This window comes from Bacillus sp. FSL W7-1354 (assembly GCF_038002405.1).
In the GTDB taxonomy this organism is placed as follows: domain Bacteria; phylum Bacillota; class Bacilli; order Bacillales; family Bacillaceae; genus Bacillus; species Bacillus paralicheniformis.
Window position 1 is genome coordinate 1,538,941 of the sequence record NZ_JBBOCL010000001.1, and the last position, 57,671, is coordinate 1,596,611.

At 46.1% G+C, this 57,671-nt stretch carries 24 protein-coding genes (2 of these 24 only partly in view); 8 read left to right on the forward strand and 16 right to left on the reverse strand.

What is annotated here, in order from left to right; genetic code table 11:
* The 6 genes in view from nikA to MKZ04_RS07955 are tightly spaced (at most 15 nt apart) and all read left to right on the forward strand, a layout consistent with a single transcriptional unit that may run on beyond the window.
* Positions 1 to 1,051, forward strand: the 3' portion of a protein-coding gene (gene nikA, locus MKZ04_RS07930) for a nickel ABC transporter substrate-binding protein (RefSeq protein WP_341045650.1). The gene continues 479 nt to the left of window position 1, outside the view; only the last 1,051 of its 1,530 coding nucleotides appear in the window; the start codon falls outside the window, past its left edge; its stop codon occupies positions 1,049 to 1,051.
* Positions 1,048 to 1,989 (forward strand): nickel ABC transporter permease, encoded by a 942-nt coding sequence (nikB, locus tag MKZ04_RS07935; RefSeq protein ID WP_020452058.1) that lies wholly within the window; start codon positions 1,048 to 1,050, stop codon positions 1,987 to 1,989. Before nikA ends, nikB begins: the two co-directional genes overlap by 4 nt.
* A complete protein-coding gene (gene nikC, locus MKZ04_RS07940) occupies positions 1,986 to 2,816 on the forward strand; it encodes a nickel transporter permease (RefSeq protein ID WP_020452059.1) in 831 nt (276 codons plus the stop codon). The genes nikB and nikC overlap by 4 nt, the downstream gene beginning before the upstream one ends.
* A 1-nt stretch (position 2,817) precedes the next feature.
* The gene (locus tag MKZ04_RS07945) at positions 2,818 to 3,657 is read left to right on the forward strand and encodes an ABC transporter ATP-binding protein (RefSeq protein WP_341045652.1); all 840 of its coding nucleotides are present in this window, start codon (positions 2,818 to 2,820) and stop codon (positions 3,655 to 3,657) included.
* Complete coding sequence (locus MKZ04_RS07950; RefSeq protein ID WP_020452061.1) at positions 3,657 to 4,442, forward strand: ABC transporter ATP-binding protein; 786 nt, start codon at positions 3,657 to 3,659, stop codon at positions 4,440 to 4,442. The genes MKZ04_RS07945 and MKZ04_RS07950 overlap by 1 nt, the downstream gene beginning before the upstream one ends.
* A 15-nt stretch (positions 4,443 to 4,457) precedes the next feature.
* Positions 4,458 to 5,786, forward strand: coding sequence for an MATE family efflux transporter (locus MKZ04_RS07955; protein ID WP_025811203.1), 1,329 nt, complete (start codon positions 4,458 to 4,460; stop codon positions 5,784 to 5,786).
* 50 nt (positions 5,787 to 5,836) lie between these two features.
* Here MKZ04_RS07955 and MKZ04_RS07960 read toward each other — a convergent pair whose 3' ends face one another.
* From MKZ04_RS07960 to MKZ04_RS07970, 3 genes are all read right to left on the reverse strand, one after another.
* A complete protein-coding gene (locus MKZ04_RS07960) occupies positions 5,837 to 6,478 on the reverse strand; it encodes a FusB/FusC family EF-G-binding protein (protein ID WP_020452063.1) in 642 nt (213 codons plus the stop codon).
* Between the two features lie 211 nt (positions 6,479 to 6,689).
* Positions 6,690 to 7,028, reverse strand: coding sequence for a YolD-like family protein (locus MKZ04_RS07965; protein ID WP_020452064.1), 339 nt, complete (start codon positions 7,026 to 7,028; stop codon positions 6,690 to 6,692).
* Between the two features lie 15 nt (positions 7,029 to 7,043).
* Positions 7,044 to 8,306 carry a Y-family DNA polymerase gene (locus MKZ04_RS07970; protein ID WP_262723551.1) on the reverse strand — a complete coding sequence of 421 codons (1,263 nt, stop codon included), beginning with the start codon at positions 8,304 to 8,306 and terminating at the stop codon, positions 7,044 to 7,046.
* Between the two features lie 275 nt (positions 8,307 to 8,581).
* Here MKZ04_RS07970 and MKZ04_RS07975 point away from each other — a divergent pair, with 275 nt between their 5' ends.
* Positions 8,582 to 8,794, forward strand: coding sequence for a YqzH family protein (locus tag MKZ04_RS07975; protein WP_095291534.1), 213 nt, complete (start codon positions 8,582 to 8,584; stop codon positions 8,792 to 8,794).
* Positions 8,795 to 8,878: 84 nt separating this feature from the next.
* Complete coding sequence (locus MKZ04_RS07980; protein WP_105981063.1) at positions 8,879 to 10,117, forward strand: MDR family MFS transporter; 1,239 nt, start codon at positions 8,879 to 8,881, stop codon at positions 10,115 to 10,117.
* Between the two features lie 51 nt (positions 10,118 to 10,168).
* Here the strand turns inward: MKZ04_RS07980 and MKZ04_RS07985 are convergent, their stop codons facing one another.
* From MKZ04_RS07985 to bacA, 13 genes are all read right to left on the reverse strand, one after another.
* Positions 10,169 to 10,552, reverse strand: a complete 384-nt coding sequence (locus tag MKZ04_RS07985; protein ID WP_195201999.1) for a VOC family protein — start codon at positions 10,550 to 10,552, stop codon at positions 10,169 to 10,171.
* Positions 10,553 to 10,566: 14 nt separating this feature from the next.
* Positions 10,567 to 11,526, reverse strand: a complete 960-nt coding sequence (gene coaA, locus MKZ04_RS07990; RefSeq protein ID WP_020452068.1) for a type I pantothenate kinase — start codon at positions 11,524 to 11,526, stop codon at positions 10,567 to 10,569.
* Between the two features lie 243 nt (positions 11,527 to 11,769).
* A complete protein-coding gene (locus MKZ04_RS07995) occupies positions 11,770 to 12,735 on the reverse strand; it encodes an ABC transporter permease (RefSeq protein ID WP_095291528.1) in 966 nt (321 codons plus the stop codon).
* On the reverse strand, positions 12,713 to 13,375 hold the full coding sequence (locus tag MKZ04_RS08000) for an ATP-binding cassette domain-containing protein (protein ID WP_023855958.1): 663 nt from the start codon (positions 13,373 to 13,375) through the stop codon (positions 12,713 to 12,715). The genes MKZ04_RS07995 and MKZ04_RS08000 overlap by 23 nt, the downstream gene beginning before the upstream one ends.
* Before the next feature lie 115 nt (positions 13,376 to 13,490).
* The gene (locus tag MKZ04_RS08005) at positions 13,491 to 13,979 is read right to left on the reverse strand and encodes a hypothetical protein (RefSeq protein WP_023855959.1); all 489 of its coding nucleotides are present in this window, start codon (positions 13,977 to 13,979) and stop codon (positions 13,491 to 13,493) included.
* 491 nt (positions 13,980 to 14,470) lie between these two features.
* Positions 14,471 to 15,082, reverse strand: coding sequence for a bacitracin resistance undecaprenyl-diphosphatase BcrC (bcrC, locus tag MKZ04_RS08010; RefSeq protein WP_023855960.1), 612 nt, complete (start codon positions 15,080 to 15,082; stop codon positions 14,471 to 14,473).
* A gap of 121 nt (positions 15,083 to 15,203) precedes the next feature.
* Positions 15,204 to 15,938, reverse strand: coding sequence for an ABC transporter permease (locus MKZ04_RS08015; RefSeq protein WP_341045657.1), 735 nt, complete (start codon positions 15,936 to 15,938; stop codon positions 15,204 to 15,206).
* Positions 15,931 to 16,851, reverse strand: coding sequence for a bacitracin resistance ABC transporter ATP-binding subunit BcrA (gene bcrA, locus MKZ04_RS08020; RefSeq protein ID WP_023855962.1), 921 nt, complete (start codon positions 16,849 to 16,851; stop codon positions 15,931 to 15,933). Before bcrA ends, MKZ04_RS08015 begins: the two co-directional genes overlap by 8 nt.
* 79 nt (positions 16,852 to 16,930) lie before the next feature.
* Complete coding sequence (locus MKZ04_RS08025; RefSeq protein ID WP_023855963.1) at positions 16,931 to 17,965, reverse strand: sensor histidine kinase; 1,035 nt, start codon at positions 17,963 to 17,965, stop codon at positions 16,931 to 16,933.
* The gene (locus MKZ04_RS08030) at positions 17,952 to 18,668 is read right to left on the reverse strand and encodes a response regulator transcription factor (RefSeq protein WP_025811198.1); all 717 of its coding nucleotides are present in this window, start codon (positions 18,666 to 18,668) and stop codon (positions 17,952 to 17,954) included. Before MKZ04_RS08030 ends, MKZ04_RS08025 begins: the two co-directional genes overlap by 14 nt.
* A 158-nt stretch (positions 18,669 to 18,826) precedes the next feature.
* Positions 18,827 to 37,900 (reverse strand): bacitracin non-ribosomal peptide synthetase BacC, encoded by a 19,074-nt coding sequence (bacC, locus tag MKZ04_RS08035; RefSeq protein ID WP_341045660.1) that lies wholly within the window; start codon positions 37,898 to 37,900, stop codon positions 18,827 to 18,829.
* Positions 37,901 to 38,013: 113 nt separating this feature from the next.
* The gene (bacB, locus tag MKZ04_RS08040; protein ID WP_095293112.1) at positions 38,014 to 45,831 is read right to left on the reverse strand and encodes a bacitracin non-ribosomal peptide synthetase BacB; all 7,818 of its coding nucleotides are present in this window, start codon (positions 45,829 to 45,831) and stop codon (positions 38,014 to 38,016) included.
* A gap of 116 nt (positions 45,832 to 45,947) precedes the next feature.
* A protein-coding gene (gene bacA, locus MKZ04_RS08045) for a bacitracin non-ribosomal peptide synthetase BacA (RefSeq protein WP_341045662.1) crosses the window boundary here: on the reverse strand, positions 45,948 to 57,671 show its 3' portion. The gene runs 4,041 nt beyond the window's last position; 11,724 of the gene's 15,765 nt are visible here — the last part of the coding sequence; the start codon falls outside the window, past its right edge — the gene reads right to left on this strand; its stop codon occupies positions 45,948 to 45,950.

The following is a 57,671-nucleotide window of genomic DNA, read 5'->3' on the forward strand; positions in this document are numbered from 1 at the left end:
AAACACATCGATCATTGACGTCAGCGCAGCAAACATTTCTCAACAGCCCGTTGGGACGGGCCCTTTTCAAGTTTCCTCTTTTGAGGCCGGCCATAAAATAGAGTTAGAACGGTATGACGATTATTGGGACGGCAAACCGAAGCTGAAGCACGTCACATTTTCGTTTAATGAAGACGCAAACGCCCGCGTCATGGCTCTCCAATCAAAAGATGCCGACATTATTTACAGACCGAGCGTGGAGGATATTGACCAAATTCAAAAAGATTCAGCGATTACCGTTGATTCGGTGCCTAGCTTGCGCGTTCACCAGATTCTCTACAATACAAAGAAGGATCATTTCGCTGACCGTCACCTGCGCCGCGCCTTCGACGCATTACTGGACCGCAAAGAAATCGCTGAAAGCATTTTGAACGGGCATGCTCAGCCGGCAGACGGGCCTTTCTTAGCGGATTTCCCGTTTTCCGCCGGTACGGTTCAAAAGCCGAGCGGACTGGAAGCGGCAAAAGCTGAGCTGAAAAAAGCCGGCTACGAGCTTGAAAACGGCAAAGCCGTGAAGGACGGACAAGCCTTATCTTTTACACTGCTAACCTATCAGTCTCGTCCGGAATTGCCTTTAATCGCACAAATTCTTGAATCAAATGCGAAGGAACTGGGCATTTCGATTAAGATTCAACAAGTCGAAAATATCGATGAGTATTTGGCGAAGAACGATGATTGGGATTTGGCGACATACAGCTCGATGACCGCGCCCAGAGGCGATGCCGGCTATTTGCTGAACACCGCCTATATGCCGAATGGCGCTTTAAACTACAGCGGCATCGAAAATCAAACCTTGATCAAATGGATTGAGGAATTCAACCGCACAATCGACAAAGAGAAGCGGGACCGCCTTGCTAAAAAAGCAGCTGAATTGATCGAGAAGGAGACATTGAACTCTTTTATCGTCACTCCCGAAAACATCACAGCATACCGAGACGGTGTATTAAATTGGGAAACGAGCAAAAGTGAGTATTATATGCTGACGAAAGATTTGGATGTGAAAACGAAATGAAGCAGATCGCCAAGCGGCTGTTTGAACTGGTTCTATTCTTATTCCTGCTTTCGTTTATCAGCTTTGTATTTATGAAAGCGGCTCCCGGTGATCCGGTGAAACAGATGCTTCGCGTAGATGATGTAGCGGTAACAGACGAGCAGATCGAGGCATTCAAAGAGGAGCTCGGTTTGGACAAACCGGTTTATATTCAATATTGGAACTGGTTCAAACGCTTTTTCCAATTTGATTTGGGAAAATCCTATACAACACACGAACCCGTCATCGACGAGCTCAGCCGGAAATTCCCGGCGACATTGCTTCTGACCGGCGCATCGCTTCTCGTCATGCTGCTGATCGCCGTGCCGGTCGGAACGCTTTCCGCTTTATACCGGGATCGGTGGATCGATCATCTCGGCCGCTTGCTCGCTTTAGTGGGAGCCGCGCTCCCAAGCTTTTGGCTCGGATTGATACTGATCGATCTCTTCTCCGTCAGGCTGAATTGGCTGCCGTCGATGGGAGCCGGAACGTTTAAACATTTGATTCTCCCCTCTCTCACGCTCGGGATCGCGATGTCGGGCGTTTATGTCCGCCTTGTACGGTCAAGCTTGATCGAAAGCCTTGGTCAGGATTTCATCAGATCAGCCAGGGCGCGCGGTATCAGCGAGGCGAGAATTTTCTTCTTTCACGCGTTTCGCCACTGTCTTGTCCCTGTCATCACGATATTCGGGGTCAGCCTCGGCAGCCTGCTCGGCGGCACGGTGATTATTGAAGTCCTGTTTGCATATCCGGGCGTCGGCAAGCTTGTCGTTGACGCCATCGTTCAGCGTGATTATCCGATCATTCAGGGGTACATTCTTTTCATGGGGATCACGGTTGTCCTGATCAATCTTTTGGTCGACCTCTCCTATCGGTACCTCAATCCGGAAATTCGCTTAAAGGAGGCTGGACGCCGATGAGAAAAAACGTCAAACTTATATTCCGAACCAAAACAGGACTGTGGTTCGTGCTGCTGTTTTCCGCGGCGCTGTTCACCGTCCCCTTCTTTTTGCCGTTCGATCCGCTCCGCACAGATATGGCCAACCGTCTCCAGCCGATCAGCTTGCAGCACTGGCTCGGGACAGACCATTTGGGCAGAGATATATTTTCCCGAATGATCGCCGGTGCGAAAGCGACAGTCGGCACCGCCTTGGCCGCGATTCTGATCTCCGTTTTCATAGGCGTTCCCGTCGGGCTTGTCTCCGGCTTTTTCGGCGGACGGCTGGATCGGATGATCATGAGAATCGTTGACGCGGTCATGGCGTTTCCGGACTATATTGTCGCGATTGTTTTAAGCGGTTTGCTTGGCCCTGGTCTGATGAACTTAATATTAGCCGTTGTCGCTGTCAAATGGGTCGGCTATGCAAGGCTGGTCCGCAGCACGGTGTTTTCGGAAAAACAAAAAGATTACATCGCCTTGGCCGAGCTGACGGGCTTAGGCTCCGGGGCGATTTTAAAAAAGCACTTGCTGCCCCATGTTCTCGGCAACGTTTCCGTACTTGCGACACTTGATATCGGAAAAACGGTGTTAATGATTGCTGCCCTGTCCTATATCGGACTGGGTGCTCAGCCTCCATACCCGGAATGGGGCGCCATGCTGAATGACGGAAAACATTACTTTTTGCATGCGCCTCAGCTTATGGTGATTCCCGGTCTTGCGATCATGTTCATCGTTCTGTTGTCCAACCTGTACGGTGATCGTTTAAGGGACAGGTTTGACGTTAAACACAAGAAAGGAGTTTCTTAGCATGCCGATGTTATCCATTGAGGGCTTATCAATCAGCTCCCGACAGCACACCATTGTCAAAAATGCCTCCTTCTCGATCCATGAAGGGGAATGGTTCGCGCTGCTCGGGGAAAGCGGCAGCGGAAAAAGCCTGAACGCTTCGGCCATAGCCGGGCTGCTTCCGGACGGACTAACGGTGTCCGGCGGAGATGTGATATTTGAGGGCCGCCAGATGCTTCAAGCCGGCCGCAAAGCGCTCCGACGCATGCGCGGAAAGGATATCGCCTGTATTTTTCAGGACTGTCACGGAGCATTCACCCCTTTTATACGGATCGGCAGACAAATTGACGAAATGGTCAAAACGCATACCGATTGGTCTAAAAACAAGCGAAGAGAAGCGATTCTCCGCGCTTTTCGGGAGGTTTCTCTGCCGGAAAACAGAGTATATGAAAGCTACCCGTTTCAATTGAGCGGCGGGCAGCTGCAAAGGGCCGCGATCGCTCAAGCGATGGTGCTCCGCCCGAAGCTTCTCATCGCAGACGAACCGACAACGGCTTTAGACAGCATCACGGCCGCGGACGTCTTGCAACAGCTCACCGTGATGCGCGCCAAAACAAACTGCGCCATCCTTTTTATCACTCATGACCTCCGGCTTGTCAAAAGGTACGCCGATCAAACCGCTGTCATGCAAAACGGAGAAATCGTCGAAAGCGGTTTAACCGCTGATTTAATCAGACAACCGGCACATGAATGTACAAGACGTTTATTCGCAGCCGTCCCGCCGCTGAAAAATCCTCCGCCGAGGCTGACAGCCGCGCCTGAAACAAAGGAAGCGGCGCTGGCGGGAACAGGAGGTGCGTGATGACCCATTCAGCAGAAACCGTTCTTTTTGTCAGCAATCTGACAAAACATTACGCTTGCGGCCACAAAGCGGTTGACAATGTATCGTTCTCCATTCGAAAAGGCGAATGCCTCGGGCTCGCCGGCGAGAGCGGCAGCGGGAAAAGCACCCTCGCGCGCTGCCTTCTCCTGCTCGAAAAAATCGATCACGGAGAGATTCGGCTTCATCAACATCCGCTTCCCGGCATAAACAAAAAAGAGACCCGAAGACTGCGCCGAAAGCTGCAGGCTGTTTTTCAAAATCCGGCCGCATCATTGAATCCAAAGCTCAATATTATCGATTCAGTTATGGAGCCGCTTGATGTTTCCAAACAAGACATACCGCCATTTTTAAAGGACTTCCAAGGCAGCCGCCGTCTGACGGCTGAGCGTCTGTTCTCAATGGTCGGCCTTCCCTCGAGCCTCCTTGACCGCTATCCGCATGAATTAAGCGGCGGGCAGCTCCAAAGGGCCTTAATCGCCAGAGCCATCAGCACTCACCCGTCTTTAATCATCTTTGATGAGCCTACGGCAAGCCTGGATGTCACCAGTCAGGCGAAGATCCTCGACCTCCTCAAAGATTTGCAGGATGATATGGGGCTTTCCTATTTGTTTATTTCCCATGATCTGGCCGCAGTCCACTTTATGAGCCATCGCATCATGGTCATGAAAGACGGGCAGATTGCCGATCAATTTAAAAAAGAAGAGCTTTTTTCTGCCGAAAGGCACCCATATGCCAAAAAGCTGCTTCAGGTGTTTGAATCCTAAGGGGGGTCATAAGAGATGAATCACAGACATTATCTAGCACTCGCCGTTCCGCTGATCATTTCAACGATCACCACTCCTTTGCTGGGGGCGGTCGATACGGCGGTAGCCGGGCAGCTTTCCTCCCCTGCTTACATCGGCGGTGTTGCAGTCGGAACGATGATTTTTAATACGATGTATTGGCTCCTCGGCTTTTTGCGGGTGAGCACATCGGGGTTCGCTGCTCAGTCGCTCGGCTCCCAAAACAGATCAGAGAGCGTTTTGGCTCTTGCCCGGCCTGTTTGCATCGCGGTTTTTGCCGGACTGATGTTCATTCTCTTGCAAAAACCGCTTGAATACGCAGCGCTGACGCTGATACAGCCTGACCGCCATACCGCTGAATTCGCCTCGCAGTATTTTTCGCTGAGGATTTGGGGCGCTCCATTTGCTTTAATCAGCTATTGCATTCTCGGCTGGCTGATGGGAATGTCCCTTATCAAAGTGACATTGCTTTTGCAGATTTCGATGAACGTCTTGAATATCGTGCTTGACATCGTTTTTGTCTACGTCTTTCACATGGAAGTATACGGCATCGCTCTAGCCACTTTGATTGCGGAAGTGACGGGCTGCCTGATCGGCTGCTGGCTTGTGAAAACGAATGCCGCCATGCGGTTTAAGCTGCCGTCCGTCAAGGTTTTGTTCGACCCGAAACCGTTTAAAAAAATGATGGTTGTCAACCGCGATCTATTGATTCGGACATTGTGCCTTTTAACGGTTTTTAATTTGTTTACGGCTAAAGGAGCCGGCTTCGGCGCTGAAGTTTTGGCCGCAAATGCGATCTTAATTCAAATTCATTATATGATGGCTTATGTGTTTGATGGATTTGCCAATGCATCGAGCATTTTTGCCGGGAAAGCCGTTGGAAGAATGGATCGGGAACTTTATTCCCGTACGCTTTCCCTTTCGATCCAGTGGTCGCTGATCTCGGCCGCGCTGCTTTCAGTCGGCTACTTTCTTTTGAAAGGTGTAATCCTTCCCTTGTTTACACCGCTTGAAAGCGTTTTGGAAGCAGCGAAAACCTACGATATTTGGATCGCTCTCTTTCCTTTGGCCGCAAGTTTCGGACTCGTTTTTTACGGGATTTTTACAGGAGCGACTGAAATAGGCCCGGTCAGAAATTCAATGTTCTTGGCTGTTCTCGTCTTCCTGGCCGCCTTTTTTACCGCTGTGCCCGCTTTCGGAAACCATGGGCTGTGGCTCGCTTTTCTTTTATTCAGCCTTGGACGTTCCGTATTCTTATGTATGGCTGTTCCCGGGCTGACCACCCGTCTCTTCGGAGAGCGAAGTGCTGCAAAAGAGGCAGGCTAAAAGCCAAATCATAAAACCCCCCGGCTAAAGCTTAGCCGGGGGGTTCTCGTTTATTCTTTCGTTAATTGTGCGACGAAATGGTTCAGATGATCCAGCGTCATCACATTTTGATTGCATGTTTCACTGTCACAGCAAATATAATTGCCTCTGTCTGTATAGGTTTCTTTCCCGCTTTTCACCCGGGCCATGAACAGTCCGATCTCTTCGGTCCTGTTGCATATCGCGCAGATTCCTTTTTTATTGCTGGATTTGATGGTGCCGTGTATTCCGGTCAGCTTTCCGCCGGCATCCACAATCATGTACTTTCTGCCTGATCCTGCATCATTCCATCCCAGGTAGGAATATCCGCTGAAATCCATCTGTTCAAAATCGGGCGTCTTTAACTTCTTCACTTTAGAAAATAGCTTTTTAGCGGTTTTTACTGTTATACGCTGAAATGGAATGACATGAGGCTTTAATTCGGCTAAAAAGCGCATCGCTTCACCGCTGTCTTCCACTTCTGCCATCTTCTGCAGCAAAGACTTTTGATCGCTGCTGAGATCAGGAAACAGGTTGAACACTTGATCGAGCGCATTGCATTTCAAAGCGTCAAGTACGTTTTCGTCATTGATGTTCGCATGTCCCTGAACAAGGCTGTCCGTTTGAAACTTAATAAAATTATATTGGTCATTTCTGATAAAAGGTGTCTTCATTTCTGCCAGCTCCTTATTTATGGATCTATATTTAAAAATAAGGTGCAAAGCCGGATGATCAGAAATGATACCTTGCTTTTTTTAGGCGATTTGTTTATAACCCCGCCTCATGCAAAGTATCGCCTTTCAAGATAACAGGCTTTGCATGAGACGCTGCAGTCGGCAAATGAATGTCATTTACCATTTTATCCACCTCCGAATACTGATTCTATTATAAACGACAATCGTATTCAATCTCAATGATATCCTCCATCTTTAAAATGCATATTTCATCCGCCCGGCTTACGATCCGCAGCTCCCTTTTCAGGGCGTCGGCATAGTGAATCCGGCCGGCCAGCGTTTTCACTTCCCCCTGCCGATAATAGGCAAATTGCAACATTCTGTTTTCTGCCATCGCTTCACAAATGATTTCATTAAATTCTTCATATTTTTGTTCATCCAGGATCGGTTTTTTGAGTTTTTGAAGGCTTTCATGATATTCCCTGAGCAATTCCACGTGCTCAGGCAGCATCATGGAAACCCATTTGATACTGCCTCTGTCGCGAAGCATAAATGATTCTCCTTTCTATGCCTGATGGCCTCCGACCAATTTTGACCGCAGCCGGGCCGTCCCGGCGTTTGTATAGGAAACAGCCCGCAAAAGCGCTGTTGATCCGTGCCGTTCTCTGATGCCGTCCATCACGTACCCGAGCTGCCGCTTCTTTTCCTGATCGGGACGAAAAAGATCAAGCTGCATATTGGTGTCGTCTTGAATATTGGACAAAGAGACGGAAATTTTCCGAACCGTTTTGCCGGCATAAAACCGCTCGAACAATGCCAGACATGTATGGTAGAGATCAAGGGTGATATTTGAAGGGCTTTCCATTGTTTTTGAACGGTAAAACCCGCCGCCAAGCTCATCGCGGCTGTATTCGACGCCAAGACTGACGGTCCGGCCCGCCTGGCGGTGGGCGCGCGCCCTTTTGGCCACTTCTTCACACATTTCAAGAATGACATGCTTGACTTCCTCCGGATTCGGATAATCGCGAAGCAAAATCTGGCTTTTTCCATAGCTGACCTGCCCCTCCAAGAGCGGCGCTCCGATCGCTGAAAGGTCGATGCCCCAAGCGTGATAATAGAGCTGGTTTCCCATCACCCCGAATGTTTTCTCAAGCCGCTTGAGATCATAGTGAGCCAGCTGACCGACTGTAAAAATCCCCATCCGGTTTAACGTCTTTTCCAGCCTGGAGCCGATTCCCCACATGCGGCGCAGCGGAGACAGCGGCCACAGCTTCGTTTTCACGTCTTCGTAGCCCCAAACGGCCACTCCGTCTGCTGATTTTTTCGCTTCAAGGTCAAGGCACAGCTTTGCCATCAGCAGATTCGGTCCGATTCCGACAGCACAGGGAAGGCCAAACTCCCTTTCCATATCATCTTGAATTTTCATCGCAATCGTTCGGGCGTCTCCCCACATGCTCTCAACACCGTCCACCTGAATAAAGCTTTCATCCACGCTGTACGTATGAATGGCATCAGGCGGCACATAGCGGCAGAACAGCCGGGTGAGCTCTGTAGAAACACGGACAAACAGCCCCATCTTTGGATTGACCAGCTTGATGCGCGGATCATCCGGCAGCTGATAAAGCCTTGTTCCCGTTTGCACGCCGAACTCTCTTTTCAGAGCCGGAGAAGCAGCGAGAACGATGCTCCCCTGCCGCTCCGTGTTTCCGACAACCGCCAGCAGGCAAGTCATCGGATCAAGTCCGAGCAGGACTGCGGCACAGCTTGCATAAAAGCTCCGCATATCAACGCACAAAACCGAACGCGACGGATATTGACCGTAATCCATCTCTCTCCCTCCAAAAAGAACTGATGTTCGCACAATTAGTGTATGAATACTATACTCCGAATATACGTTCGATTTCCAGGCGTAATTTTATCCAAAGAAAATCCTGGCTGAAAGCAACAAAAAACACCTTCTTTGGAAAGAAGGTGACATGGCGGATCATTCCAGTTCGGAATGCTGCCGCATCCGGTTTAATGACTCAAATTGAAAGCTCCCTTGAGAACCTCGTTTTTTCCTAGTAAGATAAAAGAAAAAGCGCTCCTAAAGGAGAAAGACAAATGGATGAGAAACTGATTGAAAAAATGCTCGGACAGGCGCTGAAGCAGTACGGACGCAATGTTGCAACCGATCCGCTCAGCCCCGGCGAAAAAGAAATCCTGAAGATGGCTTTGCAGGAAAGGCGGATCGAGGAACCGAATGAGGGGCTGCATGCCCATATCGAAGATGTCATCTATGATTATGTCACAAATCAAGGCTTGTTCTCCTTTTGATCACCCAGCATATAGAAATTCCTCTATTCACCGCCATTTGTTTCATGTATGATAAACAAATAAAAACGTAACGGAGAGTTTCTCATGAAACAAAAATGGCAGAACATCCACCCGCTCAGCTGGACCATTATTGTCGGAACCATTTTCGGACGTATGGGCACAGCCATGAGCATCCCTTTTTTAGCAATTTATTTGACACAAGTGAAAGGCGCCTCTTCCGGCTTTGCCGGCGCCGTCATTGCAGCGAGCTCTCTGATCGGAATTGCGGCAAGCTTTTACGGCGGGTACTTATCAGACAGGTTCGGCCGGAAAACCATCATGCTCGTTTCGATTTTCGGCTGGACATTCGTGTTCGCCGGTTTCACGCTCGCCGATCATGTCTGGACATTCTTTGTCATGAATGCCTTAAACGGATTATGCCGCGCTTTGTTTGAACCGACTTCAAGAGCGCTGCTTTCAGACGTATCCAAACCCGAAACGCGCCTTTTCGTCTTTAATCTCCGCTATACCGCGATCAACCTCGGCGTCGTCTTCGGTCCGCTTTTAGGCCTGTACCTCGGATCTTCGAAAACGACGCTGCCGTTTTTCATTGCGGCTTTCATTTATTTTATTTATGCGGCGGTGCTGGTCATTCAATTTAAACACCACACCGTACCGGCAACTGAGCGGAATAAGCGTATAAAAGTGCGGGAAGCGCTGGAGGTGACAAAAAAAGACCGGGTATTTACGATTACACTAATCGGTTCGATTCTTTGTTTATTCGGGTATTCCCACTTCACATCCACGCTCGCACAATACATGGCGGCCAGCCCGTTCATCGAAGACGGGACGAAAGTGTTCGGTATGATGCTGACGCTGAATGCCTTGGCCGTGCTTGTCGTACAGTACCCGATCGTACATATCGCCAAACGGTTTTCACCGATTTTATCGCTGATTGCCGGAAATGTGCTGATTAGCGGAAGCCTGTTCAGCCTCTCGTTTTTCCACGATCTATGGTCCATCGTCTTGATCATTATCGTGTTTACGATCGGGGAAGTGCTTCTCTTTTCGATGATGGATTTACTGGTCGACCGGATTGCCCGGCCTGAGCTGAAAGGCACTTACTTCGGGGCTATAGGCTTCACCCAGCTGGGAAGCGTGATCGGCCCTTGGGCGGGGGGAATGCTGCTGGACGCCTTTGGAGCGGAAAAGCCGTTTTTCACTTTTGCAATCCTGTCCGCTGTCACCATTTGCGGCGTTCCTTTCCTGGTGGCAGCCTTCCGGAAGCTCAAAATAGATGAAGCAAAAGTCAAATTAAGTTCGAAAAAAACGATGCAGCATTAATTGAAAACAGGCCGGCTCGGTCAAAGGCCGGCCTTCCGGCGGACGCCCGCCTCAAGGCGCCGCAAGTTCGACTTTGATGCGGTCGGGATCTTCGGTATATAAGGCATAATGCCCGCTTCCGCCGGCAAACGGATGTCTGTCTTCATATAAAATGCGGCATCCCCGCTCCCTCAGTTTCATTGTCATTTCGTCGACCTGTTCTTTGGATACCGCGTAAAAAGCAAGATGGTTTAAACCGACGCGGCACCTGTGATAACCTGCTTTGACAAACTGCTCTTTCGCCTGCACAAGCACGAGATAGGCGCCGTTTGCTTTCCAGCTGATCCCGTCTTCCCATTGTTGAAAAACCTCATAGCCGAGCTCTCCGAGAAACCAGCCCCAAAAGCGCTTCGACGCTTCCAAATCTGAAACATACAGTTCAATATGATGGATCATGCAAGCCTCCTCTTCTACACCCGTCTGACGAGAATCTCTTCCACCTTGTGGCCTTCGCCTTTTCTCAAGATTAAATCAGACCGGAATTTTGTAGGCAGAATGTTCTCATACAAATTCGGACGGTTGACGGTCTCCCATATTGACTTTGCCATATGGTCCGCTTCTTCGTCCGCAAGGTCTTTGAATTTATGGAAATAAGAACTCGGATCTTGAAATGCCGTCTCTCTGAGCATGCGAAAGCGTTCAAGATACCATTTGATAATGAGGTCTTCTTCGGCATCCACATAAATTGAGAAGTCAAAAAAATCGGAAACGAAAACCCGCGGTTTTGTCCGGTCGTCTTCGATCGTCGGCGTCTGCAGCACATTGACGCCTTCGATGATGACGATATCCGCTTGTTCAACCGTTTCGTAAACCCCTTCCAATCTGTCGTACGTTAAATGGGAATAAACGGGTGCGCGAACGATTTCCTTGCCGGATTTTAAATCGTTTAAAAACTCAAGCAATGCTTTGACATCATAGCTTTCCGGAAACCCCTTCCGCGACATCATCTGTTTTTCTGTCAGCACCGCATTGGGATAAAGAAAACCGTCGGTTGTGATCAGACTGACTTTCAGCCGTTCCTGCAAACGGGAGAGCACCGTCTGAATGATGCGGGCCGTCGTGCTTTTTCCAACCGCGACGCTTCCGGCAATCCCGATGATGAACGGAATTTTGGCCGCGTGAGGATGGTTCAAAAAACCGTTCACCCGGGTGTTCCGTTCATATTGAGTTGTCCGGTGTAAATAAAGCAGCCTCGCCAGCGGAACATAAACGGTTTCGACTTCTTCCAAAGACAGATAGTCATTTAAACCTTCAAGCCTTTTTACTTCCTCTTCGGTCATTTCTACCGCCATATGCCCGCCGAGATTTGCCCAGGCATCGCGGGTATGACTCGTATATAACGTGTGCAAATTCAAATCCTGATTCGCCATTATACTCACCTGCCCTCTGTTCAAAAGCTGTTTACTAAAAAGTGCATGAATTCCTGAGACCGCTTTATTATTATATAGAATTTTTCGAATATTTACGAGGAACAAGGTTTCAATCAAAACAACCGCCTCATCCAGAGACGGCAGATTCTGTTGTTCCAACTATTTGACACTCGCCTGCCAAACCTGAGCCAACGGGCATCCGTCGCTTGCAAAAAAAAGAGCGCAGGCACTTGCGCTCTTTTTTCAAACGACATATTTGCTTTGCCTGTGCGCCATATAATAAGTAACCGCAGACAGCAAGCCGATGGATGCGGCTAAAATGATGACGACCGGAATCATGTCCACCTTCACCGGTGTAAACAGTTTAAAGCCGCCGCTGAAACTGAAAACCGCATGCCCGAGATTAGACAGCAGGTTTTTCAAATCGAATCTCCCCAAAGCAGGGATAAGCAGGCTGTAAACGATATACAGCAAAGCAGGCGTAATAAAGCTTCTGAAGAGGACGCCCAAATAAAATCCGACCGTCGAAAAAATGAAGCTGACCGCCAGAACGACAACGAGCTGAAGCGGGATATTGCTTTTTGAAACAGCGGGTATTGTGAACTCGCCGACCGGTATGGCCCTTGAAGCCAGGGAATAAAAGACGAAGCTTGACACATATGCCGTACATACAACGGCGATCACGGCGGCAGCCATCACCATGTAAACCGAACACTGTTTGGCCAGCAGAACGGATTTCCAATCATGGCTGACAGCTTTCACTTTCACCGTCTTGAACCTGATGTCGTAAGAGGAGATATAGATGGCATACAGCGTAAAAGCCAAGGGAAAAATGATGAAGCCCATCAGCTCAAGCGTCATGATAACCGACTGCTTGGGCTCCAGATGATGGAGGGACAAGACGAAATTCTCATAGTCAAACCTTAAAATATTTTCGACGATCTCTCCGTCGCCATCCTCGCTTTTCAGCTCCCCTTCCTTCACCTTGACGGGCGACGCCAGCGCCTGCTTAATATCGATACCGAGTTCTTTATATTCGTCTTCAGTCTTTTTAAACTGCTGATAGCTGTCAATTGTATTTTTATAATGTACATATATGTATCCGGATGAAATGAATAATAGAGGAAGCAATAACATGACGAGCATTTTAGAATATGATTGAAATGCAAGCTCTTTTTTGAAAATATTATAAATATTCTTTATAGACATCGCCCAATTCTGCTCCATTCGTTTTAAAATTGTCTATGTGGATAGCTGAACCGTCTTTCAACACGTATAATTGATCGACGATTGAAGAATAAAACTCAAACTGATGGCCGGCGGCAACAATCGTCATCCTGCTCGACCAGTCATTGATCAGCGCCTGAAGCTCCATCATGGACCGGTAGTCAAGCCCGTTTGATATCTCATCCAAAAACAAATATGACGGTTTGTTTAATGCAGCGATCATTAAGGCCAGCTTTTTCTTTTGTCCGTATGAATAGGTCTTAACCTTTTTTTTCAGCAGCGCCCGGCCGAGGAACTTTTGCGATAATTGTTCCAGCTCTTCTTTGCCGGCAGGTTTATTGATCAACAGTTTAATATTTTGATATCCGCTCAGATGATCGTAAAACGGGGAATCGTCATAGATAACGTGCACTTTGCTCCTGACGGCTTCAAGCGGCTCTCCGTCGTACAGAATGCCGCCTTCGAAATGTTCCAGCTTGAGCAGGCATTTCAAGAGCGTCGTTTTCCCGGCGCCGTTTTCCCCCATCAGGAAGGTGACTTTGTTTTTTTCGATATTCATGTTGAGACGGTTGAATACCTTTTTGCTTCCATAAGATTTCGTCAGGTCATCGATTTTGATCAATTTAAAAAATCCTTTCTTGCATCAGGATGGTGTTGCAACATTCTCCATTATACAACGCTGCCATTAATTTCAAAATAGTCTTTTAGCAGCGTTGTATGAAATGGCTTACGGCAAATTAATCGTTTCCGTATTTTCCTTTTTTATTGACCCACCTTCTGTCTGTAAAGGTTGAGCTGGCGAATTCAACATCTCCCCACGGTGTAACGGTCCCGAAGCTCAGCGTTTTTTTCGCTCTCCATTTGTGAAGCCCTGAAGACTTGTAATACCTTTTAATCCCTTTTGCTCTCACGACATTCGGAAAGACGTAGCCGACATCCTGCGATCCGCTGCTTTTCGATACTTTTTTGCCGTTGTAGTACCAATCGATATAATCTTTCGACCAGGCGAGGAAGCTTCCTCTTTTAATTGTGAGCCTTTTTCCTGCATATGCCGTCACACCGCTTTGGACAGATGCCTGTTCAGGAAGTGACTGCACGTATTCTGTCTTGGCTTCAAGCAGTTCTTTTTGCTCACTTGTCAGCTGCCCGTCCCCAGCAGCCGCAGCGAATGAGGATGGAACCAGGAGCGCCGCAGACAAAGAAAACCCTAAAATCGCTTTTTTCATTTCGTTTCCCTCCGTATTTTTGATAATTCGTATGTACGTCTTCAGCTGCCATCCATAAGCTACTGCCGCATCCAAAACAATTTAAGGTCCGAGTTCTCTCATTTTAATGGATGAAAAAATAGATTTCTAGCAGAATGGACCATTTTATCATTACCTATTGGAAATTATCACCTCCTATGTATTTGATATTATACCATATTTTTACTTATATTCAATTCCTATTATTTGGAATTTTCGTCATGAATAGCCCGCATCTTTTATAATGGGGATGAAAAAAGGAGGAAGAAGAGGAACCTATATACCTGGAAAGCGATTCTACAGCTGTTATTCGTACAAAAAAACAAAGCACCCGACAGACCGTCTACCTTCATGGAGACGGTCATATACTCTTGCTGTCGGGAACCGCCTTCGATTTGGAGGATGAAGAAGCCGATCGTTTATTTGTGAGTGCACATAGCAAAGGCTGCCTAAATCCAAGGCAGCCTCATCCTTTAAAAGTTCTTCGATTTATCGTTCGATTTGCTTTTGGAAGGAACAATCCGGTGTTCCACCTTTTCATAAAGGGACAGCATTTGATGAATAAATGACAGCTTCGGTGCTGTCCAGAATACAAACAGAGCTGACAACACGCCAAGAAGGGCTCCCGCCGCAACATCGAGCGGATAGTGAACGCCCGACCAAATGCGGGAAATGCCTACGGCAAACGCAAGCACAAGCCACAGCCAGCCCGTCTTTTTGTGAAACAGGAAGATTAAAAAGCCGATTGAAAAAAACAAAATCGTATGGTCGCTCGGAAACGAATTGTCAATTTCATGCTCTATCAGCTTGTTGACATTCGGAAGCGTGGCAAACGGTTGATAGTTGGAATGCAGAAAGCCCATGATTTTCCCAAGAATTTCGGCAATCACAAATGCGATGACTGCATAAATGACCATCAATCTGTTTTTTGTCGTCCGGGTCAGCCAATAAACGACAAGACCCAACGCGAGGAAGTACATCATATATTCGGCCAGAAAGTAAACGACCGGATTCAGCATCGAATACTCTTTTCCCAAATCATTAATGAAACGAAAAGCATCAATATTTAATTCTGAAAAAGACATGTTCCATTCTCCTTTTTTATACTTTTATCCTAAATATATCCATCAAAATTGTGCAATAAGCCTTTATCGGGATTAGGAATGTACAAACATGTGTTGCACATTCCCTTAGACTCCTCCTACATCAATGAATATCGATTTTTTTAAAGTAAACGATTGTCGCGGCTAATCCAAGAACGGTTGTGGCGGCAACACTGATAAAAGAATATTCGGGCGGATATTCCGGAAAGAACGTACCCGAAGCGATCACCCATACCGCCGACCAGGGGAGTAAAGCGCTGTACTCCGTGCCGTATACCATAATGCTGACCATTGATATAATGATTGTAAAGATAATGGTGGGCACGTAGTTTTTAAACAGCAGTGTCACAAATATAATTGGACTGACCAGGAAGAAAAGAAGTGCCCCGCCTATCATAAATTGTTTAAACCCATCTATTAAAACCGCCGAACTGAGCCCTTCAAACTGGCCGATCAGCCCAAACAGCAGCGTCAGCACCCAGGCAATCAACGTCAGCAGCATGATCCAAATGAGGAGCAGAACCAATTTGCTGACAATCAGGCTGATTCTTGAAACAGGAATCGTCAATAGATTCTTTAGCGTGCTTTCAGCGTATTCCCGATTGAATAAATATGATGTAATCACGCCATACAACGGGACTCCGATCAAAAGCACAATATACAGGTTGGTATCGGAAAAGGTCTCACTGAAGCGAATCGGTACATCAGGGTACTTGGCTTTTTTAGCCAAAGACGATATAAAACAGATGAAAGGGGCTGCCGCCGCTCCCAGGATACTGACAAGAAACATCTGTGACCGCTTAAGCTTCAGCAATTCGGTATATAGCAAATTAGCCAATCGTCCCGCCCCCAATCAACTTCACGAAATAGTCTTCAAGACTGTCTTCGCTCATCGCAATCTTCAATACGTCTATTCCGTTTTCGACAAACAATTTATTAAGCTTTCCCTGCTGGCCCAAATGGGAGTATACCCGGATGATCCCGTCCTGGTGAACTTCGTAGTCATGAATATCAAAATGCTGTTCCATCAGAACGACCGCTTTATTTTGATCGGATAATTGAAATTCCAGATATTTGCGGTTTCTTTTTTTGAGATGGTCAAACGGAATTTCTTCAAGCAGTTTTCCTTCATGAATGATCCCGACATGATCGACGAGCTGTTCGATTTCAGACAAAATGTGGCTTGATATAAAGATGGTGATGTTTCTTTCTTTGGCGAGAGAATGAATGAGTCTTCTCATTTCTTTGATCCCGATCGGGTCCAAGCCGTTTGTCGGCTCGTCCAGTATCAACAGCTCCGGATAGTGAAGCAAGGCTCTTGCAATTCCCAGCCTTTGTTTCATGCCCAAGGAAAACTTGCCGACGAGCTTTTTCGTTTCATGCTGCAGGCCCACGATCTCCAATACTTCATCGATCGCATTTTTTTTATGGATACCTATGATTTTCGCATTGATCAGCAGGTTTTCCCTTGCCGTCAAGTTCGCGTAAAAGCCGGGCACTTCCACGATAGATCCGATTCTTCTTAAAATTTCTTTTTTATTCTTGAAAAAATTCTCTCCGAAAATTTCTATCTGCCCGCTGGTCGGTTTGATCAGGCCCAGCAGCATTCTGATCGTCGTCGTTTTGCCGGCGCCGTTTCGTCCCAAAAATCCGTATATATCTCCTTGTTTTACATTGATATTGAGATGGTCTACAGACTTTTGCGGCCCGTACATTTTCGTGAGATCCGTCGTTTTAATAATTGTGTTCAAAGTTGATCCACTCTCTTTCACTCGCCTTATAACTACATCATAAACAGAAGGATTTAACTTCTTCTTAACCAATTCTTAATTAATTCTTAAATGATTGGAGATGGTTTTGTTTAGGCAGCGAAAAACCAAACGTCGTTTTTTCCCACGGAACGCTCTGTGCCCATATGCGTCCGCGGTTTTTTTCGACGAGCGATTTGGCGATGGCAAGCCCCAGGCCGCTCCCGTCATCAAGGCTTCTCGACCGGTCTCTGCGGTACATTCTATCAAACACGTTTTCAATATCGTTTTCCGGAATTCCCGGACCTTGATCCCAGATGAGAAGCTGATATTCATGTTCTGATTCCGTCAGTTCGATTCCAAGTACTTTTCCCTCTTTTCCATAATGAATGCCGTTTCTCACGATGTTTTCGATCACGCGGATCAAGCTGAGCCGATCTGCAATAACAGAGCATTTCTTTTCCGGGATCTGTACATTCAAATCAATGTCATGTTTTTTCAGTTCCGGCAAAAAGTCGATCAGCGTTTCCCTAGCGACTTCGGCCAGGTCAAAAAACTCTGTTTTCAACTGGACTTCATTCGCGTCTAATTTCGCCATGTTGAATATTTCATCGATCAATTGCTTGAGGCTGTTGGATTTTTTAGAAAGGATATTGAGATATTCCTGTTTCTCTTCTTCCGAAGACGCGACCCCGTCTTTTAATGCATCAACATAGCCAATAATTGATGTGAGCGGCGTTCGGATATCGTGGGAAATATTAGACAGCAGCCGTTTTCTGGCCGCTTCCGATTTTGCGGCGTTGATTTGAACTTTTTCAAGCTGCTCTATCAATTCGTTAATGGAAAAAATGATTTCATTAAACGGCTGACCGCCTTTCGCCAGCAATCTTCTTCTTAAATTTCCATCCGCCACGCGCTTCAGCTCGGTTTCGATCAGCTTTAAGCGATCGATGAAGCGAAGCCTCATCGTAAACAGCAGCGCGGTAACGGCAAACAGAAAAATAAACAACATTGTGCTGAAAACCCCAAAGGAAGCCGTTTTCATATAGATGAACAAAAGTGCTGCAATCGCCGCACATTGCAGAATGAGAAGCAGCAGCTTTTTATCGGTCAGCATCTTTCTCACCTACAAACTTATAGCCAATTCCCCAAACAGTTTGAATAAATTGTGGATCGGAAGGGTCCGGCTCTATTTTTTTTCTCAGCCTTCTGATATGCACCATGACCGTATTGTCATCTTCTATGTATTGATCGCTCCATGCGTTTCGAAACAGCTGCGTTTTCGTAAATACCTGCCCCGGATTTGAGGCGAAAAACTTCAGCAGTTCAAACTCCTTCGCCGTCAGAGAGATCTCCTGTCCGCCCGCGGTGACCGTATATGTTTTCAAATCGATGGTCAATCCTTTAAATTGAATCAGCGATTGTTCATCGGAGCGGCTTTCGCTTCCGAGGACCAAAAAGCGCCTCAGCATGGCTTTGATCCGCGCAAGCACTTCGTTTACGCTGAAGGGCTTTGTTATATAATCGTCGGCGCCGATGGACAGTCCTAAAATTTTATCGCCTTCAAGGTCTTTGGCGGTCAGCATCAGGATCGGAACATTCGTATGATTCCTCATCCTTCTGCAGACCTCGATGCCGTCGATTTTCGGCATCATGACATCCAATATCACGAGGTGGTAATGGTTTTGTTCAAACAGCCTTAACGCATCTTCTCCGTCAACTGCCACGTCAACCTCATAACACTCTCTTTTTAAATAGGTTTTCAATAAATCTCTGATTTCTTTTTCATCATCCGCTATGAGCACTCGAATGGTTTCCACTTGGTTCACCCGCTTTTATTTTGTCTTGATAGATGTTCACACCGCAGCACCAGCTGCTGCTTGTTTTTTGAAATATTTCCTCTCTTTTCTTTGCCTTTCATTATAACAGAGAGTTGATAAGGCAAACAAAAGGCACCCTGAAAAGGATGCCGTTTTGTTCATATTTTGACAGTCTTATTGATGATATCATGGATCAATCTTGCATTTCTTTCAAGAATGTCGGGATGGGACTTGGAGATCATTTGCATATGGGTTCCGGCTCCTTGAACGACTGTAAAGGTTTTGGACGCCGCTTTTTCCCACATCATCATATTTTCATCCCGCTGATTGTCGCTTGACTTGATATAGCTGATATGTCCGTCAATTGCGCCGGTTGTGACTGTGTTTTGTATATATACATAAGACTTCATCACCAAGTCCACTAAATAGTCGCTCAATAATTTCTCTGCATCGCGGTATTTCTCAAGTTCAAATGTTTTGGATATCTCTTCTCTGTATTCCTCCTCTGTGAACTGATGTTTCTCGGCTTTTGTCCGATATTTTGAATCCATGATGATCAAATCTTCGACTTCATATCCTTGCCGGTTCAATTCTTTCGCCACATCAAATGCCAGGATTCCGCCGGATGAATAGCCGATTAATGTGTACGGCCCTTCACCTTGAATGTTTTTAATGATATCCGCGTATTTTCGAACCCTGTTTGCGGATGGAATGAAGTTGAAGCTGTACACCGAATGCTGCTTTAGATACTTGGCCAAGCCCATGTAGGCAATGCCCATCGACGCGGCCGGCGGGAAGCAGAACAGGTTTTTGCCGCCTTCTTCCGCCCTGGTCAGCTGCATGCAATCATCTGTGTAGTCTTTCAGCAGGTCTTGTGCATGCTTCAGAAAATCAGACAGCTCTTTAATGGTCGGCTTGGAGAAAATGTCCTTAAACGGAACTCTGAAGCCAAGCTCTGCATATAGCCTAGAGACAAATGACATGATGTTTAAAGAATTCGCTCCGATATCGAATATGTTGGCGTTGATGCCAATCAGTTCGATATTCAGGATGTCTTCCCAAATGGCGGCCATTTTTTCTTCCAACTCATGTCTTGGAGGCTCATATTCCAGTAAAGCGCCCGCGCTTCGATCTGGCTCTGGAAGGGCCTTCAAGTCGACTTTTCCGTTTGGTGTCAGCGGCAGCTCATCAAGCTTCAGCAAATAGGACGGCACCATATATTCCGGAAGCTCCTTCACCAAAAACGCTTTGATGTCTTCCTGTGTGATGTCTCTTTCGGAAACGACGTATGCGCAAAGAACTTGATCGTTGCTTTGATCTGTTTTGGCGGCAACCGCCGCTTCTTTTATATCGCTGTGCCTTAACAATTGATGCTCGATTTCGCCAAGTTCGATGCGGTAGCCCCGAATCTTGACTTGGTGATCGATCCGGCCCAGATACTCAATATGTCCATCCGGCCTCATCCTTGCAAGATCTCCTGTTCGATACATTCTTTCACCCGGTAAAAACGGATTTGGCAGGAATTTTTCAGACGTCAGTTCCGGTTTGTTCAAATAGCCTTTTGCGACTCCGTCTCCGCTGATATACAGCTCTCCGGCAATTCCGACCGGCTGTACTTCCTGACGCTCATCCAGAATATAGAGCTGGACATTGGAGGCCGGCTTGCCGATCGGGACAGAAACTTGCCGGTCCCGTCCGGCATCATATTGATAGATCATGCAGCCGACAACCGTTTCGGTCGGACCGTATTCATTGTAGATTTCAATGTTGTGATGAAATCTCTCCGTGATTTCTTTGGCCAGTTCCGTTTTTAAATCTTCTCCGCCGACGATCAGGCGTTTGATGCTTGATCCGCTGGCACCCATGTCTTTGACAAGGCTTAAATGAGACGGGGTTAATTTGACAATCCCGGCTTTTTGGTCTCTGAACACTTTTCGAATCAGCGGTTCCCCGTCCCTGCTATGCTGATACACAATCACCCGGTTGCCTGAGATTAATGGCGTAAATATCGATGTCACCGTTAAATCAAAGGCAATGGATGAGTAGAGGGCAAAATCAAGCTGTTCGCCTTGGACATATACACGGGCAGCCCAGGTAATATAGTTAACCAGCCCTCTTTGCCTGATCATGACCCCTTTTGGTTTTCCTGTGGATCCTGACGTGTAGATGATATATGCAAGGCTGTCGGTGTTACCCGCCAGTTCCAGATTGTCAGCCGGATAACTGCTGAAATCTCCGGTTAATTCGACGGCTTCCTGATGAAGTGTGCCCAAGTCCTGCTTGTGATCCACAAGGATGATGGCCGCTCCGCTGTCTTCAAGCATATACTTGATCCTTTCTTCCGGATAATCGGGATCAATCGGCAAATAGGCTCCTCCGGCTTTCAAAATGCCCATGATTCCGACCACCATTTCCGGTGAGCGTTCTGCCATGATGGCGACAATCGTATCCTCTTTGACTCCTTTGTCCCTGAGGTATCTGGCAAGCTGATTTGATTTTTCATTGAGCTCACGGTACGTCAGTTTGTCATTTCCTGAGACAACCGCAGCAAGCTCAGGGGTTTTTTCGGCTTGTTCCTCAAACAGCCGGTGAATCGTCTGATTCGGATATTCCGCTTTCGTGTCATTCCATTCGTACAACAGCCTGTTTCTTTCAGCTTCCGAAAGGACTGTGATGTCGTTTAATGACTGATCTTCATTTTGGACGACCTGTTCCATCACTTGTTGAAGGTGTCCTTTGATACCGGCGATGATGTGGTCATGATAGATATTTCCGTCATAAGTCAATTTGATGACCAAACGTTCGCCCGGGACGGCCACAATATTAAATCCGTAATTTGTTTGTTCTTCGGCGTGAATTTCTTCAAAGATAAAACCAGCACCGCGTTTGCCGCTTGTCTCAAATGCACTCTGATCAACCGCGTAATTTTCGAAAATCAGGATATGATCCAGCAGCTCTCTTTTTAATTCACTGAGCGACTGTACTTCCGACAGATTCATGTCATGATATGTCCTGCCTTCCAAAGCCTGTTCCTGAACGCTTTTGATGAGTTCCTTAAAGCTTTGGCTTTTTTCCAGTCTAATTCTCGTCGGTACAGTGTTGATGAATAATCCGACCATTTTTTCGATTCCGGCTACTTGTGCATCCCTGCCGGAAATGACTGTACCGAATACGACATCATCCGTTTGATTGTACCTTGCCAAAAGCATTCCCCAAATGCATTGTAAAACAGTATGGAGGGTGACATTGTTACGGCTGGCAAGCTCTGTGATCCGGCCGGTTAATTGTTGCGGGAATTCTATGACGGCCTCTTTTCTCTTATATTTCGCATGTCCGGAAGAACTCGCCAAAACCGAAATCGGCGATTTTTCGGTAAAGCCTGATAAATAGTTTCTCCAGTACGCTTTTGGAGCTTCTTTATCTTGTTGCTCTAGCCACCCGATATAATCGCTGTACGGTCTTGCCTCTTCAAGCCGGTGTTTTTGCCCGCCTTCTTTCATATGATACATTTGGAACAGCTCTCCCATAATGATTCCCCGGGACCAGCCGTCAAGCAGAATATGGTGGTTTGTCCATATGAACGTATAACTGTCATCCTCGGTTCTCATTAGCGCGGCTCTGATCAATGGTTCGCTGTTTAAGCAAAAACCTTTCTCCCGATCTGCTTTGCGATACGTTTGAATCACTTGCTCCCGTTCCGCCGGACTCTGCTTTCGCAAGTCATGATAGTCAAGATTGATCTTTCTGTCCTTGATGATCACATTTCTTGGTTCATCCGTTATTTCATACTCGATCGAGGCCCTTAGAATCTCGTGTCTTTCCATGATGTCATTGAACGTTTCTGCAAACAGACGCTCATCGATCAATCCTTTCATATCGATGGCCATTTGTTCAAAGTACGCCTGTGATTCCTTGTCTTCGAGTGCGTGGAACAGCATGCCCCTTTGCATGTTGGCAAGCGGATAGATTTTTTCGATTTCCATCCCTTTATATTTCAGTTTGATTTCCTCAAGCTGATCTAAGCTGATGCCTTTGTCTCCGTAATCGGACGGCGTTTTTTCCGTCTCTTCTCGTTCCGCGCAGTGGCGAATGACCGCTTTCAAGGCTTCTTTATATTTTTGAGCAAAAGTTCTGACGACGTCTTCACTGTATGCTCTTGTGTTATAGGTCGTTTGAATGGCCAGTTGTCCCCTGAAGACCACCGCATTGATTTCGAGTGGATTTTCTCTAGTGATGCCCTTTCCGGCTGCTTCTCCCGGCGACAGGTGTGATGAAGAAAATTCTCCGCTGTTGATGTCTTCATCAAGCTGTCCCAGGTAATTGAACAAGATTGGTGATGTTGCGCCTTTTGCGATCTCACTGTCCCGGGTGAGATACTTTAAAATTCCGTAGCCGATGCCTTTGTTCGGCACGTTTCGCAAGTGCTCTTTCACCATTTTAATCGTTCTGGACATGTCTGTTTCTTGTCCCAAATCGATGAATACCGGGTATTTCGAGGTAAACCAGCCGACCGTTCTGCTGATATCGATGCCATCTGCCACCTGTTCTCTTCCATGCCCCTCCAGCGTGATTCTTAATTTATTTTGCCCGGTCATATCTCTTGCCGCCACCAGAAGCGCAGCGATCAGAAGATCGTTGATTTCGGTACGGTAAGCTTGGTTTGTTTCTCTTAAAAGCCGCGCTGTCTCCTCTTTTTCGAGTTCCGTGCTGAATGTTTTGCTGTCCTCAACTTTGAAGACACCTGCATCTTCATTCATTTCCAGGAATTTGACGTCTTCACAAACGGCCTTCAGCCAATACTGTTTTTCACCAAGCAGTTTTTCAGTTTTTGAATATTCCGTGATGTGATGTGCATATTCCTGGTAGGAAGCTGTTTTTGGATAGAACTCGACTTTTTCCCCATTTGATAACTGACTGTACCCCAGCGCCAAATCTTCAAATAATATTCTCCAGGAGATACCGTCGACCACAAGGTGATGGATGATGATCAGCAGGTGATCCCCATTATTCGTTTTGAAGAGCGCCAGTTTAACCAGAGGGCCGGTTTTAATATCGATGCTTTGCTGAAGCTCCGTTGCCAATTGGTACACTTTCTGTGGCTGGTCGTTTTCGCTCGAGACATCATAGACAAATAGGTCAAACAGCTTTTTGCCCGGTCCCCGGTTGTACTGAATGATCTTTCCGCCTTCTTCTCTAAACACCGTCCGGAGTGTATCGTGATGTTGGATGATTTCTCTGAATACACGTTTGACGATGCTCTCGTCGAATCCGTTTTTCCTATAAAGTATAACCGCATGGTTGTAATGGTTCCTGTCCGTTTTGTTCAACGAGAAATACTCTTGTTGAATCGGAGTCAAGAGAACCTCGCCCTCTACCGTTTCATATGATGCTGATTTGTCGGTTTCGGCCTTGACATATCGGCTCAAAGACTTGATTTGCGGATTTGCAAACAGATCTTTCATTTCTAGCGACAGGCCTTCTCTTGATAATCTTGAGATCATTTGCAGCGCTTTGATGGAATCGCCGCCTGCTGCAAAAAAGTGATGAGTGATCCCGATCTTGTCAATGCCAAGCACATCTTCCCATATTTGAACAAGCTTTTCTTCCGTCTCGTTCCGCGGCGGTTCGTATTCCGTCTCTTTTCCCGGCTGCGGTTCAGGCAATGCGGTTGTATCGATCTTTCCGTTGGCTGAAAGCGGCATCTTCTCAATTTGGACAAATGAAGACGGAATCATATATTCTGGAAGCTCGCGCATCAGATACGTCCTGATGTCCTCGAACGGTAATTCGGCGTTTGCTGTGAAATAGGCGCACAGCTGTTTTGCACCTTTATGGTCTTCCCTTGCAGCAATAAAGGCTTCCTTGATATCATCATGAGCCAACAGCCTGTTTTTGATTTCTTCCGGTTCTATTCTGTAGCCCCTTACCTTTACTTGGCTGTCCATCCGTCCTGCAAGTTCGATATTTCCATTGCTCAGCCTTCTGGCAAGGTCCCCGGTCCTGTACATTTTTGTATGCGGTGCAAACGGATCTTCGACGAATTTTTCTTTCGTGATATCCGGTTTGTTTACATAGCCGCCTGTCACTCCGGCGCCTGCGATGCAGAGCTCTCCGTACACACCTTCCGGAAGCAGTTTCATATTTTCATCAAGCACATATGCATTCGTATTATGGATCGGAGTGCCGATAACCGGATATTCTTTGAAAGAATTGAGGTGTTCCGGGTCGATTACTTTAAAGACTGAGCCGATTGTCGTTTCCGTCGGGCCATAATGATTCATGACTACATGATCGGGATATTGGTTGTAAAATGTCTCAACATCCCTTGTATTGATCATCTCCCCGCCCAAGACGACCAGCCTGAGAGAAGCGCAAGGTTTTTCGGCGGAAAAGCCCGGATCATTGACAAAAATGTTAAACAGAGACGGCGTCAGTTTGATATAGGTGATGCCGTTTTCTTTGATATACTTTAAAGCCCGGTGCGCATTTGTATAGCATTCTTTTCGTGCGATATGCAGTTCGCTTCCGCTTAACAGCGCCGAAAAGATGCTCGTATAGCCCAAATCGAACGCATATGAAGACACAAGCATGGCTTTGTCGTTTTCTGTAAGACCCGCTTCCTTCATAAACCATGCTGTATAATTCACCACATTCCCGTGTCTGATAAATACGCCTTTCGGCTTTCCGGTGGAGCCTGATGTGTATATAATATATGCATTCTGATCGGCTGCACCCGATGCAGACAGGTTTGACGCGGCCTTCGCATCAATCAAACCGTCGGCAACATTGACGATTTCTCCAGCGAACGCGACGTTTTCTTTGACAGAGCCTTTGACAAGCAATATTGCAGCTCTGCTGTCACTTAAAATCTCATTCGTCCGTTTGGCCAATTGCTCCGACTCGATCGGCACGTAAGCCGCTCCGGCTTTCAGTACCGCCATCATGGAAATGATCATCTCAAGCGATGGTTCAATCATGATCGCTACAGGTGCACCGGCGCTTGCTCCTTTGTCTCTCAAAAGCCTTGCCAATTGATTTGCTTTTTCGTTCAGTTCCCTGTACGTCAGCTTTTCATCCGCAAAGACCACCGCTGTTTGCTCCGGCGTTTTGCCAGCCTGATGCTCAAACAGCTGATGAACCGTTTGATCTTTAGGGTAATCTGTTCGTTGTCCTTGATTCTGATCCCGAAGCACTCTGATTTCTTCATCTGACAGCATGTTCACGTCGCTCAACGGCATTTGCGGATCGTTTGCCGCTTCCTTTAAAATATTGATCAAATGGCCCGCCATTCTTTCAATCGTGGACCGCTTAAACAATTTTGTACTGTAGTTGAAAACACATTGAATGCCTTCATTTGTCTCAGCGGCTGTCAGCGTCAAATCAAATTTTGAGATGTTCACCTCGGTTTGGAGTGGCTGGAATATCAAGCCATCGATGTCCGCTTCATCGCCGTCGAAGTTTTGCAGAACAAGCATGGTATCAAACAGCGGGTGTCTGCTCATATCCCGTTTGACATCAAGTTTTTCAACCAGTTCATCAAATGGATAGTCTTGATTTTCATAAGCTTTCAGCGCCGTTTCTTTAACCTCTTTTAAATAATCGGCAAATGGCATGTCTCCTATTGGATGGTTCCTCATCGCCAGCGTGTTGATAAACACTCCGATGACATGTTTCAAATCGCTGTGATGCCTTCCCGCGATCGGTGAGCCGACAACGATATCCTCCTGGCCTGTATACTTCGCCAAGAGCGTTGTGTATCCCGCCAAAAGCAACATATACATCGTCGCGCCGTTCTCTTTCGCCAGTTTGTTCAGCATGGCGGACGTTTCGCCGTCTATTTCAAACTGAACGATATCTCCTTCAATCGAACGCTTTTGCGGACGTTTTTCATCCGCCGGCAAATTCAGCACCGGCACTTCACCTTGAAAAACGTTGAGCCAGTAGTCTTCCTGGCGTTTAATCTCATCTTTTTGATAAAAAAGTTTTTGCCATTCTGAAAAGTCTTTGTACTGAATCGTTAACGGCTGCAATGTTTTCCCCTCATACAACTCGGCCAGTTCTCTTGTGAAAATGGCCATGGATACCCCGTCTGAAATGATATGGTGCATGTCGAACATCAGTACATGTTCATCGCCACTCGCTTTTAATACTTCCACTCTTAAAAGCGGCGCTTTTTCCAAAGCAAACGGCTTGATGAACGCTTTGATTTTTTCTTCCAGCCGGTCCTGTCCGAGTCGTCCGTACTTCACTTTAAAATCGACTTCTTTTTCGATTTTTTGTACAGGTTCGCCGTCAACCATCACAAAGGCCGTCCTCAAGGCTTCATGTCTTTCTATCAATTGCCGAAAAGCATCCTCAAACCGGTCGACATCAAAATCTCCTGCAATTTTCATGGCGAAAGGCATGTTGTAAGAGAGGCCGCCTGGTTCGATTTGATTAAGGATATACAGCCTTCTTTGTGCGGATGACAATGCGTAATACTCTTTCTCTTCCGCTTGTGTGATGGACGCATAAGGGCTTTCTTTCATGGATTCGATAAAATCACCGATGTCTTTGATTGTTGGTGTTTCGAATATTTGTCTTAAAGGGACTTCAATCTTCATTTCTTTATGCAATTTTGCAGTCAATGCCGCAGCTTTTAAGGAATGGCCGCCAAGTTCAAAGAAATTGTGGCTGATTCCGATGTTTTCGATCCCTAAAACGTCCTCCCAGATTGAGACAAGCTTTTCCTCTGTGCGGTTCCTCGGTGCTTCGTACGTCGCTTCACTGATTGTGCAGCTAGGTTCAGGGAGCGCTTTTCTGTCGATTTTGCCGTTTGCCGTAAGCGGCAATTGATCGAGCTTGACAAAGTATGACGGCACCATGTAATCCGGCAGTTCCTTTAACAAGCATTTTCTGACGTCTGCAACGCCGGCCGTTTTGTCCGCGACGATATATGCGCATAGGTATTTTCCGCCGGCTTGATCTTCCCGCGCCATAACTGCCGCCGCGTCAATGCCTTCTATTTTCAGCAATTGGTTTTCGATTTCGCTCAGTTCGATTCTGAATCCGCGGATTTTGACTTGGTGGTCGATTCTTCCTAAATATTCGATTTGGCCATCAGGTAAAAATCTTGCGAGATCCCCCGTCCTGTACATGTTTTCTCCTGGAACAAACGGGTTTGGAACAAATTTTCCAAGCGTGAGGTCAGGTCTGTTTAAGTATCCGCGGGCAAGGCCTTCCCCGCTCAGACAAAGTTCACCGGGTGTGCCCAACGGCAGCAGTTGCTGGTTGTGATTTAAAATATAAGCCTTGTGATTGCTGATCGGCCGGCCGATGACGACTTTTTCGTCATCTTTTTGCAGCTCGCCCCGCGTTGAGCAAACGCTGTTTTCCGTCGGTCCGTATTCATTAAACAATTTGACGTTCGGCAGCTTTTCAAAATGCTGCCGGATCAGACTTTCATTGAAGCCTTCCCCTGCGACCGTGATAAATCTTAAATCCTCTAAAGGCTGCTCAATCGTGTCGAGCAGGCTTAGATAAAAGCTCGGAACGGCCAGCAAGTTTGTCGCTTTATGCGTTCGCAACGCACCGATGATCTCACGCGGATTCATCCGCAAATCTCTAATTAAAACCAGCTTCGCCCCAGATATAAGCGTCGTGAAAATATCTTCAACAGAACTGTCAAATGAAAAGGACGGCACTTGAAGTGTGGTATCGGCTGTACTGTAGCCATACGATTGTTTCCTCCAATAAAGCGTATTAACAATTGATTGATGGTTGACCATGACACCCTTCGGCTTTCCGGTCGAACCTGAGGTATAGATGACATAAGCCATGTCAGAAGAACCGCTCGTGTGCTCTAAGTTCTCTGTGGCTTTGTCTTTTGTCAGCCCTTTTTCGTTCATATCGATACAGGTGAGATCAACGTCAATCTGTTTGTCCGCCTTTTTCAGCAGGATGCTGATGCCGCTGTCTTCGATCATGTATCTGATCCGGTCTTCCGGATATTCGGGATCGATCGGCAAGTATGCGCCTCCGGCCTTCAGCACCGCCAGCATTCCGACAATCATCTCCACAGAACGCTCCGCCATAACGCCGACGATCATGTCAGGTTTTACGCCTTTTTCCCTTAACAGTCCCGCCAGCTGATTTGACCTTTCATTCAGTGCTTTGTACGAGAGCTTCTCCTTTTCAAATACGACCGCAGTATGCCCAGGCGTCCGTTCCGCCTGTTCTTCAAATAATTGATGGATTGTTTTATTCCTTGGATAATCTGCGTTTGTCCGGTTGAACTCATATAGAAGCGTCTTTCTTTCTTCCTCCGCCAGCATGTCAATCTCTGCGATTTTCCGGTTCTCATTTGCCGTCACTTGCTCAGCGACCCTTTTGATATGACCTTCGATATTGTTGATGATATCCCTGTCATAGACATTGCCGTCATATGTCAAAACAAGGGTGAGCTCTTCGCCAGGAGTCACCGACATGCTAAAGCTGTAATTGCTTTGTTCCGCAGCGCTGATCTCATTCACCTTAAAGCCTGTCTTCATTTGACTCTCTTCAAAGTCCTGTTCATCAGTTTCATAGTTCTCAAATACGAGAATATGATCGATCAGATCTTTCTTTAAGCTGCTCAAAGCCTGGACTTCAGCGAGATTCATATAGTTGTAGCGGTTGCTTTGAATCGCATCTTCCTGAACCTTTTGCAAACATTCGTTAAAACGCGCCTGCTCATTGAATCTGATTCTTGTCGGGATGGTGTTGATAAACAGACCGATCATGTCTTCGATTCCGTCTACGTTTGCTTCCCTGCCCGATACGACCGTTCCAAACACGACATCATCGATCTTATTATATTTCGTAAGCATCAAGCCCCAAATCGTTTGAATCACCGTATGAAGCGTAACGCTGTTTTTAGCAGCGAGCGCCTTCAATTGTTTTGTCAGCTGTTTTGACAAATGGATGACCTTCTCCCGGCGGTCATACAGGCTGCTTTTTTTGCGTTTTGTTAATGTAGGCAGCTGTGCCTGTTCCTCATACCCTTTTAAATATTCGCGCCAATATTGACGGCCCTCTTCCTGATCCTGTCTTTCAAGCCACTTAATATAATCGCTGTACGGCTTCGTCTCCTTTAATGGACTGGCTTTGCCGTTCATCCGGTTTTCGTAGATGACAAACAGCTCACGCATGATGATGCCAAGGCACCAGCCATCGAGTAAAATATGGTGATGGCTCCAGACAAGCCGGTACGAGCGCTCCGCCGTTTTCAGCAAGTAAACCCTCATTAACACATCTCTGCTTAAATCAAAGCCTTTTTTTCGATCTTCATTGATCAATCTCTCAATGAACATTTCCTGTTGCTGTGCGGAGCTTTTCGCGATATTGAAATAGGTGAAATCGATGCTGCGGTTTTCGATGATGATCTGCCTCGGTTCTTCAACAATTTCATATTCATAAGAGGCCCTTAAGATTTCATGCCGTTTCATGATGTCATTAAAGCTTGCCTCAAGAATCGCCGGATCGACATATCCTTCAATATCCATGACCGTCTGCTGAAAATATGCATCTGAGGTATGATCCTCGATGGCATGGAACAGCATACCTTTTTGCATGTTGGCAAGCGGATAGATTTTTTCAATGACGCCTCTGTATCTTCCTTTGATTTCTTCAAGTTCGTCTAAACTGATATTTGTATCTCCATAGTCGGACGGCGTTCTTTCGCTTTCCGTCTGTTGCGTGCAGTGCTTAATGATTTGTTCCAGGCGTTCTTTTAATTGATGATTCAGCCGGCTGATCGTATCTTTTTCGTATTCCATTTGATTAAAGGTTGTATGAATCACCAGCTCATGATGAATCACGATGGCGTTGATTTCGATAGAATGACTTCTCGCGATTTTTCCGCCGATGCTTTCCCCTTCGGAGAAGCTTGAGCCGGAAAATTCGCCGCGATTCATGTCGGCATCGATCTCGCCTAAATAGTTAAATGAAATCCGGGCCTTTTCTTCGTTGATAAAATCCGGGTCTTCAGCCATATACTTTAAGAGCCCGTAGCCGATTCCTTTATTCGGTATTTTTCTCAACGTTTCTTTGACCATTTTGATATGTTGGGAGAGGGCTTTTTCTTCTCCTGCATCAAGAAGCACCGGATACATCGTCGTAAACCAGCCGATTGTTCTCGTGATGTCAACGCCTTCTAAAATATCTTCCCTGCCGTGGCCTTCCATCATGACCTTCAGTTTGTTTTCCCCTGTGATGTCCTTTGCTCCGGTTAGTAATGCCGTTAACAAAATATCGTTGATTTCGGTGTTGTAGGCTCTGTTCGTGTTTCGCAAAAGGTCCGCTGTTGCCTCTTTGCCGAGCTTGATGCTCAACGTCGTGCTGTTTTCGTATACATCTTCCTTTAATATGTTCTTTGGCGGAATAAACCGGACACGTGCCTTGGCAACGTTCCGCCAATATTTGGCTTCCTTCAATAAGGTTCGGCTGCGGGCGTATGCTTTTAACCTGCGGGCGAATTCTTGATAGGAATCCGTTTTGTAGCCGATCTCGAGCGTTTGCCCCTTTAATGCCTGACTGTACAATGTTTCGAAGTCCTCAAACAGTATTCTCCACGATACACCGTCGACGACAAGGTGATGGATTACAATGAGCAGGTGGTCGCCCTCATCAGCCCGGAAGATGCCGAGATGAACAAGTTTTCCTTTTCTGATCGATGTTTGTTTTTGAATGCTTGTCGCCAGCTCATACACCTTTTCCGCTTGACGATCAAGCCCTCTTACATCATAAACATCCAGGTCGAACAGGTCTTTCTGAAAGCTTCTGTTGTACTGAATGAAGTCCCCGCCTTTTTCCTCATAGATCATCCTTAACGCGTCGTGCTGCTCCATTATTTTATTGAAAGTCTTTTTAACACAGCTTTCGTCAAATCCGCCCTTTCTGAAGAGCACAAATGACTGGTTAAAGTGATCCAGCTCTTCTTTGTTATTAGTAAAATACCATTTTTGGATCGGAGTGAGTTCTGCATGTCCCGTGACGATTGTATTGGCATTTTGCCTCTGTGATTGTTTTTTAACATACTTGGAAAGATCCTTGATTCTCGGATTGGCGAACAGATCCTTCATTTCAAGCTTCAGGCCAAGCCTGGACAGCCTTGAGACGATTTGCAACGCCTTGATCGAATCTCCTCCTGCTGCAAAGAAGTGATGGCTGATACCGATGTCTCCGGCACCGAGAACATCCCTCCAGATGTCAACGAGCTTAGCTTCTGTGTCATCCCGCGGTGCTTCGTATTCCGCTCCTGTTGCGACATGTCTGTCAGGTGCAGGGAGGGCTTTTCGATCGACTTTATCGTTTGCGGTGAGCGGCAGCTTATCCAGTCTGACAAAATAAGCCGGAATCATATAGTGAGGGAGCTCTTTTTCGAGCCATTCACTGAGCTCGGTTGATGTCCAGTCTTCTTTGGAGACGATATAAGCGCACAAATAATCGCTGTTGTCATCGTCCTTCCTGGCTATAACCGCCGCTTCGTCGATTTTGTCAAGCTTGAGCAATTGATTCTCGATTTCTCCCAGTTCAATCCGGTATCCGCGTATTTTCACCTGATGGTCTATTCTTCCTAAAAACTCGAGATGTCCACCGGGCAGCCATCTGGCCAGATCACCCGTCCGGTACAATCTTTCCCCTGATACAAACGGATGTGAAATAAACTTTTCGGCTGTCAGTTCCGGCCGGTTTAAATACCCGCGTGCAAGACTGATTCCGCCGACGCAAAGCTCTCCAACAACGCCTGTCGGCACAGGCTTCTGGTTTTGATCCAATACATATACGTTTGTATTGTCAATCGGACTGCCGATATGAGGACGACCGGATCCTCCGTAAACCCCCGCCGTTGCACAGACCGTCGTTTCCGTCGGTCCGTAGGCATTGATAAACAGCCGATTTCCGAACCACCTTTTTGCGAGTTCTTCAGTGCAGGCAGAGCCCGCGGAAACGATTACTTTGAGGTTTTCCAATCTGAATTCATCCAACACATTCAGAACGGTCGGCGGCAAAGTCGCATGAGTGATGTCATACTGTCTTAGAAAGCTTGTTAACGGCTGCCCCGGCATCATTTCCTCCTGCCGTCCCAACACTAAAGCCGCCCCGGCTGCCAGCGCCGGAAAGATTTCAAATGCTGACGCATCAAATGATAGTGAAGCAAATTGAATCACTCTGCTGTCCGTGTTTAAATGCATCAATTTGACAACTGCTGAAACAAGATTGCTCAGCCCTTTTTGTTCGATTAAGACGCCCTTCGGTTTTCCTGTGGACCCTGAAGTATAGATGATGTAAGCCAAATCCCCGCTATGGCTGACAGGCTCCAATTGAGCCGCATCCAGGGCGGCAATTTGTTTATCGTGAATATCAATGTTGATCATGCTGGCCTCTTTGATAAAGGACCGTTTTTTGATGAGCGCCTCTTCCGACAGAAGAAACTTTGTTTGGCTGTCGCCTAGGATGTATTTGATCCTGTCTTCAGGATATGCCGGATCAAGCGGCAGGTACGCGCCTCCGGCCTTCAAAATTCCCAGAAGGCCGATGATCATCTCGGGAGAGCGGTCCACCATGATGCCGACGGCTGTGTTCGGTTTAACCCCTTTGTCTCTTAAAAACCGGGCCAGCTGATTTGACCTCTCATGCAATTGTCGATATGTCAGCTTTTGATCTTCAAACACGACCGCGGTTTGGTCAGGCGATGTCTCCGCCCGCTCCGCAAACAGCCGGCAAATGGTTTTGTCTATTGGAGCATCAGTTTTCGTATCATTAAACCGATATAACAATGTGTTTTTTTCGTCTTCTGACATGGCCTCTATTTGATCAAGCCGCTTGTCCGGCCGATTGGAAATATCCTCTAAAGCACGGACGAAATGCGCCGCCATCCTTTCGACCGTTTCTCTTTTAAACAGCTTTGTACAGTATTCCAAATCAAATTCGATCTTCGAGTCTTTTTCGATTGCCGATAAAGTGAGGTCAAATTTTGAAATATGGATGTCGCTTTCAAACGGTTCAAATGTGAGCCCTTCTATTTCAGCATCCGCTTTTTCCAAGTTTTGCAGGACAAACATCGTATCAAACAGCGGATTTCTGCTCATGTCGCGTTCAAGGTCAAGCTGTTCGACAAGATCGTCAAATTGATAATCTTGGTTTTCATACGCCTTCAGCGCCGTCTCTTTTACATCTTGCAAAAATTCAGCGAATGTCTTGTCGCCCTTCGGATGATTTCTCATCGCCAGCGTATTGACAAACATTCCGATTACATGTTTCAGCTCGTGATGTTTTCTTCCTTGAATCGGCGTTCCGATAATCAAATCTTCCTGTCCGCTATATGTTCTAAGCAAAACCGTATATGCCGCCAGAAGAAGCATATACATGGTCGCTCCGTTGTTTTTGGCGATCCGCTTGAGCTTCTTCGTCAATTCGCCGTCGATTGCAAAACCGATTCTATCGCCTTCAACACTGTGCATTTGCGGCCTCGGGTAATCCGTCGGCATGTTGAGGACTGGAATCTCGCCTTTGAAAATATTGAGCCAGTACTCTTTTTGCCTTTTCATCTCATCTTTTTGATAAAAATCCCTTTGCCATTCTGAATAGTCTTTATATTGGAGGCTGAGCGGCTCCAGTTCTTTTCCGCCGTACAAATCGCAAATTTCTTTTGTCAAAACCCCCATCGATGCGCCGTCTGAAATGATATGGTGCATATCAAACAGAATGATATGTTCCTCGTCGTCAACCTTGACCACCTCTGTTCTAAAAAGCGGGGCCTTTTTTAAATCAAACGGTCTGACAAATTGTTTGATGATCTCTTGAATGGATAGAGACTCTATTTCGCTGGATTTGATGCTGAAATCTACTTCTTTTTCAATCTTTTGAACTGGCTCTCCATCCGCCATCAAGAAGGACGTTCTAAGCGCTTCATGTCTTTGAATGACAATTTGCAATGCGTTCTCAAACCGGCGTATATCGAAGGAGCCCTTGACTTTCATGGTAAAAGGGATGTTGTAGGACAATCCGCTCCCTTCGATTTGACCTAGAATGTACAGTCTTTTTTGCGCGGATGAAAGACGATAGTATTCTTTTTCTTCCACTTTTTTAATAGATGAATCAACACTATCTTTTGTCGATCTGATATATTCTCCCAATCCTTTGATTGTCGGCGTTTTAAAGATTTGCTCAAGAGGGATTTCCGCTTTGAGCTCCTTTCGGATTCTTGCCGCCATCGCGGCCGCTTTGAGAGAATGTCCCCCCAGCTCGAAGAAATGATCGTTGATACCGGCCTTTTCCACCTTTAAAATATCACGCCAAATTGCTGCCAGCTTTTCTTCCGTTTCATTTCGCGGCGCCTCATACTCACTTTCCGCTCCCATCGTTCTGTCCGGCTCAGGCAGGGCTTTTCTGTCCACTTTCCCGTTTTTGGTGAGCGGCAGCTTGTCCATGTTCACGAAATAGGCGGGAATCATATAATCCGGAAGCTTTTCACCTAAAAACCCTTTCAGCTCATCAAGGGAAATCTCACGCTTTGCCGTGATATAGGCGCAAATGTACGGGCGGTTCTCTCCGTCTTCTCTGACGGTAACGATCGTCTCGTTGATGTCTTCATGCATCTCCAACCGGCTTTCGATTTCGCCGAGTTCGATTCTGAAGCCGCGGATTTTCACCTGATGGTCGATTCGGCCGATGAATTCGATGTTGCCGTCAGGCAGCCATTTCGCTAAATCACCTGTTTTGTACAGCCTTTCTCCCGGAATGAACGGATGCGGGATGAATTTTTCCGCCGTCAGTTCCTCGCGGTTTAAATATCCTGTGCTTAAACCATCGCCTGCGATGCACAGCTCTCCGGGAACCCCGATCGGCACGAGCTTGCCGGCTTCATCCATGATCAAGACTGACGTATTCGCCAGCGGGCTGCCGATCGGGATTGTATCGGCTTTTTCATCTATTTCATTGATGAAATAATATGTCGCATATACCGTGCTTTCCGTCGGGCCGTAAACATGAATCAATTTATCCCGGCCGACATGATCCAACACTTTTCTCACATGCGGTATCGACGCTCTTTCCCCGCCGAAAAGGATTTTCCGCAGCTTGGCAAGGCAGCCGATATTGATGTCGGCGAGCGTATTGAACAGCGCTGTCGTAATGAACATCACGCTGACTCGTTCTTTCTCAATCACTTCGGCCAACTCATGTGTATTCAAGACCGTCTCTTTTTCGATCAGGACGAGTGAGGCTCCGTTTAAGAGAGCGCCGAAGATGTCGAACACCGATCCGTCAAACGAATAGTTGGACAGCTGGAGAATGGCGTCATCTTCAGTGATGTCGATATAATTGGTGTTTTTAACGACTCTTGCCGCACTGTAATGCGGGATGACCACTCCTTTTGGTGTTCCGGTTGAGCCGGACGTGTAGACGATGTACGCTGTATCGCTTGAGCAATTCACACGCGGAAGATTCTCTCCGCTTAGTAAGTGCAACTCGTCCGAACGCAAATCAACGGTTTTTATATCAAAAGGTTGAAGAAGCGAATCTGTTGTTACTAACAATGCCGCACCGCTATTTTCCAACATATAATCGATTCTGTCCCTAGGCGTTTCAGGATCGATCGGCAAATACGTGCCTCCCGCTTTTAAAATACCGATGATGCCGATGATCATCTCAAAGGAGCGGTCCGCGATGATCGCGGCAATCGAGCCTCTGCCGATCCCTTTTTCCCTGAGGAGTCTCGCGGTTTGGTTTGCTTTCTTATTCAGCTCTCTATAGGTCATGCGCTGAGCACCGAACACAAGAGCCGTCTGGTCAGGCGTCTTCATGGCCTGTTCCTCAAAGAGCTCATGAAGCGGCTTGTCTTTCGGATAATCCGTTTTTGTATCGTTGAATGTGTCTAAAATCCTCTGTTGTTCTTCTTTTGACACAAGGTTGATGTCTTGTAATGTTTGTGCCTCATCTTCCGCCACTTGTTCTGCGACGGTGATGATATGCTTTTCTAATGTTTCGATGATGGTGTCGTCATATACATTTTCATCATAGATGAAGAGCAGCTTTAATTGATCGTCAAGAGCCGCGGAAATGCTGAAATGATAATTGGTCTGTTCTTCCCCGCTGACATTCACCATTTCAAAACCTACATCATTTTTTTCTTCAAACGCTTTTTGGTCAACGGCATAGTTTTCAAAGACCATGACATGGTCGATCAAATCATTTTTCAACTCGCTTAGCGCTTGAACCTCCGCTAAATTCATGTAATTGTAGCGGCTGCTTTCCAAAGCGTCGGCTTGGGTTTGGCGCAGAACGTCTTTAAAAAGCTTGTCTTTGCCCAGCCTGATTCTGGTCGGGATGGTGTTGATGAAGACGCCGACCATTGTTTCTATACCTTCCACTTCGGCATCTCTGCCGGAAACAACGGTTCCGAACACCACATCCTCGCTGTTGTTGTATTTCGCCAAAATCACGCCCCAAATGCTTTGCAACACGGTATTGATCGTTACATGATTCTGGTTGGCCAATTTGATGAGGCGATTTGTCAATTCTTTGGAACATTCAATCGTTTTCTCTCTTCTTTTAAAACCCGTCTCAGAAGGTGTGCGAAGCTTTGGAAGCGAATTTTTTTGATCATAGCCGCTCAAATAGCTCTCCCAATAGCTCTGAGCTTCTTCTTTATCCTGATCCTCCAGCCATTTGATATAATCGCTGTACGGCCTCGGGTCTTCCAATTGATGATGTTGGCCTTTCCGCTTCATTTCATATATCGTCAACAGCTCATCCAGGATGATGCCAAGGCACCATCCGTCAAGCAAGATGTGATGATACGTCCAGACAAATTGATACGAATCGTCAGACGTTCTGATGAGACAAGCTCTCATCAACGTATCTTTGGCTAAGTTAAAACCCTTTTGTCTATCTTCTGCCAAATAACTCTCCAAAACGCCGTCTTGCTCATGCCGGCCTCGTATATCAAGATAGTCAAACTTCATGTGCCGATCTTTGATAATGACGTGCAGCGGCTCATCCAATCTGTGATGAAATGATGCTCTTAGGATCTCATGCCTTTTCATGACTTCATTTAGGCTTTCTTCAAACATCCGCTCATCCACATCACCTTTTAATTCAATGATGAACTGCTCAAAATATGCGTGTGACGCTTCGTCTTTCATGGCATGAAACAGCATTCCTTTTTGCATGTTTGATAACGGATATATTTTCTCAACTTTTGTTTTCATATCGTCATCTCATCTCCTAGAATTCCTTTTGTTTTCAGATCCACATGGGCCGCCCATTTTTAAGCAGCAGGTTAACCATTTCAAGGGGGCTTCTTTAGCTTTTTTCATGATATCTAGCTGTCGATAGATTCATATTCATTTAATAATTCTTCAAGATCTTCCAACGAGAGTTTGTCATAACCGTAGTCAGAGGACGTTTTTTCGGTTTCATTTTTGCCCGTACAATGGCTGATGACCATTTGCAAACTTTCTTTGAATGCTTGATTCAATTCGCTGATCGTATCTGGAGAATACTCGTATTCGTTAAATGTCGTACTGATCATCAATTGCCTGCCGACAACAACTGAATCGATTTCAACAGAAGCATCTCTTGCACTTTTTTCTCCGATGCTTTGACCTGTTGAAAGCTTTGACGATGAAAATTGTTCAGTCGTCAGATCATGATCGAGCTCACCAAGATAATTGAATAAGATCGGAGGCTTTTCATCCTTTATAAGCCCTTCGTCTTTTCTCAAATACTTGAGGATGCCGTATCCGATTCCATTATTCGGTATTTTCCGCAAAGTTTCTTTCACGATCTTAATCATCACAGACAAGTCTGTTTCATCTTCTAAGTCGATGAATACCGGATACATTGCGGTGAACCAGCCGACCGTTCTCGTAATATCCACATCTTGCAAAATATCATCTCTTCCATGGCCTTCCATAAGAATTTTCAGCCTGTTTTCCCCCGTCAGCTGCCTTGAGGCGATCAACAAAGCCGTTAAAAGGAGATCATTAATCTGCGTATTGTATGCTTTATGCGCATTTTTCAGGAGCTGTTCCGTCTCCATTTGGCTGAGGGATATTCTGAGTGTTCTGCTATTTTCATAGTTATCATGTGCCGCTTGGCGATGTTTAGGGAGGAATGCCATCTTTCCTTTGGATATCTCCCGCCAATATTCTTGTTCTTTCAGGAGCTTTTTGCTGCTTGCGTACTCAGCCAGTTTTTCGGAAAACGTTTTGTACGAATCCGTTTTATAACCGAGCTCTATCGGTTTGCCTTGCAAGGCTTGACCGTATGCCGCTTCAAAATCCTCGAACAATATTCTCCAGGACACGCCGTCTACCAAAAGGTGATGGATCGCAATCAGCAGATGGTCTCCCTCCGTTGTTTTAAACACGCAGAGCTTGATCATTTTGCCCTCGCTGATGGATATGTCTTTTTGAATATTCGTCGCTATCTGATAAACAGTTTCCTCGAGATTTTTTTCCGTTTTCAAATCATAGACATTCAGATCGAAGACGCTGTCTTCCAAGCCGCGGTTATGCTGAATGATTTCACCGTTCTTCTCCCGATAGACCATCCGTAATGCATCATGGTGTTCTGTGAGTTTACGGATAACCTTTTCGACGATCCTTTCAGCAAACCCGTTTTCCCTGTAGAGCATAAACGCTTGATTATAATGGTTTTGCTCCCTTTGATTCGCTTCAAAAAACGACCTTTGCACAGGAGTCAGCGGCACTTGCCCTTGCACGATTTCGCTGGTGCGAGCTTTCGTTTCTTTTTTGACATATTTACTGAGGTGTCTGATGGACGGATTGGTAAACAGATCTTTAACCTGAAGCTTGAGATCGGCTCTTGATAATTTTGAAACGATTTGCAGAGCCTTAATTGAATCTCCCCCGATTTCAAAAAAATTATCGTTGATTCCGATTTTGTCCCTGTCCAGCACCTCCTGCCAAACAGCGGCCAGCTTTTCTTCCGTTTCATTGCGCGGCGCTTTATATCCGTTTGCCGCTATGGCATCTCCGGCAGGTTCAGGAAGCGCTTTTCGATCGATCTTTCCGTTTGGCGTGAGGGGCATCTTGTTGATTTGAATAAAATAGGAAGGGAGCATATAATCCGGTAAATGATCGGACAAATATTCCCTCAGTTCATTTGCGTTTGTTTTCGCTCGAGCGACAATATAGGCGCACAGGTACTTATGTCCTTTCTTGTCTTCCCGGTCTATAACGACAGCTTCGCTGATGTTTTGATTTTCCAAAAGCTTCGTTTCAATTTCGCCTGTTTCTATTCTGAAACCGCGAATCTTGACTTGGTGATCGATTCTCCCGAGGAATTCGACATTTCCATCAGGCAGCCACCTTGCCAAGTCTCCCGTTTTATACATCTTCCCCCCGGCGGCAAAACGATTTGGAACAAACCTTTCCTTCGTGAGTTCCGGTTTGTTTAAGTATCCCCTCGCGACCCCTTCACCGCCGATGTACAACTCACCATAAACGCCGACCGGCTGCGGGTTTAATGAGGAATCCAATATATAAAATGCTGTATTGTCCAGCGGCTTTCCTATCGGCGTATTCGCAATCTCTGGAATCCGATCCAAAGCTTCTTCATAATAGCCGGAATCGACAGAAGCTTCTGTGACGCCATAGCTGTTGATGATTCTCATCCTTTGTCCGAACCGTTCAACGAGCCACTTATAATCTTTGATCGTGCAAGTGTCAGAACCCATGATCAACAGCTTCATGCTTGAAAGGTCAAGCTTGTGATGATCGATATATTTCATCAAAGGAATGATCAGGCTTGGCGTCGATTCCAACATATGAATGCCGTATTTGTTGATCATGTCATACAGCAGATTCATTTCCAGTTTGACATCATCCGGGACCATATACATTGTTCCGCCGTTGAGAAGACTGCGGCATAAATCTCCTGCGAATACATCAAACGACATGCTGGCAAGCTGGAGCAGGTTAACTGAAAATGATGCCAATTCATAGTGCTTTCTCCAAGTATAGTGGGCATGAATGATATTGCGGTGCTCGACCATCACGCCTTTCGGGTTTCCCGTCGTACCCGAGGTATAGATGACGTATGCCAAATCACCGGGGGAATTAAGATGCTCCAAATTGCTTCCATCCGTGTCGTAAGCATCGGCCTGATCGATTTGGATGATTTCTCCGGCAAAGCTGATGCTGCCAATAAGCTGATGCTGGGTCAGCAATAGATCAGCTCCGCTATCCGTGATAAGATATTGGATGCGCTCTTTCGGAAGCCCCGGATCGATCGGCATGTACGCCCCGCCGGCCTTTAGAACCGCCAATATGCCTGTCACCATTTCCAACGAACGCTCCGCCATGATTCCGACTACTGACTCCCGCTGAACCCCTTTTTTCCGCAATGTTCTGGCCAATTGATTCGCTTTTTCATTTAATTCGCGGTATGTCAACATATGATCTTTGAAGACCGCCGCCGGATGATTCGGTGATTTTTCGGCCTGCTCTTCAAACAGCTCAGAAAAAATTCCCGACGGGTGTTCGGCGTTCGTATCATTAAATTGATACAGCACTGTGTTCCTTTGTTCCTCTGAAAGCATGCTGATTTCGTTTAACGGCTTCTGCGGATGATCGGAAATATCTCTTAGGATATTGACGAAATGCTGCGCCAGCGTTTCGGCGGTTTCTTTTTTATACAGCCTTGTGCAGAATTCCAGGTGAAACGTAATGACGCCTGCGGACTCTGCTGCTGCCAGCGACAAATCGAATTTTGAAATCTGAAACTCCAAATCAACGGGTTCAACATGCAATCCCTCTATATCAGGCTCTGCATCATCCAGCGCCTGCATATCAAACATTGTGTCAAATAAGGCATTTCTGCTGATGTCCCGTTCCAAATCTAATTTGTCTACGAGTTCATCGAAAGGATAATCTTGATTTTCATAGGCGTTAAACGTATTTTCTTTTACATCTTGCAAATACTCAATGAATGTCCTGCCGCCTTTCGGATGGTTTCTCATCGCAAGGGTGCCTACGAACATCCCGACCGTCTGTTCCAACTCCTCCCGGGTTCGCCCCGCAATCGGCGAACCGACAATGATATCTTCCTGTCCGGTGTATTTCGAAAGCAGTATTGTATACCCGGCCAACAGCAGCATATACATCGTGACTCCGTTTTCTTTCGCTGTTTTTTTCAGCTTATCCGTCAGCTCTCTTTCGATTGCAAATGCGATTCGATCTCCTTCATAGCTTTGCATTTGCGGCCTTGGAAAGTCCGTCGGCATGTTCAGAACAGGGATGGCGTCTTGAAAAACGGATAGCCAGTATTCTTCCTGTTTTTTCAACCGGTCTTTTTGACAGGACTCTCGCTGCCACTCGGAATAATCTTTATATTGGATCTTTAACGGTGCAAGTTCCTTTTCTTCATATAAAGCCGCCCATTCTTTCATCAAGATCCCGATTGATACGCCATCGGAAATGATATGGTGCATATCAAGCAGGAGAATGTGTTCGGCTGCGTTCACCCTCACCAGCTCCGCTCTCAGAAGAGGGGCTTTTTCCAGGTCAAACGGTCTGATAAATTGATTCATCCGTTCCCGAAGGCTGCAATTGTCAAGCTCCCGGTATTTCATTTCAAATGTGACCCCTTCGTTTATATTCTGAACGGGTTCGCCATTGATGGTCACAAAGGATGTTCTTAAACTCTCATGTCTTTTGATTAGCGTTTTGAAGGCCTTCTCGGCCTTTTTCGTTTGGAGCCCACCTCTTATTTTCATCGCAAAAGGCATATTGTAGGCGGTTTGGCCTTCTTCGATTTGATTGAGGATGTACAGCCTTTTTTGAGCGGAAGAAAGCGGGTAGTATTCTTTCTTTTTCGCTTTTAGAATGTCGGATTGAACTTGTTTTTGTTTTTGTACGATATAAGCTGCGATGTCTTTAATCGTCGGATGGCTGAAGATTTCCTTTAGCGTCACTTCGACTTTTAATGCCGCTTGAATTTTCGCGGCCATTGAAAAAGCTTTTAACGAGTGTCCGCCGATGTCAAAGAAATGGTCGTTAATCCCGATCTGTTCCGCTGGCAAGATATCCTGCCAGATCGATAAAAGTAAGGCTTCCGTTTGATTGCGCGGGGCTTCGTAGCGGGCTTGGGCAAATGCCCCTCGATCCGGCTCCGGCAATGCCTTAAGATCAGCCTTTCCATTGATCGTGCGGGGAATTTGATCAAGCTTGATAAAGCAGGACGGAATCATATACTCCGGAAGGTCCTTCGCCAAGCGTTCTTGAACCTGCTCAATATCTGCGTTTTTGTTATTGAATGCGATGTAGGCGCATAGATATTTGCTGTTTTCCTGATCTTCCTTCGCCACCACGATGGCTTCATTAATATCGTCGTTCATCAGCAACCGGTGTTCGATTTCTTCCAGTTCGATCCGATAGCCGCGGATTTTGACTTGGCTGTCGATTCTGCCTAAAAACTCGATGTTTCCGTCAGACAGCCATCTGGCTAAATCGCCTGTACGATATACTCTCTCGCCTGATTCGTCCAGCACAAAGGCCGCTTTTGTCAATGTTTCATGATTCAAGTATCCCCTTGCGACCCCTTCGCCGCCGATCAATAGTTCGCCCGGTACTCCAACCGGTTGCGGCCGGCCGTATTGATCTGCAATGTATACTTTATAATTGCTTAAAGGCTTGCCGATAGGAATGCTCGTTTTTTTGCGGTCTGCGCTGCTTAGTTGATAATAGGTTGCACAAACTGTCGCTTCCGTGGGACCGTAAGAATTGTAAACGTCGGCGCCTTTGATGATATTTTCGACGTACTCAAATTTTAATACGTCGCCTCCACTGATAAATTTCATCTGCGGATGAAAGGTTAAGTGCTGATTTTTATCGATTTCATTCAATAGAAGCGGGGAGCAGCTGACAAGTGTGACACGATGCTTCCCGATCGTTTTCACCAGTTCATCAATGTTCAGATCGCTTACTTTTCTGCTGATCACCAAGCGCCCTGAGCAAGCTAAAATAGGGTAGACTTCTTCAGAAAATGCATCAAATGAAAAGGATACGACTTGCAAAACTGTATCATCTTCGCTCAAAGGGATCCTTTTCGTAAAAGCATCAACATAATGAACGACATTGCGGTGAGTCGTCATGACACCTTTCGGCCTGCCTGAAGAACCCGAAGTATAAATTACATATGCCAAATCAGAAGCCTTATTGACATTTGGGAGATTTTCTTTGCTGAAAGATCGGGTGTCTTCGGCGGTTATCAGTTGACGCCCGTCTATTTTCGATTTAAAGGGCTCCTGGATGACGACCATATCAGCCCCGCTGTCTTCCAGCATATATTTGACTCTGTCCTCCGGATAATCCGGATCAATTGGCAGATAGGCTCCGCCGGCTTTTAAAATTCCGATAATTCCGATGATCATCTCGAGTGAACGGTCTGTCATGATCGCGACAATTGTATCCGGCTTTACGCCCTTCTCTCTTAAAAGCCAGGCCAATTGGTTGGCTTTTTCGTTCAGCTCTCTATATGTCAATTGCTGATCTTCGAATATAACAGCGGGGTGATCGGGTGTTTTTTCAGCCCGCTCTTCAAACAGCCGGCTGAGTGTCTTGTTTTTCGGACCATCTGTCTTCTCATGATTGAATGTATGTAAGATGATGTCTTTCTCCTCTTCCGACATCATCCTAATCTCGCTTAACGCCAGTTCAGGGTGATGAGCAGCGTCTTTTAAAACATTCAAAAAATGTCCGGCCATTCTTTCAATCGTTTCTTTTTTATACAGATCCGTGCAATATTGAAAATCAAATTTCAGGTTGTCTCCATGCAAAAATGCCGTCAGGCTTACATCGAATTTCGCGACATGAAATGGAATATCATACGTGTCAAAATGCCCCCCGCCGGCTTCAGATGCGAAATCATCCGCATGCTGCAGATCAAACATCGTATCAAACAGCGGATTTCTGCTCATGTCCTGTGTCAAGCCCAGATGTTCGATCAATGCATCAAATTGATAATCTTGATTTTCATAGGCGTTCAATGTATTGTTTTTGACCGTTTGGACATATTCGCTAAATGTCATGTTCCCCGTTGGCCGGTTTCTCAGCGCAAGGGTGCCGACAAACATCCCGATTGTCCCGTTTAAATCGGCATGCGGTCTTCCGGCAATCGGCGAGCCGACAATGATATCCTCTTGTCCGGTGTATTTTGACAGCAGAATGGTGTAGCCTGCCAAAAGAAGCATGTACATCGTAACGCCGTTTTTTGCGGCTATCGTCTTCAGTTTTTTTGTGGTGTCCTGATCCAATTCCACAACCGTTCTGTTCCCTTGAAAGCTTCGGATTTTCGGTCTCGGAAAATCAAGCGGCATATTCAATACCGGAATGTCTCCCCGGAAGGTGTTAAGCCAATACGCTTCCTGCTTCTTCAACCGGCTCTGCTGCTCGATGTCTTTCTGCCACTCTGAATAATCTTTATACTGAACCGCCACCGGAGGTAATTCTTTGCCTTCACAGCAGTCGGCGAATTCCTTCATTAATATTCCGATAGAGATGCCGTCTGAAATGATATGATGCATATCAACGATCATCATATGCTCAGCTTCATCCACTTTTACGATTTCCGCTCTTAAAAGCGGGGCTTTTTCTAATTGAAAAGGTTTGATGAAACGGCTGATTTTCTCCTGGATGCTTTGATCCCCCAACTCGCTGTATTCAAGTCGGAACTCGGCTTCCTGTTCGATTTTCTGCACCGGTTCGCCATCGAGCATGACAAAAGAAGTTCTTAACGATTCATGCCTTTTGATGAGCGCTTTCCATGCCTGTTCAATTCGGCTGATTTGAACTTCACCGTTTATTTTTACTGCCATCGGCATGTTATAGGCCGTTTTGCTGTCATCAAGCTGATTTAAAATGAACATCCTTTTTTGTTCCCTTGACAAAGGATAGGTTCCGCTTTTAGACGGCGCCGCTTTCGGAAAGCTTCGCTCAATGTCCGTTTCGCCCGCTTCCAGCGCTGCGATGATGTCATCTTTATACCGCTTGATTTGCTGTTTTAAGTCAGCCGTCAATAATTCTTGAGGACCGATGATTTTGATTTTTCCCTTGTTATGGTATAAGGTGATATTTTTCTTTTTCAAATCATTTATGAAGTCCATTATGCTCATACTCATCTCACTCCATTCGTCAGACTTGCGGCCAATATCAGAATCGTTTTTTTGCGGAAAATGGGGAAGCTGTACAATCTATCATTTCAAATGATAGATTGTACAGTGCAATTCCATCACACTTCCTCTTCCGCGTACTCCTCACTAACGGCCGATTCGGCTTCAGCGGTTAATACAAAACGCGCTAATGATTTTGCAGTCGGATGTTTAAAGAACGTGCTGATCCTCATATTAAGGCCAAACGTTTTGTTAATGGAATGAACAGCTTGCATCGCTTTCAGCGAATTCCCCCCCTTGTCGAAGAAATGGCAGGAAATACCCATCCGCTCTGTTCCGAGTACGTCCTCCAAGATGGAAATGATGCGCTGTTCGACATAGTTTCTTGGCGCTTCGTACTCCGCTTCAGTTCCTGCGCTTCTGTCCGGCTCAGGCAGGGCTTTTCTGTCCACTTTCCCGTTTTTGGTGAGCGGCAGCTTGTCCATGTTCACGAAATAGGCGGGAATCATGTATTCCGGGAGCTTTTCACCTAAAAACCCTTTCAGCTCATCAAGGGAAATCTCGCGATTTGCCGTGATATAAGCGCAAATGTATGGGCGGTTCTCTCCGTCTTCTCTGACGGTAACGATCGTCTCGTTGATGTCTTCATGCATCTCCAACCGGCTTTCGATTTCGCCGAGTTCGATCCTGAAACCGCGGATTTTCACCTGATGGTCGATTCGGCCGATGAATTCGATGTTGCCGTCAGGCAGCCATTTCGCTAAATCACCTGTTTTGTACAGCCTTTCTCCCGGAATGAACGGATGCGGGATGAATTTTTCCGCCGTCAGTTCCTCGCGGTTTAAATATCCTGTGCTTAAACCATCGCCTGCGATGCACAGCTCTCCGGGAACCCCGATCGGCACGAGCTTGCCGGCTTCATCCATGATCAAGACTGACGTATTCGCCAGCGGGCTGCCGATCGGGATTGTATCGGCTTTTTCATCTATTTCATTGATGAAATAATATGTCGCATATACCGTGCTTTCCGTCGGGCCGTAAACATGAATCAATTTATCCCGGCCGACATGATTCAGCACTTTTCTCACATGCGGAATCGACGCTCTTTCCCCGCCAAAAAGGATTTTCCGCAGCTTGGCAAGACAGCCGATATTGATGTCGGCGAGCGTATTGAACAGCGCTGTCGTAATGAACATCACGCTGACTCGTTCTTTCTCAATCACTTCGGCCAGCTCATGTGTATTCAAGACTGTCTCTTTTTCGATCAGGACGAGTGACGCTCCGTTTAAGAGAGCGCCGAAGATGTCGAACACCGATCCGTCAAACGAATAGTTGGACAGCTGGAGAATGGCGTCATCTTCTGTGATGTCGATATAATTGGTATTTTGAACGACTCTCGCCGCACTGTAATGCGGGATGACCACTCCTTTTGGTGTTCCGGTTGAGCCGGACGTGTAGACGATGTACGCTGTATCGCTTGAGCAATTCACACGCGGAAGATTCTCTCCGCTTAGTAAGTGCAACTCGTCCGAACGCAAATCAACGGTTTTTATATCAAAAGGTTGAAGAAGCGAATCTGTTGTTACTAACAATGCCGCACCGCTATTTTCCAACATATAATCGATTCTGTCCCTAGGCGTTTCAGGATCGATCGGCAAATACGTGCCTCCCGCTTTTAAAATACCGATGATGCCGATGATCATCTCAAAGGAGCGGTCCGCGATGATCGCGGCAATCGAGCCTCTGCCGATCCCTTTTTCCCTGAGGAGTCTCGCGGTTTGGTTTGCTTTCTCATTCAGCTCTCTGTAGGTCATGCGCTGAGCACCGAACACAAGAGCCGTCTGGTCAGGCGTCTTCATGGCCTGTTCCTCAAAAAGCTCATGAAGCGGCTTGTCTTTCGGATAATCCGTTTTTGTATCGTTGAATGTGTCTAAAATCCTCTGTTGTTCTTCTTTTGACACAAGGTTGATGTCTTGTAATGTTTGTGCCTCATCTTCCGCCACTTGTTCTGCGACGGTGATGATATGCTTTTCTAATGTTTCGATGATGGTGTTGTCATACACATTTTCATTAAATGTCAATTTGAGTTTCAGCTGCTCATTTTCTAAAACGCCGGTCAGATTAAAATCATAGTTGGTTCGTTCTTTTCCATGAACACCTTCCAGTTCAAAACCGCTTTCCCCGGATTGGCTTCTGAACAGCTCTTCATCAAACGCATAATTTTGAAAGGCCATGACATGGGTGATCAGCTCTCTTTTCATTTCACTCAGTTCCTGAATTTCCGATAAATTCATATAGCTGTATCGATTGCTTTCGATAGACTCGGCTTGTGTTTTCTTTAACACCTCTTTAAAGCTTCTTGCGCCTTCAAAGCTGATCCGGGTCGGTATTGTATGAATAAATAAGCCGACCATCTCTTCGATGCCGTCAACAGGAGCCTCCCGTCCCGAGACGACGGTTCCGAATACGACTTCATCGGTATTGTTGTATTTGGCGAGAATCATGCCCCAAATTCCTTGAAGAACCGTATTGATGGTGACATGATACGTCTTGGCGATCCGGGTGATTTTCGTTGTCAGTTCTTTTGAAAACGATATGACTTTTTCTTTGCCGCCATATTCTTCTGACGTTGCGCCGCGATTGAACGCTGGAAGTTCAGACCGCGACTCATACCCTTTTAGATAATCCTTCCAGTATGCCGCCGCTTCTTCTTTATCTTGTTCTTCCAGCCATTTGATATAGTCTCCATACGGCTTCGGCTCTTTTAATCGGCGGGATTCACCTTTCATTATTTTTCCATATAGACTGAACAGCTCGCTCAAAACAATACCCAGACACCAGCCGTCCAGGAGGATGTGGTGATGACTCCAAATCAGCCGATACGATTCGTCATTCATTCTGATCAAACAAATCCTCATGAGGGCTTCACTGCTCAGATCAAAGCCTTTTTCCTGATCTTCTTTTAAATATGTTTCTATGAACCTATGCTGGCGAGTCCGATTTTCGCCTGTCAGATCTATTGATGCGAAAGGCGTTTTCCGTTCTCTAGCTATAATCTGTCTCGGTTCGGATGTGATTTCATATTCAAAAGACGCCCTTAAGATTTCATGCCTCTTCACGATCTCGTGAAAGCTTTCTTCTAAAATGTCCGGATAGACACGTCCTTTTAATTCGATGACAATTTGCTGGAGGTATGCCCCTGATGTCTGATCCATAGCGTTATGAAATAGCATTCCTTTTTGCATGTTGGCCAGCGGATAGATCTTTTCGATTTGAAAAGCGCTGTACTTATCTTTAATACGCTCCAGCTCTTCAAGACCAAGTGAGACATCGCCATAATCGGAAGGCGTCATGTCCGATCCTTCTTTATCAACGCAATGATCGACGATCTTTTCCAGGTTTTCTTTGAATGATTGATTGAGTTGTTCGATTGCGCTTGTTTGGTATTGGTCCTGGTTGAACGTCGTATAGATTGTCAATTCGCCGTTTAAAGAGATCGCATTTATTTCGACGGCGCAGTGCCTAGCGATTTTTCCGCCGATGCTTTCGCCCGGTGAAAATGGCGACTGGGAAAATACTTTTCTATTCATATCATTGTTCATTTCTCCAAAATAGTTAAAAGAAAGCGGAGCCTGAGTTTGTATTTTCTGAAGCTCTTCTGTCATGTATTTTAAGACACCGTAGCCGATTCCTTTATTCGGTATTTTTCTCAACGTTTCTTTGACCATTTTGATATTTTGCGATATTTCTTTTTCTTCTCCCAAATCGATAAAGACCGGATAAACCGTCGTAAACCAGCCGATCGTTCTCGTGATGTCAACACCGTCTAAGATGTCCTCCCTGCCGTGCCCTTCCATCATGACCTTCAATTTGTTTTCTCCGGTGATATCCCTGACTGCGGCGATTAATGCCGTCAGCAAAATATCGTTGATTTCCGTGTTGTAGGCTTTGTTTGCGTTTCGCAAAAGTTTTGCTGTCACGTCTGGGCTGATTCTGATGCACAAGGTCGCGCTGTGTTCAAACGTGTCTCGTTCAAGCTTTTCAGCAGGAATAAATGGAGCATCCGCTTCCAGGGCCTTTTGCCAATACTCCCTTTCCTTTAACAGCCTGCGGCTTTGGGCATACTTCTTCAATTGACGGGCGAACTCTTGGTATGAATCCGTTTTATATCCGATGTCGAGAGGTTCGCCTTTCAATGCCTGAAGGTACAATGTTTCAAAATCCTCGAACAAAATTCTCCACGATACGCCGTCAACGACAAGATGATGGATCGCAATGAGCAGGTGATCGCCCTCATCAGCCCGGAAGATGCCAAGATGAACGAGTTTTCCTTTTCTAATCGATGATTTTTTTTGAATGCCTGTCGCCAGCTCAAACACCTTTTCCGCTTGATTGTCAAGGCCTCTTACATCATAAACATCCAGGTCGAACAAGTTTTCACGATAGCCTCTGTTGTATTGAATGATGTCTCCGTCTTTTTCTTCATAGATCATTCTTAACGCGTCATGCTGCTCCAGTATTTTATTGAAGGCTGTTCTGACGATGTTTTCGTCATAGCCGTCTTTTCTAAAGAGCATAAATGACTGGTTGAAGTGGTCAAGCTCCTCTTTGTTGTTCGCAAAATATCTCTTTTGGATAGGAAGCGGTTCCGTCTCACCTGTAACGGGTTTGTTATGTTTGCGATGTCTCGTTTCTTCTGTGATCAATCGGCTGAGATCCTTTATTTTCGGATTGGCGAACAGCGCCTTCATCTCAAGTTTCAGGTTCATCTTTGCCAGCCTGGAAACGATCTGGAGCGCCTTGATCGAGTCTCCCCCTGCCGCAAAGAAATGGTGGCTGATCCCGATGTCCTCGGCACCGAGAATCTCTCTCCAGACTTGCACGAGTTTTCGTTCGATTTCATTTCGGGGCGGATCGTACCGAGTTCCTTCTATTAAATTTCCGTCCGCCTCAGGCAGTGCGCTTCTATCCACCTTACCGCTTGGGGTGCGCGGGAGCCTGTCAAGCTTAACAAAATAGGACGGAATCATATAATCAGGCATTTCCCTTTCAAGAAATTGTCGTACATCAGCTGCAGGCAATTCCTGATCAGACGCGAAATAGGCGCATAAATAGCTGTTGCCGTTTTGATCCTTTCCTGAGATCACCGCCGCTTCTTTAATCTTCTCATGTGACAAGAGCTGCTGTTCCACTTCGCCAAGCTCTATTCGATAGCCGCGGATTTTCACTTGATGATCGGCGCGTCCCAAAAACTCAATCTGTCCATCAGGAAGCCACCTCGCCAAATCTCCGGTTTTGTACATTTTTTTGCCCGGCTCAAATGGATGGTCGACAAACTTTTCCGCCGTAAGCTCAGGTCTGTTTACATACCCTCTGGCAACCCCTTCGCCTGCTATGCATAGTTCTCCGGCAATCCCAACCGGCAGAGGGCGGAGGTCTTTGTCCACAATATAGATGCTTGTATTGAGAAGCGGTCTGCCGATCGGAATGGACGGTGTTTGCGGCACTTTTCCCGATTCGATTTGATGTGAAGCAGCATCAACACAGCACTCTGTCGGGCCGTATACATTCGTGATATTGCATGACAGATTCGGGAATTTATGAAATAGGCCGCCTATGACATCAGGTGTTAATGCATCTCCGCCGACAATCAATTCCTTCAGATCGAATTCGAGTTCCGTTTTGTCTACATACGCCAGCATGTTTAAATGAGCAGGCGTCATGTCCGATACATTGATGTTGTTTTTCGAATAATACTCAATTAAACTCATCGCATCCCAAGCTGTCTCGCGCGGGACGATGCAAAGGGTATGCCCGAAGAGAAGCGCTGCGAATATTTGTTTGACAGAGGCATCAAATATATAAGGCGCAACCAGTGCTACATTTAAATGAGCATCGAGATGATGGTAAATTCTTTCATTTAATCCATGAACAAGATTGTTCACACTATGATGCTCGATCATGACGCCTTTCGGTTTTCCAGTGGATCCCGATGTATAGATGACATATGCCAAATGCTCCGGCTTGATGTTATGCTTAAGGTTTTCCACGTGGTCATTTTGTCCGGTTTGATCAATCCGGATGATGTCTCCGGCATAAGCTTCACCCAGATCCACATCGCCTGCCGCGCATAATACGCTGACATCGCTGTCTTTTAACATGTAGCTTATTCTTTCCTGCGGATACGCCGGATCGATTGGCAGATAGGCTCCGCCAGCTTTCAAAATACCCATAATACCGACGATCATTTCGATTGACCGTTCTGTGAGAATCCCTGCTATCACATCAGGGCCTACTCCTTTTTGACGCAAGGTGAAAGCCAGGCTGTTCGCCCTTTCATTCAGCTCCCTGTAAGAAATCGTTTCATCCCCGAAGGCAACCGCCGGATGATCAGGCGTTTTTTCCGCCTGCTTTTCAAACAGCTCCGGTATCGTCATCTCTTTGCAGAACACACCGTCTGTTCGGTTAAAATCATACAGAACCCGATGTCTTTCACCCTTTGTCAGGACATCTATCTGATTGATGGCAATGTCCGGATGATCCGCCGCTTGTTCCAACAAGCTGATCAGGTGTTCAGATAGTCTTTCCATTCTTTCCTTGTTGAATAGCGTCGTTGAATACTCAACTTCCAATCTTAATCCGTCTGCCGCTTCACTCGCAGTCACTGTGATGTCAAACTTGGAAATGCCGCGCTTGATCTCCACCAGTCTGCTTCTCAGCCCCTCTGCTTCAAACGGCTTTACGTCTGTGTTATGGTACACGAGCATCGTATCAAAGAGCGGGTTTCGGGCCATGTCCCGTTTGATGTTTACTTTTTCTACAAGCTCTTCAAACGGATAATCCTGGTTTTCATAAGCCTGAAGCGTGTTTTCTTTTACCTCTTGCAAATAATGTCTGAAAGTCTTTTTCCCTTCCGGATGGTTTCTGATCGCCAAGGTATTGACAAACATGCCGATGAGATGTTGAATATCCTCATGATTTCTCCCTGCAGCCGGAGTCCCGACGATGATATCTTCCTGACCTGTATATTTGGAAAGCAGCGCTGTATAACCGGCCAACAGAAGCATGTACATCGTAACGCCGTTTTCTTTCGCCATATGCTGAAGCTTGCGGAATGTTTCACTTTCGATTGCTGCAGTGACGGTGTCACCTTCAGAGCTTTTCGTCAGCGGCCTTTTATGATCTGTCGGGAGATCAAGGACCGGGATATCGCCTTTATACGTCTTCAGCCAGTATTCTTCCTGTCTTTTCAGCTCCTCGCTACGGGCATGGCTATTTTCCCATTCTGCGTAATCTTTATATTGAATATCGAACGGTTCCAGTGATTTCCCTTCATACAGTGCTCCCAGCTCTTGAATGAAGATGTCGGTGGACACGCCATCGGAAATGATATGGTGCATATCGAACATCAGCAAGTGCTCACGTTCATTCACTTTGACGACCTCCGCCCTTAAAAGCGGTGCTTTTTCCAATTGAAACGGCCTGATAAAGCTTTTGATTTTTTCTTCGGCACTTTCTTTGCCGATGTCACTGTATGCGACTTGAAAATCGATCTCGTTTTCAATCTGCTGCATCACTTCACCGTCGATCATGACAAATGAAGTTCGAAATGATTCATGTCTTTTAATCATATTTTTGAATGTATTCTCAAATCGGCGGATATCAAAATCGCCTTCGAGCGTCATGGCAAAAGGCATGTTATATGCAACATGACTGCCTGCTTGAGAAAGGATATAGAGCCTTTTTTGCGCTGAAGACAATCGGTAATATGGTTTTTCTTCCGTTTTTCCTAACGATGTAAAAGTACTTTCCTTCGCCGCACCGATATATTCCCTCAGCCCTTTAATCGTCGGGGTATCGAATATTTGTCTTAAAGGCAGCTTGACATTCAGTTCTTTATGAATAGTTGATACCAAAGCGGCGGCTTTAAGCGAATGCCCGCCGGCTTCAAAGAAGCTGCTGTTGATTCCGATTTTATTGATTCCTAAAGCCTCTTCCCATATGGAAACAAGTTTTTCTTCCATCTGATCCCGCGGCGCTTCATAGCAGCGATCCATTGTGATGCTCCGTTCCGGAACCGGAAGGCTTTTCTTGTCCACTTTTCCATTCACGGTAAGCGGCAGCCCGTCAAGCTGGACAAAGTGCTGAGGAATCATATAATCCGGAAGGCTTTTCTTTAAAAACGCTCTGATCTTTTCCGGTTCTACTTCCTTTTTAGCCGTTACATATGCGCAAAGATACGGGTCATGATCTCCGTCTTCTCTTGCGATGACCGCCGCTTCTTCAATCTTTTCATATTTAAGCAGCTGGTTCTCGATCTCGCCGGGTTCGATCCGATAGCCGCGAATCTTAACCTGCTGGTCAACCCGTCCCAAAAACTGAATGTTTCCATCCGGCAGCATTTTGGCAAGATCACCTGTGCGGTACATTCTTTCCCCGGGTGCAAACGGATTTTCGATGAATTTTTCCCGAGTCAATTCCGGTCTGTTTACATACCCGCGGGCCAGCCCTTCCCCGGCGATGCAGAGCTCACCGCTGGCTCCGAGCGGACAAAGCTGAAGGTCTTTGTTCAATATATACACTTTGACGTTATCGATCGGTTTTCCGATCGGAATATTTTGATACGATTTGTCGATTGGAAAACTTGTAGCAACGACTGTATTCTCCGTCGGTCCGTAATTGTTTACGATTTGATAGCTTTTTTCTTTAAAGACGTTTAATTTATCTCCGCCCGTTAACAACGTTCTTAACGAATGATTGTCAAGCGCTGTAAATTGTTCGCAGACTGGTGTCGGCAAAAAGCTGATCGTAATATGATGGTCATGAAAATACCGGTTCAGCTTTTCAACATCCAGTCTTGTCTCCTGATTGAGGACATGAACGGTGGCTCCCGCTGTTATATAAGGGAACAGCTCCCAGACAAAAGCGTCGAAGCTGATGCTCGCATAAATCGAGCTGTTGTCGTTTTGTCCGACTTCAAAACAGGATTGATGCCAGCGGCACAAGTTGATCAATGATTGATGCTCGATCATCACGCCTTTTGGCTTTCCTGTTGAACCCGACGTATAGATGACATATGCAAGGTCGCCGCTTTGATTGACATTGTCAATGTTTGACCGATCCTGCCCGGCAATCCTCTCATCATCCATATGAATCAACTCGATCGATTCCGCTGTAAGCTCCTCGGCCAGCGGAACGTCAGAGATGATGACTTTGACTTCACTGTCAAAAGCCATGTATCTCATCCGCTCCAGAGGATACTCAGGATCAATCGGCAAATAGGCGCCGCCTGCTTTCAGCACACCGAGAACCGCTGCAATCATATCGGACGACCGCTCCATCACGATCCCGACGAGCGTATCCGGCTTGACACCTTTTTCTCGCAACAGCCTTGCCACTTGATTTGCTTTTTCATTCAACTGTCGGTACGTCAGTTTTTGATCTTCAAAAACAACCGCAGTGTGATCTGGTATTCGATTCACCTGCTCCTCAAACAGCTGGTGGATTGTTTTTCCTTTTGGATATGCCGTCTTTGTATGGTTGAAGAACTCTAAAAGTGTCCGTTTTTCTTGACGGGATATCATATCGATTTGATGTAAAGTAACATCAAGGTTTTCTGAAACTTCCTCTAAAATCCTGAAATAATCTTCCGCTATCTTTTGAATCGTCTCTTCCTTGAAAAGGTTTGTCGAATATTCAATGTTCAATACGATCTTTTGTTCAAAATCCAACACATTAAAGATCATGTCAAATTTTGCATTGTCCAGTTCAAAGATGATCGGACTCAGCTTGACATCGCCTTTCTGTTTGGTAAACATCCTGGCATCTTCCAGAACAAACATCGTGTCGAACAAAGGATTGCGGTTAGACTCCCGTACACCATTGAGTTTGCGGATCAAATCATCAAACGGATACTCGGAATTGTCAAAGGCCGCTATCGTACGCTCTTTCGTCTGCTGCAAAAATTCTTTAAAGCTGTTGGAAGTATCAATCTCGTTTCGCAAAGCAAGTGTATTTACAAAAACGCCGAATACATCTTGTAGATCAGGATGCAGCCTTCCGGCAGCAGCGGTTCCGACAACGATATCTGTTTGATTTGTATATTTATTTAAAAGCACATAATATGCGCTCAGCATCACCGTATAAAGAGTTGTTCCGGTGTGTTTCGCCAGCTTCCTTATATGATCTGACAGCTCCCGCTCCATTTCCAAAAACACGCTGCTTCCTTCAAACGTGTCGATATGATGACGTTTATAGTCATAAGGAAAGTCCAGCTTTGACGGTATATCGCGATAAACGTCAAGCCAATAAGCTTCCTGCTTTTTCATCGCGGCTGATTGATTAAATGTATGATTCCATTCCACATAATCTTTATATTGCACATTTACTTCCGGCAATGGCACATTGCTGTAAAGTTCCAATATTTCATTCATTAGGATCCCTTGAGAAACCCCGTCACTGATGATGTGGTGAAAATTTATGACCAGTATATGCCTAATATCGTCGATTTTGATCAGCTTGGCCCTCATAAGAGGCGGCCGGCTCAAATCAAAAGGCTTAATGGATTCTTTACAGTACCTGCTTGTGATCTCCATTAAAGCATGCTGATCTGTAATTGAAGCGTCTAAGCACTCGTATTCGAGGCGGAATTCGACATTCTCATAAATTTTTTGGATGAGTTCATTGTTTTGGATTTCAAACCCGGTTCGCAAAACTTCATGTCTTTGCAAAAATGTCTTCAATGCGTTTTCAAGCTGTATGGCGTTTATCCGGCCTTCGACAAGAAGGGCCATCGGAATATGGTAAGCTCCCCTTTCATTTTCCAGCATCGACAGCATATACATTCTTTGTTGGGCAGGGGATGTCGGATAATACTCTTTTTCGTGAGCTGTTTGAATCGGATGTTCCATATCGCTTTCTTCTCTGTTTTTCAAATAGTGGTCCAAAGCGATGATTGAATCATTTTTAAAGATTTCGCTGATCGGCATCTCAACATTCATTCGTTTGTTGATTTCCGTGATGATGGATATCGCTTTGAGTGAGTCTCCGCCGATTTCATAATAGCTGACATGAAGATTGATGCTGTCTAGGCCAAATATATCTTTCCAAATCTCCAGAAGCATGGCTTGTGTTTCATTCTCCGGCAGCATCGATCCGCCTCGTTGACCTTCATCTGCGGTATGCTGTTCAGCCAAGTCATGGAGCGTGCGCTTATCGACTTTTCCGTTTACAGTTAACGGGATTTTGTCAATTTCCACGAATTTCGCAGGAATCATATAGTCAGGCAGCGTTTTTTGCAAAAATTCCTTTACATCTAATTGGCTGATCGCGTTCTCTGCTACAACAAAAGCGTATAAGTTTTTGATTCCATCCGGACTTGTGTAATCAATAACCGATGCCTTCGTAATCTCCTGATGGCTTACGAGAGTATTTTCAATTTCCCCCATTTCCACTCTGTAGCCTCTGATCTTCACCTGGCTGTCTTTTCTTCCGAGAAACTCTACATAACCGTCCTCTTTCAAGACGCCATAGTCACCCGTTTTATAGATGTAACCTAATTCCTGATGATGGATAAATGAATGATCCGTTTTTTCTTGATCATGAATATACCCGCTTGCTACCCCTGCTCCGCCTATGTACAGCTCTCCTTCGACACCGACGGGACATAATTGTTTATTCTGGTTCAATACGTATATTTTTTGATTGGCCAGCGGTTTTCCATAAGGAATGCTTTTCCAGTCTTCCTCTACTTTTTGAATCGGATAGTAGATCGACCAGATCGATCCCTCTGTTGCGCCTCCCAAACTAATCACTTCTGCGTTTTTAAACGTCTTCTTTATGGT

Bases quoted from the DNA above. Each gene is read 5' to 3' on its own strand.
- MKZ04_RS08005 (WP_023855959.1), bottom strand. From the start codon at position 13,979: ATGAAAAAAGCGATTTTAGGGTTTTCTTTGTCTGCGGCGCTCCTGGTT.
- nikB (WP_020452058.1), top strand. From the start codon at position 1,048: ATGAAGCAGATCGCCAAGCGGCTGTTTGAACTGGTTCTATTCTTATTC.
- nikC (WP_020452059.1), top strand. From the start codon at position 1,986: ATGAGAAAAAACGTCAAACTTATATTCCGAACCAAAACAGGACTGTGG.
- MKZ04_RS07950 (WP_020452061.1), top strand. From the start codon at position 3,657: ATGACCCATTCAGCAGAAACCGTTCTTTTTGTCAGCAATCTGACAAAA.
- bacC (WP_341045660.1), bottom strand. From the start codon at position 37,900: ATGAAAACAAAAGTTGAGAAAATATATCCGTTATCAAACATGCAAAAA.
- coaA (WP_020452068.1), bottom strand. From the start codon at position 11,526: ATGGCGAATCAGGATTTGAATTTGCACACGTTATATACGAGTCATACC.
- MKZ04_RS07955 (WP_025811203.1), top strand. From the start codon at position 4,458: ATGAATCACAGACATTATCTAGCACTCGCCGTTCCGCTGATCATTTCA.
- bcrC (WP_023855960.1), bottom strand. From the start codon at position 15,082: ATGTCTTTTTCAGAATTAAATATTGATGCTTTTCGTTTCATTAATGAT.
- MKZ04_RS07995 (WP_095291528.1), bottom strand. From the start codon at position 12,735: ATGTCTATAAAGAATATTTATAATATTTTCAAAAAAGAGCTTGCATTT.
- MKZ04_RS07960 (WP_020452063.1), bottom strand. From the start codon at position 6,478: ATGAAGACACCTTTTATCAGAAATGACCAATATAATTTTATTAAGTTT.
- MKZ04_RS07965 (WP_020452064.1), bottom strand. From the start codon at position 7,028: ATGCTTCGCGACAGAGGCAGTATCAAATGGGTTTCCATGATGCTGCCT.
- MKZ04_RS07985 (WP_195201999.1), bottom strand. From the start codon at position 10,552: ATGATCCATCATATTGAACTGTATGTTTCAGATTTGGAAGCGTCGAAG.
- MKZ04_RS07980 (WP_105981063.1), top strand. From the start codon at position 8,879: ATGAAACAAAAATGGCAGAACATCCACCCGCTCAGCTGGACCATTATT.
- MKZ04_RS08025 (WP_023855963.1), bottom strand. From the start codon at position 17,965: ATGCTGACCGATAAAAAGCTGCTGCTTCTCATTCTGCAATGTGCGGCG.
- bacB (WP_095293112.1), bottom strand. From the start codon at position 45,831: ATGAGCATAATGGACTTCATAAATGATTTGAAAAAGAAAAATATCACC.
- MKZ04_RS07970 (WP_262723551.1), bottom strand. From the start codon at position 8,306: ATGGATTACGGTCAATATCCGTCGCGTTCGGTTTTGTGCGTTGATATG.
- MKZ04_RS07975 (WP_095291534.1), top strand. From the start codon at position 8,582: ATGGATGAGAAACTGATTGAAAAAATGCTCGGACAGGCGCTGAAGCAG.
- MKZ04_RS07945 (WP_341045652.1), top strand. From the start codon at position 2,818: ATGCCGATGTTATCCATTGAGGGCTTATCAATCAGCTCCCGACAGCAC.